52 protein-coding genes (1 of these 52 running past the window's edge) are annotated in these 57,213 nt (G+C 54.6%); 32 read left to right on the forward strand and 20 right to left on the reverse strand.

What is annotated here, in order from left to right; all coding sequences use genetic code 11:
- The first annotated feature begins 198 nt into the window (after positions 1-198).
- The 3 genes from ACMGGR_RS04800 (at position 199) to vapC (ending at position 2,071) form a co-directional block, all read left to right on the forward strand.
- Positions 199-1,107, forward strand: a complete 909-nt coding sequence (locus ACMGGR_RS04800) for an Rpn family recombination-promoting nuclease/putative transposase (protein WP_414148288.1) — start codon at positions 199-201, stop codon at positions 1,105-1,107.
- A 329-nt stretch (positions 1,108-1,436) separates the two neighbouring features.
- Entirely contained in the window at positions 1,437-1,667 is a 231-nt protein-coding gene (gene vapB / locus ACMGGR_RS04805) for a type II toxin-antitoxin system VapB family antitoxin (RefSeq protein WP_246760729.1), read from the forward strand.
- Positions 1,667-2,071, forward strand: a complete 405-nt coding sequence (gene vapC / locus ACMGGR_RS04810; protein WP_414148289.1) for a type II toxin-antitoxin system tRNA(fMet)-specific endonuclease VapC — start codon at positions 1,667-1,669, stop codon at positions 2,069-2,071. The genes vapB and vapC overlap by 1 nt, the downstream gene beginning before the upstream one ends.
- Positions 2,072-2,183: 112 nt before the next feature.
- On the opposite strand, the gene mgtE is transcribed toward vapC, so the two are convergent.
- Both mgtE and ACMGGR_RS04820 read right to left on the reverse strand, forming a co-directional pair.
- Positions 2,184-3,623 carry a magnesium transporter gene (gene mgtE / locus ACMGGR_RS04815; RefSeq protein ID WP_246760731.1) on the reverse strand — a complete coding sequence of 480 codons (1,440 nt, stop codon included), beginning with the start codon at positions 3,621-3,623 and terminating at the stop codon, positions 2,184-2,186.
- A 110-nt stretch (positions 3,624-3,733) separates the two neighbouring features.
- Entirely contained in the window at positions 3,734-3,913 is a 180-nt protein-coding gene (locus tag ACMGGR_RS04820; protein WP_246760732.1) for a YfgG family protein, read from the reverse strand.
- Between the two features lie 340 nt (positions 3,914-4,253).
- On the opposite strand from ACMGGR_RS04820, the gene ACMGGR_RS04825 reads away from it, so the two are divergent.
- Positions 4,254-6,506, forward strand: a complete 2,253-nt coding sequence (locus tag ACMGGR_RS04825; protein WP_414148290.1) for an EAL domain-containing protein — start codon at positions 4,254-4,256, stop codon at positions 6,504-6,506.
- Here ACMGGR_RS04825 and tehB read toward each other — a convergent pair.
- From tehB to ppk1, 3 genes are read right to left on the reverse strand one after another with little or no spacing between them, the layout of a single operon-like run.
- On the reverse strand, positions 6,496-7,092 hold the full coding sequence (gene tehB / locus ACMGGR_RS04830) for a tellurite resistance methyltransferase TehB (RefSeq protein ID WP_414148291.1): 597 nt from the start codon (positions 7,090-7,092) through the stop codon (positions 6,496-6,498). The genes ACMGGR_RS04825 and tehB overlap by 11 nt on opposite strands.
- On the reverse strand, positions 7,089-8,618 hold the full coding sequence (gene ppx, locus ACMGGR_RS04835) for an exopolyphosphatase (RefSeq protein ID WP_246760735.1): 1,530 nt from the start codon (positions 8,616-8,618) through the stop codon (positions 7,089-7,091). Before ppx ends, tehB begins: the two co-directional genes overlap by 4 nt.
- Before the next feature lie 6 nt (positions 8,619-8,624).
- The gene (gene ppk1 / locus ACMGGR_RS04840; protein WP_414148292.1) at positions 8,625-10,685 is read right to left on the reverse strand and encodes a polyphosphate kinase 1; all 2,061 of its coding nucleotides are present in this window, start codon (positions 10,683-10,685) and stop codon (positions 8,625-8,627) included.
- A gap of 155 nt (positions 10,686-10,840) precedes the next feature.
- On the opposite strand from ppk1, the gene ACMGGR_RS04845 reads away from it, so the two are divergent.
- From ACMGGR_RS04845 to pstB, 3 genes are read left to right on the forward strand one after another with little or no spacing between them, the layout of a single operon-like run.
- The gene (locus tag ACMGGR_RS04845) at positions 10,841-12,967 is read left to right on the forward strand and encodes an ABC transporter permease subunit (protein ID WP_414148293.1); all 2,127 of its coding nucleotides are present in this window, start codon (positions 10,841-10,843) and stop codon (positions 12,965-12,967) included.
- Positions 12,967-14,604, forward strand: a complete 1,638-nt coding sequence (gene pstA, locus ACMGGR_RS04850) for a phosphate ABC transporter permease PstA (protein WP_246760738.1) — start codon at positions 12,967-12,969, stop codon at positions 14,602-14,604. Before ACMGGR_RS04845 ends, pstA begins: the two co-directional genes overlap by 1 nt.
- Positions 14,604-15,386, forward strand: a complete 783-nt coding sequence (gene pstB, locus ACMGGR_RS04855; RefSeq protein WP_414148294.1) for a phosphate ABC transporter ATP-binding protein PstB — start codon at positions 14,604-14,606, stop codon at positions 15,384-15,386. Before pstA ends, pstB begins: the two co-directional genes overlap by 1 nt.
- A gap of 113 nt (positions 15,387-15,499) precedes the next feature.
- Here the strand turns inward: pstB and purN are convergent, their stop codons facing one another.
- A complete protein-coding gene (purN, locus tag ACMGGR_RS04860) occupies positions 15,500-16,138 on the reverse strand; it encodes a phosphoribosylglycinamide formyltransferase (protein ID WP_414148295.1) in 639 nt (212 codons plus the stop codon).
- Positions 16,135-17,175, reverse strand: a complete 1,041-nt coding sequence (gene purM / locus ACMGGR_RS04865; RefSeq protein WP_246760741.1) for a phosphoribosylformylglycinamidine cyclo-ligase — start codon at positions 17,173-17,175, stop codon at positions 16,135-16,137. The genes purN and purM overlap by 4 nt, the downstream gene beginning before the upstream one ends.
- 235 nt (positions 17,176-17,410) lie before the next feature.
- Between purM and upp the strand changes: the two genes are divergently transcribed.
- The 3 genes from upp (at position 17,411) to hda (ending at position 20,171) form a co-directional block, all read left to right on the forward strand.
- Complete coding sequence (gene upp / locus ACMGGR_RS04870; protein ID WP_246760742.1) at positions 17,411-18,037, forward strand: uracil phosphoribosyltransferase; 627 nt, start codon at positions 17,411-17,413, stop codon at positions 18,035-18,037.
- 61 nt (positions 18,038-18,098) lie between these two features.
- Positions 18,099-19,382 carry a uracil permease gene (gene uraA / locus ACMGGR_RS04875; protein WP_246760743.1) on the forward strand — a complete coding sequence of 428 codons (1,284 nt, stop codon included), beginning with the start codon at positions 18,099-18,101 and terminating at the stop codon, positions 19,380-19,382.
- An 87-nt stretch (positions 19,383-19,469) separates the two neighbouring features.
- Complete coding sequence (gene hda, locus ACMGGR_RS04880) at positions 19,470-20,171, forward strand: DnaA inactivator Hda (RefSeq protein WP_246760797.1); 702 nt, start codon at positions 19,470-19,472, stop codon at positions 20,169-20,171.
- On the opposite strand, the gene arsC is transcribed toward hda, so the two are convergent.
- Together arsC and ACMGGR_RS04890 are read right to left on the reverse strand one after the other, a co-directional pair.
- The gene (arsC, locus tag ACMGGR_RS04885; protein WP_246760744.1) at positions 20,168-20,521 is read right to left on the reverse strand and encodes an arsenate reductase (glutaredoxin); all 354 of its coding nucleotides are present in this window, start codon (positions 20,519-20,521) and stop codon (positions 20,168-20,170) included. The two genes, hda and arsC, sit on opposite strands and share 4 nt — an antisense overlap.
- A 7-nt stretch (positions 20,522-20,528) precedes the next feature.
- The gene (locus tag ACMGGR_RS04890) at positions 20,529-21,986 is read right to left on the reverse strand and encodes a M48 family metalloprotease (RefSeq protein ID WP_414148296.1); all 1,458 of its coding nucleotides are present in this window, start codon (positions 21,984-21,986) and stop codon (positions 20,529-20,531) included.
- 637 nt (positions 21,987-22,623) lie between these two features.
- Here ACMGGR_RS04890 and ACMGGR_RS04895 point away from each other — a divergent pair.
- Both ACMGGR_RS04895 and ACMGGR_RS04900 read left to right on the forward strand, forming a co-directional pair.
- Positions 22,624-23,229, forward strand: a complete 606-nt coding sequence (locus tag ACMGGR_RS04895; RefSeq protein WP_246760746.1) for a DsrE family protein — start codon at positions 22,624-22,626, stop codon at positions 23,227-23,229.
- A 212-nt stretch (positions 23,230-23,441) separates the two neighbouring features.
- Positions 23,442-25,040, forward strand: coding sequence for a sensor domain-containing diguanylate cyclase (locus tag ACMGGR_RS04900; protein ID WP_246760747.1), 1,599 nt, complete (start codon positions 23,442-23,444; stop codon positions 25,038-25,040).
- Positions 25,041-25,178: 138 nt separating this feature from the next.
- Here ACMGGR_RS04900 and bcp read toward each other — a convergent pair whose 3' ends face one another.
- The gene (gene bcp / locus ACMGGR_RS04905) at positions 25,179-25,646 is read right to left on the reverse strand and encodes a thioredoxin-dependent thiol peroxidase (protein WP_246760748.1); all 468 of its coding nucleotides are present in this window, start codon (positions 25,644-25,646) and stop codon (positions 25,179-25,181) included.
- Positions 25,606-26,217 (reverse strand): glycine cleavage system transcriptional repressor, encoded by a 612-nt coding sequence (locus ACMGGR_RS04910; protein WP_246760749.1) that lies wholly within the window; start codon positions 26,215-26,217, stop codon positions 25,606-25,608. The genes bcp and ACMGGR_RS04910 overlap by 41 nt, the downstream gene beginning before the upstream one ends.
- Positions 26,218-26,375: 158 nt before the next feature.
- On the opposite strand from ACMGGR_RS04910, the gene dapA reads away from it, so the two are divergent.
- The 5 genes from dapA to ACMGGR_RS04935 all read left to right on the forward strand — a co-directional run bounded on the left by dapA (position 26,376) and on the right by ACMGGR_RS04935 (position 32,219).
- Positions 26,376-27,254 carry a 4-hydroxy-tetrahydrodipicolinate synthase gene (gene dapA, locus ACMGGR_RS04915; protein ID WP_246760750.1) on the forward strand — a complete coding sequence of 293 codons (879 nt, stop codon included), beginning with the start codon at positions 26,376-26,378 and terminating at the stop codon, positions 27,252-27,254.
- A gap of 15 nt (positions 27,255-27,269) precedes the next feature.
- Entirely contained in the window at positions 27,270-28,304 is a 1,035-nt protein-coding gene (gene bamC / locus ACMGGR_RS04920) for an outer membrane protein assembly factor BamC (protein WP_246760751.1), read from the forward strand.
- A gap of 162 nt (positions 28,305-28,466) precedes the next feature.
- On the forward strand, positions 28,467-29,180 hold the full coding sequence (purC, locus tag ACMGGR_RS04925) for a phosphoribosylaminoimidazolesuccinocarboxamide synthase (protein WP_246760752.1): 714 nt from the start codon (positions 28,467-28,469) through the stop codon (positions 29,178-29,180).
- Between the two features lie 164 nt (positions 29,181-29,344).
- Entirely contained in the window at positions 29,345-30,199 is an 855-nt protein-coding gene (locus ACMGGR_RS04930; RefSeq protein WP_246760753.1) for a neutral zinc metallopeptidase, read from the forward strand.
- 46 nt (positions 30,200-30,245) lie between these two features.
- Positions 30,246-32,219: a tRNA(Met) cytidine acetyltransferase TmcA gene (locus ACMGGR_RS04935; RefSeq protein WP_414148910.1), complete on the forward strand. Its 1,974-nt coding sequence runs from the start codon at positions 30,246-30,248 to the stop codon at positions 32,217-32,219.
- Positions 32,220-32,376: 157 nt separating this feature from the next.
- Here the strand turns inward: ACMGGR_RS04935 and ACMGGR_RS04940 are convergent, their stop codons facing one another.
- Genes ACMGGR_RS04940 through ACMGGR_RS04950 form a run of 3 tightly spaced genes read right to left on the reverse strand, consistent with a single transcriptional unit; the run spans position 32,377 to position 34,064 of the window.
- Positions 32,377-32,565, reverse strand: coding sequence for a YpfN family protein (locus ACMGGR_RS04940; protein WP_246760755.1), 189 nt, complete (start codon positions 32,563-32,565; stop codon positions 32,377-32,379).
- A 9-nt stretch (positions 32,566-32,574) separates the two neighbouring features.
- Entirely contained in the window at positions 32,575-33,702 is a 1,128-nt protein-coding gene (gene dapE / locus ACMGGR_RS04945; RefSeq protein ID WP_414148297.1) for a succinyl-diaminopimelate desuccinylase, read from the reverse strand.
- Positions 33,703-33,704: 2 nt separating this feature from the next.
- Positions 33,705-34,064 (reverse strand): ArsC family reductase, encoded by a 360-nt coding sequence (locus ACMGGR_RS04950; RefSeq protein ID WP_414148298.1) that lies wholly within the window; start codon positions 34,062-34,064, stop codon positions 33,705-33,707.
- Between the two features lie 133 nt (positions 34,065-34,197).
- On the opposite strand from ACMGGR_RS04950, the gene ACMGGR_RS04955 reads away from it, so the two are divergent.
- Positions 34,198-34,392 carry a hypothetical protein gene (locus ACMGGR_RS04955; RefSeq protein ID WP_246760758.1) on the forward strand — a complete coding sequence of 65 codons (195 nt, stop codon included), beginning with the start codon at positions 34,198-34,200 and terminating at the stop codon, positions 34,390-34,392.
- A 310-nt stretch (positions 34,393-34,702) separates the two neighbouring features.
- Positions 34,703-34,765 carry a protein YpfM gene (gene ypfM, locus ACMGGR_RS04960; RefSeq protein WP_152601344.1) on the forward strand — a complete coding sequence of 21 codons (63 nt, stop codon included), beginning with the start codon at positions 34,703-34,705 and terminating at the stop codon, positions 34,763-34,765.
- A 93-nt stretch (positions 34,766-34,858) separates the two neighbouring features.
- Here ypfM and acrD read toward each other — a convergent pair whose 3' ends face one another.
- Both acrD and ACMGGR_RS04970 read right to left on the reverse strand, forming a co-directional pair.
- Positions 34,859-37,975: a multidrug efflux RND transporter permease AcrD gene (gene acrD, locus ACMGGR_RS04965; protein ID WP_414148299.1), complete on the reverse strand. Its 3,117-nt coding sequence runs from the start codon at positions 37,973-37,975 to the stop codon at positions 34,859-34,861.
- A 184-nt stretch (positions 37,976-38,159) separates the two neighbouring features.
- Positions 38,160-39,671 (reverse strand): type IV pili methyl-accepting chemotaxis transducer N-terminal domain-containing protein, encoded by a 1,512-nt coding sequence (locus ACMGGR_RS04970; RefSeq protein WP_414148300.1) that lies wholly within the window; start codon positions 39,669-39,671, stop codon positions 38,160-38,162.
- Between the two features lie 406 nt (positions 39,672-40,077).
- Here ACMGGR_RS04970 and ACMGGR_RS04975 point away from each other — a divergent pair, with 406 nt between their 5' ends.
- The 4 genes from ACMGGR_RS04975 (at position 40,078) to ACMGGR_RS04990 (ending at position 44,438) form a co-directional block, all read left to right on the forward strand.
- Entirely contained in the window at positions 40,078-40,350 is a 273-nt protein-coding gene (locus tag ACMGGR_RS04975; protein ID WP_414148301.1) for a YdgH/BhsA/McbA-like domain containing protein, read from the forward strand.
- 307 nt (positions 40,351-40,657) lie between these two features.
- Positions 40,658-42,121, forward strand: coding sequence for an L-asparagine permease (ansP, locus tag ACMGGR_RS04980; RefSeq protein ID WP_246760762.1), 1,464 nt, complete (start codon positions 40,658-40,660; stop codon positions 42,119-42,121).
- A 121-nt stretch (positions 42,122-42,242) separates the two neighbouring features.
- Entirely contained in the window at positions 42,243-42,824 is a 582-nt protein-coding gene (gene nudK, locus ACMGGR_RS04985; protein WP_414148302.1) for a GDP-mannose pyrophosphatase NudK, read from the forward strand.
- A gap of 522 nt (positions 42,825-43,346) precedes the next feature.
- Positions 43,347-44,438 (forward strand): DUF1176 domain-containing protein, encoded by a 1,092-nt coding sequence (locus ACMGGR_RS04990; protein WP_414148303.1) that lies wholly within the window; start codon positions 43,347-43,349, stop codon positions 44,436-44,438.
- 194 nt (positions 44,439-44,632) lie between these two features.
- On the opposite strand, the gene tkt is transcribed toward ACMGGR_RS04990, so the two are convergent.
- From tkt to amiA, 4 genes are all read right to left on the reverse strand, one after another.
- Entirely contained in the window at positions 44,633-46,633 is a 2,001-nt protein-coding gene (gene tkt / locus ACMGGR_RS04995) for a transketolase (protein ID WP_246760765.1), read from the reverse strand.
- Positions 46,634-46,732: 99 nt separating this feature from the next.
- A complete protein-coding gene (gene tal / locus ACMGGR_RS05000) occupies positions 46,733-47,683 on the reverse strand; it encodes a transaldolase (RefSeq protein ID WP_246760766.1) in 951 nt (316 codons plus the stop codon).
- 507 nt (positions 47,684-48,190) lie between these two features.
- Positions 48,191-49,099 carry an oxygen-dependent coproporphyrinogen oxidase gene (gene hemF / locus ACMGGR_RS05005; protein ID WP_246760767.1) on the reverse strand — a complete coding sequence of 303 codons (909 nt, stop codon included), beginning with the start codon at positions 49,097-49,099 and terminating at the stop codon, positions 48,191-48,193.
- Between the two features lie 95 nt (positions 49,100-49,194).
- Positions 49,195-50,061 carry an N-acetylmuramoyl-L-alanine amidase AmiA gene (gene amiA, locus ACMGGR_RS05010; RefSeq protein ID WP_414148304.1) on the reverse strand — a complete coding sequence of 289 codons (867 nt, stop codon included), beginning with the start codon at positions 50,059-50,061 and terminating at the stop codon, positions 49,195-49,197.
- 269 nt (positions 50,062-50,330) lie between these two features.
- Here amiA and ACMGGR_RS05015 point away from each other — a divergent pair, with 269 nt between their 5' ends.
- The 9 genes from ACMGGR_RS05015 to ACMGGR_RS05055 form a co-directional block, all read left to right on the forward strand.
- Positions 50,331-50,756 carry a GNAT family acetyltransferase gene (locus ACMGGR_RS05015; protein ID WP_246760769.1) on the forward strand — a complete coding sequence of 142 codons (426 nt, stop codon included), beginning with the start codon at positions 50,331-50,333 and terminating at the stop codon, positions 50,754-50,756.
- 30 nt (positions 50,757-50,786) lie between these two features.
- The gene (locus ACMGGR_RS05020; RefSeq protein WP_246760798.1) at positions 50,787-51,236 is read left to right on the forward strand and encodes a DUF2919 domain-containing protein; all 450 of its coding nucleotides are present in this window, start codon (positions 50,787-50,789) and stop codon (positions 51,234-51,236) included.
- A gap of 95 nt (positions 51,237-51,331) precedes the next feature.
- Positions 51,332-51,943 carry an RpoE-regulated lipoprotein gene (locus ACMGGR_RS05025; protein ID WP_414148305.1) on the forward strand — a complete coding sequence of 204 codons (612 nt, stop codon included), beginning with the start codon at positions 51,332-51,334 and terminating at the stop codon, positions 51,941-51,943.
- Between the two features lie 258 nt (positions 51,944-52,201).
- Positions 52,202-53,218, forward strand: a complete 1,017-nt coding sequence (gene cysP / locus ACMGGR_RS05030) for a thiosulfate ABC transporter substrate-binding protein CysP (RefSeq protein WP_414148306.1) — start codon at positions 52,202-52,204, stop codon at positions 53,216-53,218.
- Positions 53,218-54,051 carry a sulfate/thiosulfate ABC transporter permease CysT gene (gene cysT, locus ACMGGR_RS05035; protein ID WP_414148307.1) on the forward strand — a complete coding sequence of 278 codons (834 nt, stop codon included), beginning with the start codon at positions 53,218-53,220 and terminating at the stop codon, positions 54,049-54,051. Before cysP ends, cysT begins: the two co-directional genes overlap by 1 nt.
- On the forward strand, positions 54,051-54,923 hold the full coding sequence (gene cysW, locus ACMGGR_RS05040) for a sulfate/thiosulfate ABC transporter permease CysW (RefSeq protein WP_246760773.1): 873 nt from the start codon (positions 54,051-54,053) through the stop codon (positions 54,921-54,923). The genes cysT and cysW overlap by 1 nt, the downstream gene beginning before the upstream one ends.
- The gene (gene cysA, locus ACMGGR_RS05045; RefSeq protein ID WP_246760774.1) at positions 54,913-56,007 is read left to right on the forward strand and encodes a sulfate/thiosulfate ABC transporter ATP-binding protein CysA; all 1,095 of its coding nucleotides are present in this window, start codon (positions 54,913-54,915) and stop codon (positions 56,005-56,007) included. The genes cysW and cysA overlap by 11 nt, the downstream gene beginning before the upstream one ends.
- A 66-nt stretch (positions 56,008-56,073) precedes the next feature.
- Positions 56,074-56,970, forward strand: coding sequence for a cysteine synthase CysM (gene cysM, locus ACMGGR_RS05050; RefSeq protein WP_414148308.1), 897 nt, complete (start codon positions 56,074-56,076; stop codon positions 56,968-56,970).
- Positions 56,971-57,123: 153 nt separating this feature from the next.
- Positions 57,124-57,213, forward strand: partial view of a response regulator transcription factor gene (locus tag ACMGGR_RS05055; RefSeq protein ID WP_246760776.1) — the 5' portion only. It continues 591 nt past the right edge of the window; only the first 90 of its 681 coding nucleotides appear in the window; the start codon lies at positions 57,124-57,126; its stop codon lies off the right edge, out of view.

Raw genomic sequence — 57,213 nt, forward strand, 5'->3', positions numbered from 1 at the left:
GGATGGCGTCTCAGAATCAGTATTGAACGGCTACCGGAAAGCATGGGTCATCAGAAAAATTTGTGCAAAAAAGGAGCCGGTTTCAGGCAATCTTCGAGCTGTTTCGCAGTCTTAAAACAACGTTAAAAAAACCAGTCCTGAGCAATTTCAACCCGTGCTAAAGTCCGGCCATGTCAAACGGAATGACAGGATGAAAGGATGAAGCTGACTCCAACCCCGCATGATGCTTTCTTTAAGCAGTATCTGAGCCATGTAGAAACGGCCAAAGACTTTTTGCGGATTCATGTACCCGTCGCGCTACTTCGCGATTGCGATCTTAACACCTTGAGGCTGGCATCCGGCAGCTTCATTGAAGATAATTTGCGGTCCTGTCATTCAGATGTGCTTTATGCGCTGAAAACCAAAGACGGCGAGGGATATATCTATTGCCTCATTGAACATCAAAGCTCGCCGGACAGGCAAATGAGTTTTCGTCTGATGCGTTACGCCATAGCAGCCATGCAACAGCATCTGGATGCTGGCCATAAAAAGCTGCCGCTGGTTATCCCGATTCTGTTTTATCACGGAGCTGTCTCGCCTTACCCTTACACCATGGACTGGCTACAGGGATTCAGTAATCCCGATCTTGCCAGGCAGCTATATAGCTGCGAGTTTCCTTTGGTTGACATTACGGCGATTGCTGATGATAAAATCATCACTCACCGTCGTGTCGCTATGCTGGAGCTGCTGCAAAAGCATATTCGCCTGCGGGATTTAGCGACGCTGGAAGAGCAGCTGATCGCGCTGTTAAAAAACGGGGAAATTCATGATGAACAGCTGGTATTGCTGGTCAATTACATAGTGCAAGCGGGACAGGCGACCGACGCGGAAGGGCTTTTGCGCCGACTGGCGCAGCGTTCATCAAAGCATAAGGAGATACTGATGACCATAGCAGAGCAGCTGGAACAAATTGGTTTGAAAAAAGGCCTTAAACAAGGCCGTACTGAGGGCGCAAAACAGGCGAAACTGGAAGTCGCCCGCAAAATGCTTGCTGGTGGGCTGGACCTTAATATGGTCAGAAAAATGACGGGGCTGCCGACCAAAGCGTTAAAACAGCTCGCCCATTAATGTGCGCGGCGGGAGCCCATGCTCCGTGGCTGTTACAGTCGCCGGCAAATAATGGCCGCATCATCCGTCTGCGTGCGGCCATCTTCGTTTTATCGACCAGTCATTATTTAATGGTATAGCAAAAAAAGTTGTGTTCAGCCCCGGGGGAGATTAAAAACCCGCCAGTATCGATCAGGTGATGGGGAGGCATGGATGAAGCTTAATACACTGAATTATAAGGATATTGGCAGGATTTCTTTATATGGATTGTGTATATCCCATTGACATATCCCGTCATTGTATTAAGCTGATTCCTGTATAAAATTTCAACAGAAAGGGACAGAAAAAAAATGGAAAAAACGACCGTATTTAAAAGTAATCGCAGCCAGGCGGTTCGCCTGCCGAAGGCCGTTGCTTTACCTGAAGACGTAAAACATGTGGATATTATTGCCGTAGGGCGCACACGTATTATTACGCCTGCGGGTGAGGGCTGGGATAGTTGGTTTGAGGGAGAAAACGTCACGTCTGATTTTATGCTTGCGCGCGACCAGCCAGAGCAACAGGACAGAGAAGCATTCTGATGCTCAAATATATGCTGGATACTAACATCTGCATTTATACGATTAAAAATAAGCCTCAGAAAGTACGTGAAGCTTTTAATCAACACCATGGACGGATGTGTATAAGTTCGGTGACACTTATGGAGCTGATTTATGGCGCAGAAAAATCCGCCAGCCCGGAAAAGAATTTAAGAGTCGTCGAGGGATTTGTTGCCAGGCTCGAGGTGTTGAGCTACAGCAATGATGCTGCCATTCATACCGGTCAGGTTCGCGCTGAGCTGGCAAGGTCAGGTAAGCCTGTTGGGCCTTATGATGCAATGATTGCGGCTCACGCCAGATCGCTGGGCTTGATTCTGGTCACTAATAATATGCGAGAATTTATTCGTGTTCAGGGATTACGTCTGGAAGACTGGAGCCAGGATTAATTATTACGAGTCCTGCCGCTTAATGAACATTATCCACTGTTTCAGTGTCGTATACGGCAAGCTAGTCATGTTTAAAGCGGGCAACCGGAAAACGCCCGGTTACCCGTCTTATTTAATGGTGCAGCAAAAAAATCGTCGCCAGACCCAGAAAAATAAAAAATCCGCCGGTATCGGTCAGGGCGGTGATAAGCACGCTGGAACCCACGGCGGGATCGCGCTTCAGTTTGGTCATAATCAGCGGGATCAGCACGCCCATTAGCGCAGCCAGCAGCAGGTTCAGGATCATCGCCAGCATCATAACGCCGCCAAGCTCTGCGTTGCCGTACATTGCCCAGGTGATGCCGCCCATAATGCCTCCCCAGAAGAGGCCGTTTATCAGCGCGACGCCAAGCTCACGCGCAATCAGAAAAGAGAAGTTGCCCGGCTCAACCTGATGCAGCGCCAGCGCGCGCACGATCATCGTAATGGTCTGGTTACCGGTGTTACCTCCTATGCCAGCCACGATGGGCATTAGCGTTGCCAGCGCCACCAGCTGAGAAATAGTATCTTCAAACAGGCCAATCACGCGCGAAGCGATAAATGCGGTGCAAAGATTGATTGCCAGCCATGTCCAGCGCGTACGCACCGCTTTTCTGACTGGTGCAAACACCTCTTCTTCCGGATTAACGCCGCCCATTTTACGAATATTGCTGTCGTTCGCCTGGTTAACCAAATCGATAACGTCTTCAATGGTGACGCGACCCATTAGCTTGCCTTTGGCATCAATAACCGCAGCGGAAATCAGGTCGTAACGCTCAAACGCGCCTGCTGCATCTTCAGCTTTATCATCCAGGCGAAAGGTCACGGGCCGATCGTTCATTACTTCAAAAACGCGCTTTCCCGGCTTGTTCAGCAAAATATCCATCAGCGTTAGCTCGCCCAGCAGCGTGTTGTTTTCGTCGGTAATAAAGAGCTTATCGGTGCCTTCCGGCATGACTTTTTTGCGGCGTAGGTAGCGCTGAACGGTGGCAAGCTTGATATCGGCAGGGACGGTAACCAGCTTGAAATCCATAATGCGGCCAACACGGTCGCGAGCAAAATCCATGACCTCCAGCACGCGCGAACGCAGTTTTGGCTCCAGCGAAGTCAGAAGGCGGCCGGTAAGATCGCGTGACAGATACTTGGCCAGATAAACCTGTTCATCAATATCCAGAGGTTCAATCGCCTGTAACAAATCGCGATCGCTCATCTCTTCAATCAGGCTTTCCCAGACGTTTTCAGAAGCTTCAACCAACACTTCACCACGGCGGTCGGTATCAACCAGCTGCCAGAGCGCCTGGCGTTCGTCTTCCGGCAATGCTTCCAGCAGATCGGCGATATCGGCCGCGTGCAGAACGGGAAGATAGTTTCTTAATTCCTGTACCTGTTCCTGGTGGGCTTTTTTTTCGGCTTCGGTTTGTTTTAACGGCCTCTGGAGTAGAGTATCGACCAGATCGCCATCGTTAAGCAGCAGGTTAAGAATACGATTACGGATTTCAGCGAGTTGCTGAGCATGCGACTGAGCTACAGACATAAAAATTCCCTTGCGTCTGGTAAAAGACTATCAAAGGAGTAAGTATCGCTTAAATTGAGCAAATTAAAGGAATAAGTTGCACTATTTCAGACCAATTTCGCTGTCTGTTATCAATTATTTAACTTGAGAGCAGGAACCGCCGTATCCTGTTTCTTCTGCTTGTGGTGCTCTATGGCGCCAGGCACAACGTAGACCAGTCGGCCTACCAGAATAATAAAGCTGACAAACAGTATGATACGGGTCATACGACCGGTCTTTTGACGTTTTCTGAATGACATAGCGCGGTTCACGCAAAGTTTCCTGAAGTTAGCCCGGAGGCAATAGCTTAATTTAGACACAGCATGCCCTGGAGGTCAATGCCAACGGGGCCGTACGCAAGAAACCATACAGGATTTTTGCGATCTGCTTTCTGTCTGCGAAAGAAAGCACTCTTTACAAATCATAAAAAAGACAGGCAATTGATATATATCAACTTTAATGCCGGGATTACGCATAGTATGGCGGATACTCCCGCACTGGAATTATCACTATCGACAGGAACACCCCTGTTACCGCGGATACGTTCGCATCAACACTCTCTGGTGCATCTTCTGGATTCGGGCAGTAGCGCCCTGTTAATCAGCGAATATCATGAGAATCACGGCACCGCTTAACCGCTTTCGTCATAGCCCCTGGGGACTGGCGCTTATTCTTCCTGCATTATTAATGCCGCTGGCCGCCCAGCTCTCCGTACGGTTATGGATGCTGGAGGGCTACGTTTACCTGATCTATCTGCCGCTGGCCCTGATGATCGCTTTGCTGCTGGTTTACGACTGGAGCGCCTTTCCGGGCATTGTCGTGGCGCTGATCATCTATTATTTCAACCGTTACTCGCCAACCACGGCAGCCGTTATCAGCTGTACCTGGTGTATAGCGCTGCTAACGGGCTGGGCAGGTTACCGTTTACAGACTAAAAGGCGGTGGGGCGTTGATTACGGCAAGCTACGCCTGATGCCGGTACGCCTGTTCTGGCTGGCGTTTTTTATTCCTGTGCTGCTGGTGCTGCTGATGCAGGCCATTGCTGCGGCAGGCGTGGTGCCGCTAAAAGGGTCGATTTTCTATGCGAATCCGCTGTCGCTGCATACGTTACTGAACCTCCAGTCGGTGCTTTTAACCTGCATAGCGATGATGCCGATCTGCTATCTGCTGATTCGCAGCCTGCGAAGCCAGGGATTTTTACGCCTGATTATTTTGCGTACCCGCCAACAATTTTCACCGGAGGTGGGCAGGGCAGAATATATTATCTGGCTGTGCCTGCTGGTCTTTCTGCTGAGTATGCTGCTGGAGGTTAATATCTCGCAGCGCAATCTGCTGACTACCGACTATGGCCTGCCGCTGATACTGCCGCTGATGCTTTGGGCTGCGATGCGTTTTGGATACCTGTTCACCAGTTTTATCTGGGCATTACTGCTGATGACGCTCTACCAGCTGCGCGATCGTTTTCTGCATCCTGCCACCGGGCCTTATCAGCTGGCCGTGATTTCCGCCAATCTGCTGGTGTTCAGCCTGTGTCTGCTGCTGATGGCGGCGATCACCACGCGGCAGCGGCGTATCCTTGCCCGCACTAAAGCGGCAGCTTTAAACGATCCCGTGATGAATTTGCCCAACCTGCGCGCCCTGAGCATCGCGCTGGCACAAAGTCCATGCTCCACCCTCTTTTTTCTGACCATTCCCGATCTGGATCGCCTGAGCCGCACTTACGGGCTGCGCCTGCGTATTCAGTACAAACGCAGCCTGGCCGGTTATTTACGGCCTGTCATGCAGCCAGGTGAGGATGTCTATCAGCTGCCCGGTTTTGATCTGGTGATGCGGCTGGAAGGCAACAGCCAGTCTGCACGCGTAGAAACCATTGCGGCGTTGCTGAAAGATTATCACTTACTTTGGGATGGATTACCGGTTCATCCCAACGTGGGTATCAGCTATTGCAGCGTGCGGCCGCCGGTCAGCCATCTGTATGAGCTATTAGGCGAGTTAAGCGGCATGGCGGAACAATCTCTGACCAGTGGCTTAACTGAAAGCTTACAGCAGAACATGACGCTACCGATGCAATGTCGCATTGACAGAAAAATCGCGTTGCTGAATGAGATCCAGCTGGCGCTGAAATCTGACGGCTTTGCGCTACTGGCGGAAAAGATTTGCGGCGTACGAGGCGATGATTATTACCAGGTGCAGCTTTCGTTGCAGGACGATCGTGGCGAACGCGTCTCTTCCGCGCAGCTTTTTCCCGTCGTTACGGAGTTTGGCCTGACCTGGGAAATGGACTGCTGGCGGCTGCATAAAATTTTAGCTTTTATCAATGACCAGCGGAAAGCGCTGCCGGGTATCAGGATGGCATCTGGACTTTTTACCGCCAGCCTGTGTCGACCAGGCCTTGCGAAAGAGATTGAGGGGCTGCTGCAACATTACGGCGTGGAGCCATGGCAGCTAATTTTTTGCCTGGAAGAGTCGCCGATGCTGATGGAGCAGGGCGGAGGCTATCATGCAATCACCCAGCTACGCGCTCTTGGTTGCCGCATAGCTATTGATGATTTTGGTCGTAGCTACGCCAGCTATGCGCTGCTGAAAGAGATTCAGGCAGATATGCTGAAAATTGACGGAAGCTTCGTCAGTAACATGCTCAATAACAGCCTGGATTTTCAAATTATTGAATCGACCTGCATTCTTGCACGGTTGAAAAAAATGCAGATTGTGGCGGCGGACGTGGCAGCGGAAGAGGCGGATAATTTACTGCGCAGGCTTGGCGTGGACTATTTGCAGGGTGAACTTTACGGTAAGCCCTGTCCGCTGCAAAGCCTGGCTGAAGAGAAAACGGCACCGAAAGATGCCGCCTTGATTACTCTTTAACCCGCTCTTTTTGCGCCAGCAGCGTGGCGAAGCGCAATGAAATATGGTTGCCGTGCTCGTCCGTGCGGTGGAGCTGCCCGGGATGTTCGTTATATTTCACGATGCGCCATTTGCGATAATATTCGCTCAGCTCGCCGGATTTGAACGCGAAAGGAAACAGCGTGCAGGGATAGTCTTCGGTATCCATAGCCGAGACGATCAGGTTGTAACCGCCTCTTACCGTGCTTGCCTGCATATCGGCAATCAGCCGTGGGATGGCTTCCGGCTGCAAAAACATCATCACCACGGTTGAAAGCACCAGATCGAAAGCGCCGTTAAAACGCAGATCGTTAAAATCTTTCTGTTCGGTACGAATGCCGGTCAGGCCTTCTTCTGCAATGATTTGGGCAAGGCGTGCCGGATTGCGATCCCACGCCGTGACGTCAAAGCCTTTCAGATGCAGATAAAGCGAATTGCGCCCGCTGCCACAGCCGAGGTCGAGCGCCCGTCCTTTGAGCGCCAGCTGGCTTACCGCTTCTGCCACCTCGGAGTGCGTGGCGGTCAGCTGATACTTTTCGGTGTAGTAGCTGTCGGGCCTGACGTTCATTCAGCCAGCTCTTCAATAACCAGCTGCCAGCCGGTGACCTCTTTCCAGTAGCTCTGCTCGCGTTCCAGATCGAGCTGAACCAGGTTGTTCTGGCTGAAGTAATCCTTAGGGAAGGTCAGCGTCCAGTGGCCATCGTCGGTCGCTAGCAGCAGCGACTCCGGTCTGGAAGTGGCCTGGCGCTGATTATTTAACAGCGTACCCAGACGCAGCAGAAACACCAGCGGCAGAAACTGCTTCTTCTTGTACAGCGTCAGGCGCGGCAGCTCGTCCACTTTTACCGCTTTGCGATGGAAGCGAACCAGCGTGGCCAGCAGCGTTTGCTGATCCTGGTTAAATCCCGGCATATTGGTGTTTTGCAGGATATAGGAAGAGTGACGATGCATCCCACTGTGGTTAATCGTCAGGCCCACCTCGTGCAGCATGGCCGCCCACTTTAACAGCGCGGAAAGCTGGGGATTGGCCTGCTTAACGTTCTGCTCGCGCCACTGCTCATAGAGCTGCTCCGTGGTGTCCAGCACGCGCTTAGCCTGATCGCTGTCGATAGCATAGTGGTTGGCCAGGCTTTGGGCGGTACGGCTACGAATATCCTGATGGCGGAAGCGGCCTTCCATTTCATACAGCACGCCTTCGCGCAGTGCGCCGTCAGACAGCCGCAGTTCGCGGATCGCCAGCGCGTCAAACACGCCGCAGAGGATCGCCAGGCCGGGTACAAAAACAACTTTGCGCTCGTCCGAAAGCCCCGGCAGGCTCAGGCTGTCGAAGGATTTATGTTTCATCACCTCGTCATAAAGCTTCTCCAGCCTCTCCGGCGTCACCAGCTTGTCTTTTTCGCCCATCGCCTGCAGCACTTCTACCGTAGCCTTAATGGTGCCGGATGCGCCAAGCGCATACTGCCAGCCAAGCAACCGATACTGCCAGGCCAGCGTTTCCAGCTTCTGCGTGGCGGCCAGGCGCGCGCGGCGGAAGTTTTCTTTACTGATGGCGCCGCCGGGAAAATAAAGGTTAGCGAAGCTGACGCAGCCCATGCGGCGGCTTTCCACCAGCTTGGGCTCAAAGTCTTCACCAATCACCAGCTCGGTAGAGCCGCCGCCGATATCAATGACCAGCTTGCGGCCTTTTTCCGGCTGCGTGTGCTCCACGCCCATAAAAATCAGCCGGGCCTCTTCATGGCCGGAAATGACTTCAATAGGGTAGGGAATGACATCGGCCGCGCGCTGTAAAAAGTCTTCCGCATTGACCGCCTGGCGCAGCGTATGCGTACCGACAATCGTCACGTTGGCCGGGCTGAATCCCTGTAAGCGTTCGGCAAACAGCGCCAGGCAGCTCAGGCCACGCTGGATAGCTTCTTCTGCCAGCACGTTGTTGTTGTCCAGCCCGTCGGCCAGATGCACGCGCTGCTTCAACCTGCCGAGCACCTGCATGGCACCGTCTACCACGCGGGCAATCACCATGTGAAAACTGTTCGAACCCAGGTCGATTGCGGCGAATTCCTGAGGTTTAGGCGTATTTTTCTGGGATATTGGCATAGTGAATTAGTCAGGTTGTTCCAGTGATTTAATGTAATCGTAAATAGCCAGCTGCGCGCGGACCTTACGGCGGTTACCGCGCGGCACGTAGCGGTTACTCAGCTCTTTATCTACGAAGCGCGCCTTAAGCGTATCACTGAAGAGGATGCTGATAATATCCAGCACCCGCTGTTTCAGAATAGGGTCAAGGATGCAGCAGGCGACTTCGATACGGTAATCGATGTTGCGCGTCATCCAGTCCGCGGAGGAGAGAAACACTTTTTTGTCTCCACCGTTATCAAAAATATAGACGCGATCGTGTTCAAGATAACGGTCAACGATGCTGATAACGCGAATATTGTCGCTGATACCGGGCAGATTAGGGATGAGCGAGCACATGCCGCGCACCAGCAGATTGACCTTCACGCCTACGCTGGAGGCGGTATAAAGGCGATCGACCAGGCCCTTATCGACCAGGTTATTAATTTTTAACGTTATGCCGGCCGGAACGCCGTTTTGCGCGTTGGCGATTTCGTTATCAATCAGCTGATAAAGCATCTGCCGCGAGTTCTGCGGCGATACCATCAGATGCTCAAAGGTGACCGGGCGATAAGGATTCTCGATAAAGTTAAAGACGCGCCGGACTTCATTGGTAATGCGGGCATCGGCCGTCAGCAGTGAATAGTCGGTGTAAATACGCGCCGTTTTCTCGTTAAAGTTGCCGGTACCGATATGCGCATAGCGCACGATCTCGCCGTTTTCACGGCGTGAAATCAAAAACAGCTTGGCGTGGATTTTCAGGCCTGGCGCCGAGAAAATAACGTGAACGCCCGCTTCGGTCAGGCGCTTCGCCCAGTGGATATTGGCTTCTTCATCAAAGCGTGCCTGTAGCTCTACGACCACGGTCACTTTTTTGCCGTTATAGGCAGCGTGGATCATCGCATCAATAATGCGCGAGTTTTTTGCCACGCGATAAATGTTGATTTTGATCGCCAGCACGGCCGGGTCAAACGAAGCCTGGCGCAGCAGCTCCAGCACGTGCTCAAAGGTATGGTAAGGATAGTAGAGCAGCACGTCGCGGTTGCGGATAGCGTCAAAGCCGTTGCGGAAGCGGTCAAACCAGATATGGCGCAGCTGCGGCAGCGGCTTGTTGACCAGGTTGGCTTTGCCGACGTTAGGAAAACCAATAAAGTCTTTAAAGTTGTGGTAACGGCCGCCCGGCACGATAGAGTCATAATTGCTGATATTCAGCTTCTCGCTGAACATCTTTACCATCGCATCGGGCATATCACGTTGATAAACAAAGCGGACTGGTTCAGCGGTCAGGCGCTGCTTCAGGCTGGAAGACATCAGCTCCAGCAGGCTGGACTCCATCTCCGTGACCAGATCGTACTCCGCGTCGCGGGTCATTTTCATCGAATAGGCGTTAAGCGCATCGTAGTCGAAGAAGCCGCGGAAAATGTCGCCCAGACAATAACGTAAAATGTTATCAAGCAGGATCATTGGCTTGCGGCGGCGCGGCGTTTCCGGCGGCAGGTTAACGAAGCGCGGCACTTTATCCGAGGGGATTTCCAGCAGCGCGTAGTTAATCTCTTCGCCGCGAATAATCTCTACCGCCAGATAGGTGTAGTCGTCTTTCAAAAATTCAATCAGGTCGGTATCGGGGTAAACCAGGATCGGCGTGATGTGCTGCCGCAGGTCGTGTTTAAAGTAGTGACGCAGCCAGCTTTGCTGGTTGGGAGAGAGCTGTCGTTCGTTAATCAGGAAAATTTGGTTGCGTGCCATTTCAAGCAGCAGATCGTTATAAAGCCCGTCAAACTCTTGATCCGCTTTCAGCACGCGTGCCTGGATTTTTTTTAACAGATGGCGTGGCGTATCGGGTGACCCTTGCTCTTCGCCAATCAGGATACGGCGTTTTAAATCAGCAAAGCGAACTTTATAAAACTCTTCCAGGTTGTTGGAGTAGATACCCAAAAAGCGCATCCGCTCAATCAAAGGGTTAGTTTTGTCCGCCGCTTCCTGTAAAACGCGTTCATTAAAAGATAACCAGCTTAGTTCTTTCTCTATATACAGCTTTTCCTGACCCATTTTTACTCCGTTCCACAGATCCTGTAAAAAACCAGGCATTGTCTCCAGGCATTATGACGAGAGTATGACAGCGATGTCTATGGACAATGTTGATTGTCTTATGAATCACATACGGGCAACATAAGGCGCTTGCGTACTCTAAAACGAACCCTGGCATGAATCCAATTCCCATTCCTGCACACTACAACGATCGGCGGCGACAGTTTATTGACCGGCTGACACGACGCGTCGTTATGGCGTGCGGCCTGGCTATTTTGTTAGTGATGCTGCTGCTGTTTATCTGGCTGATCTGGGTCGTTGTCCCGCTTTTTTCTTCGCCATCCATCGGCAGCGGTACCCGCATCGTTTTAAATCAGAACCAGCCGGCCGTCGTGATGGGCATGGATGCAAAACAGCAATGGGGCTGGCGAATTGATAACCAGGGGCTGGCTGCCTTTATACCGCTGAACGGCAAGGCGTCAACGGAAGGATTACAGGTGGCGCAGGGGACGTTCAGCGTCGCTACCTCACCGGATAATAACAGCGTGCTGCTGAAAAGCGCGGCGGGCCTGACGCTGGTGCAGCCGGACTTTAGCCGAACCTTGCCACACTGGACATTGCCGCTGGGCGACACGCCGCTGGCTGACGATCCTGACGCCAGAGTTATCAGTCTGGCACAGCCGGCGGAAAGCCGCTGGCTGGCAGCCGAAGCCAGCCCGACACGCGTCACGCTATTTCGTCTGCAACCCTCCCGGGCACCGGTCAGCTTTAGTCTGGAGGTGGCGGACGTTAATCAGCTGCTGATTTCGCCCGATGGCAAACTGCTGTACGGCCTTGCAAAGAATATTCTTCGCGTCTGGCGTATCACCGACAGCGGGTTGACGCTGCGTGAATCCCATACTTTCTTACAGCAGCCGGAGCGCATTGCGCAGCTTAATGGCGGCAGTACGCTACTGGTGGCCAGCCATGACGGCATCGCGCAGTGGTTCGATATTGCCAGCTCGACCGGTCCGCATCTGAATTTTATTCGCCATTTCGATCGTGCCCGCAACGAGCTTCTGCTGCTAAGCGAAGCGCACCGTCGCGTGTTTGCCACGTTAAGCGCCAACGGTGATTTGCAGCTGTTCGCCAGTAAACAGAAAGGCGTGGTGCTGCACAGCCAACTTGAGCCTGGCGTGCTGAATGCGGCTTTTGCACCGGGCGGCGATGGCTTGCTGGTGGAGCGGCAGGGCGGCTGGCAACACTACCGGCTCACCAATCCATGGCCTGATATCAGCTGGCAAAGCCTCTGGCAGAAAGTCTGGTATGAACACTACCCGAAAGCGGATTACGTCTGGCAGTCCACCTCGGCCAACGACGACTACCAGGGGAAATTTAGCCTGGTGCCGATGGTGGTCGGTACGCTGAAGGCGGCCGGGCTGGCAATGCTGTTTGCTACGCCGCTGGCGCTGGCCGCCGCGATGTATACGGCGTGGTTTATGGCACCGGGGCTACGGCGCTGGGTCAAACCGGCTATAGAGATGATGGGCGCGCTGCCCAGCGTGGTGATTGGGCTGATTGCCGGACTATGGCTGGCACCACAGCTGGCAGAGAGGCTGGTTGGGGTTGTGCTCTGGCCGCTGGCGCTGGCGGCCACGCTGCTGCTGTGCAGCTGGAGTTCGCAAAGGCTGCCGGAAAAATGGCGCAAACGGCTGTGCGATGAAGGCCGCGAAATCTGGATATTGTTACCGGTACTGCTGCTGGTTACGCTGTGCTGTGTCTGGCTATTGCCCATGCTGGAAAACCGCGTTTTCGGCGTTAGCCTGCTGGAAAGCCTGTGCGGCGGCTACCAGCAGCGTAACCTGCTGATAGCAAGCGTAGCGATGGGCTTTGCGCTGGTGCCGCTGATTTTTACCCTTGCGGAAGATGCCATTTTCAGCGTTCCGCCTTCGCTGGGGCAAGGATCGCTGGCCCTGGGCGCCACGCAGTGGCAGACCTTAATTCGCGTGGTGTTGCCGGGAGCCTCCGCCGGGATCTTTGCCGCGCTGATGATCGGATTTGGCCGGGCGATAGGAGAAACCATGATAGTGCTGATGGCCACAAGCAATACGCCAGTTACGGAAGGCGGCCTGCTACAGGGGATCCGTACGCTCTCCGCCAACGTGGCGATTGAAATGCCGGAAGCCGCAGCAGGCAGCGGGCACTATCGCGTGCTGTTCCTTAGCGCGCTGGTGCTGCTGGTGTTTACGCTGGTGGTCAACACGCTGGCCGAGCTGGTACGTCAACGGCTGCGTCAACGCTTTAGCCAACAGGAAATGCAGTAATGAACGCAGCCCGTAACCATCGCTGGCGATGGCTAACCGCAGGGGCCGTGGCGCTGAGCCTGCTGGCCTTTTTACTGTTAATTACGCTGCTCGCCTGGCAGGGGATGCGCTATTTCTGGCCGCAGCCGGTAACGCTGTTTAAGGTAAGCGGGGCGCAGCAGCTGGTGCTGGGCGAGGTCACCAGTTCGCAGCTCCTTTCCCGCCAGCGTTTGCAGGCCAGCGGTGCGGCATTGCCCGACAACCTACCGGCACAGGTAACGCGCTACCTGGTCAAAACCGGCAACCGGGATTTTAGCGACGCCGATTTTCACTATCTGCTGAGCAGCGAAATTGTTTCCTCAACGCGGCCAACCGGCATTATTGCGCTACAGCGCCGCGTGGGCGGTATCGCTTACGGTTGGTTCGATGGCCTGCGCGAAAACGGTCAGCCGCTGATAGCGACTAATATGATGCGGGAACTCCAGCAACGCATCAAAGCCACGCGCGAACGCCAGCGGCAGGCCGAGAAGATCCGGCGCGTGGCGATGGCGCAGCTCAATGACGAGATGGAACAGCTGGATCGCAGGCGACAGCGTTTACAACACGAGCAGCAGTACGCGGCTCAGGCGCAAAGCATCTATCAGGCAGACCGTGCAGAACTGCAGCGACAGTTTCGCCAGCAGGCGCAGGCGCTTGGCGAGCTAACGCGCGAAAATGAGAATACCTCGCTGGTTTTACGCGACGTGACCGGCCAGCAGCATCTGATTCCGCTTAGCCGCATTGTGGCGGCCTGGTACCCTAACGCCATGAGCTATGGTGAAAAGTGGCGTCATTTCGGTCATCAGCTGTGGCATTTTGTCAGCGGCTTTTCCGGCGGTAGCCTGGGCGAAGACGGCGTATTCCCTGCCATTTTCGGCACGGTGCTAATGGTTCTGTTAATGTCTGTGGTGGTTATGCCGCTTGGCGTGGTGGCGGCTATCTGGCTGCATGAGTATGCGGGAAACAGCCTGCTGACGCGCCTGGTGCGTATCGCGGTCGTTAACCTTGCCGGCGTCCCCTCCATCGTTTATGGCGTCTTTGGCCTGGGGTTCTTTGTCTGGCTGGTGGGCGGTAGCCTGGATAAGATCTTCTTTGCGCAATCGCTGCCCGATCCCACTTTCGGCACGCCAGGCCTGCTTTGGGCCTCTCTGACGCTGGCATTGCTCACGCTGCCGGTTGTGATTGTCGCTACGGAAGAGGGCCTGTCCCGCATTCCACAATCGTTGCGTCAGGGCAGCATGGCGCTGGGCGCGACCCAGGCGGAAACGCTGTGGCACGTGGTGTTACCGCTTTCGATTCCGGCTATGCTGACCGGCCTGATCCTTGCCGTTGCCCGTGCGGCGGGCGAAACCGCGCCGCTGATGCTGGTTGGCGTAGTAAAAATGGTGCCGGAACTGCCTGTCGATACGATATTCCCTTATCTGCATCTCGATCGTAAATTTATGCATCTTGGCTTCCAGATTTACGATTTGGCCTTTCAGAACCCCAACTCCCAGGCAGACCGACCGTTGGTTTTTGCCACGGCGCTGCTGCTGGTGCTGATTATTCTGGCGTTAAACCTGCTGGCGATGGTGCTACGCCATCGGCTGCGGGAACGTTATCGCGCGCTGATAAATTAATGGAGAAAAGCGTAATGCCGAACAAGCTGGAAACCGCGCTTGAGGTAGATGACCTGTCATTATGGTATGGCGAAAAGCAGGCGCTGAATGCTATCCAGCTGCGCGTGCCGAAAAACCGTATTACCGCGCTGATTGGGCCATCCGGCTGTGGAAAATCGACGCTGCTGCGCTGTTTTAACCGGATGAACGATCCTATTGCAGGCTGCCGCATCGCGGGCGATATTCGCCTGCATCAGCAGTCAATCCTGAGCGGTAAGGAAGATCTGGCGGCGCTGCGCAGGCGCATCGGCATGGTGTTTCAGCGTCCTAATCCTTTTCCCAAGACTATCTATGAGAACGTAGTGTATGGCCTGCGTTTACAGGGCGTTCGCGACAGGCGAGTGCTGGATGAGGCGGTAGAAAGCGCACTGCGGGCGGCGGCGCTCTGGCCGGAGGTAAAAAACAATCTCTGGCAGAACGCCTTAACGCTCTCCAGCGGCCAGCAGCAGCGGCTGGTGATTGCCAGAGCGATAGCCATCGAACCGGAGATCTTACTGTTGGACGAGCCTACTTCGGCGCTCGATCCCATCGGTACGCTGGTGATTGAAGAGCTGATGAGTACCCTTAAGCAACACTTCACGCTAGTGCTGGTCACGCACAATATGCAGCAGGCCGCGCGCGTCTCAGATTTTACCGCGTTTATGCATCAGGGCAGCGTGGTGGAATTTGATGAAACAGACAGGATTTTTACCGCGCCGCGCCAGCGCCGTACTGAAGATTATATTACCGGGCGCTATGGTTAATGCTTTTGCATGCCTCAACACGACGGGAAAAATTTGCAGGCGAGAGAAGAAAGCAGGGCGCTTATAAAAAATAAAACCGCTAATCAAAGCGGTTTTATTAAGAGAATCCGGGTTTAGTTCCCGGCGTAGCCTTCCGGTGGTAGCGGCTGATTATCCAGCCAGGCCGCGCCATCCTGCATTTTCACACGGCCATCCACAAACCAGCTGACGACCAGCGGATAGATAGCGTGCTCCTGATGCTGCACGCGTGCCGTTACGTCCTCTTCCGTATCACCCGCAAAAACCGGAACTTTGGCCTGCAAAATCACCGGGCCGCCGTCCAGCTCTTCGGTAACGAAATGCACCGACGTACCGTGTTCTTCGTCGCCGTTTTCAATCGCCTGGCGATGCGTATGCAGTCCCGGATATTTGGGCAACAGGGAAGGGTGAATATTCAGCATACGGCCCGCATAGCGGGCCACAAAAGCGGCGCTGAGAATGCGCATATAGCCAGCCAGAATCACCAGGTCAGGCGCATAGGCGTCAATTTCCAGCATCAGCTGGCGATCGAAAGCTTCCCTGTCGGCAAACTGGTCGGCGGTCAGCACATGGGCAGGCACGCCTGCATCACGCGCGCGCGTCAGTCCATAAGCTTCGGCTTTATTGCTGAATACGGCAGCGACGCTGCCGTGGATTCGTCCTTGCTGGCAGGCGTCCAGAATAGCCTGGAGGTTGCTTCCCTGTCCGGATACCAGCACGACGAGCCGCTTCATGCGTTAATCACCACGCGCTCGTCGGAATCGGAAGCCTTGATTACGCCAATCTTCCAGGCTTTTTCGCCCGCGGCGGTCATCAGCTCTACGGCTTTATCCGCTTCGCTGGCGTCCAGCGCAATCACCATACCGACGCCGCAGTTAAAGGTACGGTACATTTCAAAGCGGCTGACGTTGCCCGCTTCCTGCATCCAGCCAAATACTTCCGGCCACTGCCAGCTTGATTCGGACAGAACGGCCTGGGTATTGTCCGGCAGCACGCGCGGAATGTTTTCCCAGAAGCCGCCGCCGGTCAGGTGAGCGATAGCGTGTACGTCAACCTGCTCAATCAGGCTCAGGATATTTTTCACATAGATGCGGGTTGGCGCCAGCAGATGATCGGCCAGAGATTTGCCCGCAAGCATAGTGGTTTCAGGATTCGTGTTGCTGAATTCCAGAATCTTACGCACCAGCGAGTAGCCGTTAGAGTGCGGGCCGCTTGAACCCAGCGCAATCAGCACGTCGCCATCTTTGACTTTGCTGCCGTCAATGATTTCTGATTTTTCCACCACGCCGACGCAGAAACCCGCCACGTCGTAATCTTCGCCGTGATACATGCCCGGCATTTCGGCGGTTTCACCGCCAACCAGCGCACAGCCAGACTGTGAACAGCCTTCTGCGATACCGGTAATTACGCTGGCGGCCGTATCCACGTCCAGCTTGCCGGTCGCATAGTAGTCCAGGAAGAACAGCGGCTCGGCGCCCTGTACCACCAGATCGTTCACACACATGGCAACCAGATCGATGCCGATGGCATCATGGCGCTTCAGATCCATCGCCAGACGCAGCTTGGTGCCGACGCCGTCAGTGCCGGAAACCAGAATCGGTTCGCGGTATTTTTGCGGCAGTGCACAAAGGGCACCGAAACCGCCCAGTCCACCCATAACTTCCGGGCGGCGGGTCTTTTTCACTACGCCTTTAATGCGGTCGACTAAAGCATTGCCAGCATCGATATCTACGCCGGCGTCTTTATAGCTGAGAGAGGTTTTGTCGGTCACTGCGAATCCCCACGCGGTTTGCGGTTGGTGGTTAGTATAAAGCGCGGCAATTCTACCAGCGCAGGCAAACGTTTGCGAGCACCATCTTAGCGGTGCATTGCGGATAGATGAATTTTAGCCAATTCTTATCATTGCGTAATATCTTCCAGAAGTGGGATTAAGTGATAGGTACTGGCTGCCAAATGGCGCTATAATCCCGCGATTTTTTTTTGCTACAGATTCCGGGAGAACAACAATGAAGATCGTGGAAGTCAAACACCCGCTGGTCAAACACAAACTGGGCCTGATGCGTGAGCAGGACGTGAGCACCAAACGTTTTCGCGAGCTCGCTTCAGAAGTGGGAAGTCTGCTGACTTATGAAGCCACATCGGATTTAGAAACGGAAAAAGTCACCATCGAAGGCTGGAATGGCCCGGTGGAAATCGATCAGATCAAAGGCAAAAAAATTACCGTGGTGCCTATCCTGCGCGCCGGTCTTGGCATGATGGAAGGCGTGCTGGAACACGTCCCCAGCGCGCGCATCAGCGTGGTTGGCGTATACCGCGACGAAGAAACGCTGGAGCCGGTGCCTTATTTCCAGAAGCTGGTTTCCAATATTGAAGAGCGCATGGCGCTGGTCGTTGACCCGATGCTGGCTACCGGCGGCTCCATGATCGCCACTATCGACCTGCTGAAAAAAGCGGGCTGTACCAGCATTAAAGTGCTGGTGCTGGTGGCCGCGCCGGAAGGCATTGCCGCGCTGGAAAAAGCGCATCCGGACGTGGAGCTGTACACCGCATCTGTCGATCAGGGACTGAATGATAAAGGCTATATCATTCCTGGCCTCGGCGACGCGGGCGACAAGATTTTCGGAACCAAATAGAGAGCAAATAAGCCGACCAGAGAGTCGGTTTTTTATTGTGTAAACCAGAGGGCAATTCACCATGACGCGTCGCGCTATTGGCGTAAGCGAGCGGCCACCGCTGCTGCAAACCATTCCACTCAGCTTCCAGCATCTGTTCGCCATGTTTGGCGCGACGGTGCTGGTGCCCATTTTGTTTCATATAAATCCGGCGACCGTGCTGCTGTTTAACGGCATCGGCACGCTGCTGTACCTTTTTATCTGCAAAGGAAAAATACCGGCCTATCTGGGTTCAAGCTTCGCTTTTATTTCGCCGGTCCTGCTGCTGCTGCCGCTGGGTTATGAAGTGGCGCTGGGCGGTTTTATCCTGTGTGGCGTGCTGTTTTGCGTGGTGGCGCTGATCGTTAAGAAAGCCGGAACGGGCTGGCTCGACGTAATGTTTCCACCAGCGGCGATGGGCGCGATCGTGGCGGTCATCGGGCTGGAACTGGCTGGGGTGGCGGCAAACATGGCCGGACTTCTGCCCGCCAACGGCGCGGCGGCCGATAGCAAAACCATCCTGATTTCGATGGTGACGCTGGCGGTAACGGTATTTGGCTCCGTGCTGTTTCGCGGTTTTCTGGCGATTATCCCCATTCTGGTCGGCGTGCTGGTCGGCTACGCGCTCTCTTATTTTATGGGCATCGTTAACTGGTCGACGGTGGAAGCCGCGCCGTGGTTTGCCCTGCCAACTTTTTATACGCCGCGCTTTGAATGGGCAGCCATGCTGACCATTCTACCCGCCGCGCTGGTGGTGATTGCCGAACACGTTGGTCATCTGGTGGTGACGGCGAATATCGTAAAAAAAGATCTGCTGAAAGATCCGGGCCTGCATCGTTCTATGTTTGCCAACGGTATCTCCACCGTCTTTTCGGGGCTGTTTGGCTCAACGCCAAATACTACCTATGGTGAAAATATCGGCGTAATGGCGATTACCCGTGTTTACAGCACGTGGGTAATTGGCGGCGCGGCGATTCTGGCGATTTTACTCTCCTGCGTTGGCAAGCTGGCTGCCGCTATCCAGGCCGTTCCCGTGCCGGTGATGGGCGGCGTTTCGCTGCTGCTGTATGGCGTGATTGGCGCATCGGGGATACGCGTGCTGATTGAATCCAAAGTGGATTATAACAAGGCGCAAAACCTGATCCTGACCTCGGTGATCCTGATTATTGGCGTGAGCGGCGCGACGGTGCATATCGGTGCGGCAGAACTTAAAGGCATGGCGCTGGCTACCATCGTCGGCGTTGGCCTCAGCCTGATCTTTAAGCTGATCTCGGTGATCCGCCCCGAAGAGGTTGTGCTGGATCCGGAAGATCGCGATCCGCAGTGAGTTTCGGGCAGCCTTGCTGCCCGTTTCATAATCCCGTCAGAGTTGTGATAAACTGCCGCCGGATTTCGACCCATTACTGAGGTGCTTCTGAACACTCCGGCACAGCTGTCATTGCCACTCTATTTGCCAGACGATGAAACTTTCGCCAGCTTCTGGTCGGGAGAGAACCCGTCGCTGGTCGCCGCGCTACAGGGCGCGTTACGGCAGGAACACGGCAGCTATCTCTATTTCTGGTCGCGCGAAGGCGGCGGGCGCAGCCATCTGCTGCACGCGGCCTGTGCGGAGCTTTCCGCTCGTGGCGAAGCCGTAGGCTACGTGCCGCTGGACAAGCGGACATGGTTCGTGCCCGAAGTGCTGGACGGCATGGAGCAGCTGGCGCTGATCTGTATTGATAATATTGAGTGCGTTGCTGGAGACGAGCCGTGGGAAATGGCGATCTTCGATCTCTATAACCGCATTCTGGAAACGGGCCGCACCAAGCTGCTGATTACGGGCGATCGTCCACCGCGCCAGCTAAACCTGAAGCTGCCGGATCTGGCTTCTCGCCTTGACTGGGGCCAGATCTACCGTTTGCAGCCGCTGTCGGACGAAGACAAGCTGCAGGCGCTACAGCTGCGTTCGCGCCTGCGGGGCTTTGAGCTGCCGGAAGACGTAGGCCGCTTTCTGCTGAAAAGGCTGGATCGTGAGATGCGCACGCTGTTTATCACGCTGGACAAGCTGGATCGCGCGTCAATCAGCGCCCAGCGCAAGCTGACCATTCCCTTCGTAAAAGAGACGCTGGATCTTTAAAGGATCTCCAGCACCTGCTCCGGTGGTCGGCCCAGGCGTGCCTTACCGTTAGCGACCACAATTGGCCGCTCGATCAGGGCTGGATTGTCCGCCATCGCTGCCAGCAGCTGCTCTTCGCTAAGCGTTTTATCACCAAGATTTTGCGCTTTGTAATGCTCTTCTTTGGTTCGCATCAGCTCACGGGCGGAATGAAATCCTGCCTGCCGCAGCAGGTTTTTCAGCGTGGTGATATCCGGCGGATTTTGCAAATAAAGCACTACTTCCGGTTCGATCCCTTTACTGTGTAGTAAGGCCAGCGTCTCGCGGCTCTTTGAGCAGCGTGGGTTGTGATAGATCTGTACGGTTGCCATTTATTCCCTATTTTTTCTGATACTGGCGGAAGCGCTGTTGTAGCGCGCGAAGCTGATCGATACGCGCATCATAGCGAGCCTGCTTCAGGCTGCCCAGCGTGACGGCGGCGCTGGCGTCGCTCAGGCTTCTGATGGCCTGGTCTAGCTGGCCATTCAGCGCCAGGCTTTCTGCCCGTGCGGCTTCTTCTTCATCGGTTAGCCCCTGGTCGGCAGAGGCCTGCGCCAGCAGATCCCAGCCGTTAGGGTCATCTTTATTTGCCCACGTATAGCGATAAAGAATTTTGCTGGCTTTAGCTGGCTGTTTCGCTTCTACGTAAGCGTTGGCCAGATTAAGCTGGATCACCGGGCTGGCTTTGACTTTACTGTTCGCCAGCAAGGCTACGGCGCGCTGAGGTTGCTTCAGGCCAATATCAATATCGGTCATCAGATCCAGATACCAGACGTTATCGGGATGCGCGGCCAGCAGTGGGGCAATGATTTTGCGGGCGTTGTCATAGCTTTTTGCCTGTAAAAACTGCACGGCTTTACCATACTGCGCTGCCGTCTGCTCGCGAGTGTTGCCTTTACTTAACTTATCCAGCAGATCGTCGTTAAGCTGATTTCGGCCGGTGGCGTACATGCCCAGCACGCGAACTTTTGCCATATAAAAATCCTGCGAGGATTGCACTACAACGGGCTTCATCTGGCTGGCGCGGTTGCGCGCATCCGACAGGCGGCTATCCGGCAGGGGATGCGTCAGTAATATCTCCGGCGGTTTTGACGAAAAGCGCGACTGGTCCGCCAGCTTTTGCAAAAAGTCGGGCATTGCCTGCGGGTCGAAACCGGCGCGCTGCAATACCTGAATCCCAATACGATCGGCTTCCTGTTCGTTCTGCTGGGTAAAGCTGATGATGCCCTGCTGCGCACCGGCCAGCGTGCCGCTTAATGCCGCCATCCCGGCCTGCGGATTAGCCATCGCCAGTAAAATGGAGCCTAAGGCGCCCACCCAGGTCAGCGGCGCGTTACGCTGCTGATCTTCCATGGCGCGGGCCAGATGGCGTTGAGTCACGTGGGAAATTTCGTGCGCCATTACGGATGCCAGCTGGCTTTCGTTATCGGTATAGCGAAACAGAGCCGAATGCAGCACCACGTTGCCGCCAAAAAAGGCGAAGGCGTTCAGCTCATCATTGCTGACCAGAAAAAAGTGGAAAGGTGTTTTAACCGACCAGGCGTGGGCAACCAGCCGCTGTCCCAGCTGATTGATATAGTCATTCAGCAGCGGATCGTTGATCAGCGGCGCGCTTGCCCGCAGCTGGCGGACGTAAAAATCGCCCATCGCCAGCTCCTGATTAACAGAGAGCGTACTGCCTGCCGTCGTGCCGATATCCGGCAGGTTATCGCTCACGTCAGCCTTTGCTGGCGACAGGGCAAGCGCAGGAAGCAGAATAAGCGAAGCCAAAGCACAGTATTTCCATCGGTTAATCATGCAAAATCCCATTTTGATGACGTCCTCGTTTGTCGGGCAAAGCGGTCGGTCTACAGGCTATCTTACCCAGCCGGCATACGGAAGGAAACGCTTTGCAGGATGAATAGTTGCCGCGTAACCTTATCGAAAAAAATGAAGGTAAAGAGGCTACGTTGCCCGGACAAATCGCCGTTGTAGAGTAAAATTGCGTAAATTTATTCAAAAAAACTGAAGATATCGTAAATTTTGTTTAAGCATACTCCTAAAATCGGCTCTGTGGTGATGGCAATATGCGCAAGCCGCAGGCTGCTTTCTTCTTTATTTATCCAGCATGGCTTAAAAACCTGATGCCATTCTTAACTGAAATTAAATTCAGTGAAAATTAAAGATCCCTGCTATCACTAACGCAAATCAATAAAAAGATGTTTTTTACTTTAATGTAATGGATCTAATTATTTTTTATCTTCAGCTTTTTTATTAAAGTCTGATGTTTATTTTAAAACTTTTGCTGGCGCCGCCGTTTCGAAAACAGATTACAGCTTATTTACAGGGTGTCATATTTTCTACAACCTGTATCACCAATCTCATTGCCGCTTACGGGCAGCGAGCTAGTCCTTTTTAACCTTTTCAATTCTTTGTTTTTCATGGAGAGCATACAATGCGCCCAGTCGTATCCTACGTATTAGTGGCTGTTATTGCCGGTTTTGTCGGAGCGAGCTTTACCGCTGCGCCCGCTATCGCTGATAAAGTTAGCCAGCATTTTGGCAGCGAGCCAACCGATCCGGAAGGATTCTGGAGCACCCCGGCCATCGACGGCTACGGTAAAATTCATTACGAAGCGGACGCGGCCTATAAGCCTGCACAGGGCGACAGCAACAAAATTGTTTTCCAGATTACGAAAGCGGAAAATGGTCCTAACGATCCTAATTTGGGACTGCAGCGAGTAGCGCGCGTGGTGAACTTATATATCGCCTCCGGCGTTCCGCAGGATCAGCTTAAATTTGTCGTTTCGGTAACCGGTGACGGTACGCCAGCAATGCTGAATAACGAGCAGTACAAGAAAATGTTCGGCATTGATAACCCGAACCTGAAACTGATTAGCGAACTGCGCGCTAAGGGCGTTGACGTTTCGGTTTGCGATCAGTCCGTGGCGTTCCACCACTTCCAGCACGACTGGATTGATAGCTCCGTTACCCATGCGCTCTCCAGCCCGACTACCGTTTCTACGCTGGAAAACAAGGGCTACGCTTTTCTCGCCATGTAACTTTTCTTGATTCAGAGCGGGCCGCCGGCCCGCTTCCCGCCAGGCTACACCTCCGACCACAAAAAATTGAGTTAAAACCACTAAGATTATTCTTAATCGTGACGATACTCATATTATTGAATCATGCAACACCAGGGCATGATCGACCAGCAAACTAAACGCGCACCTAAAATAAGAGCGACATCTATGAAATGTTTCCTCGAGGTAAATCCATGAGGCTTCATCGGCCAAAGCTGGATTTGCGTACGCTTATTACGCTATTAGCCATCGCCAGCATTGTGATCACGCTGGCCAGCTCTCTGTACGCCACCTGGCAGGTACAGCGGGAGGTGCTGATAACCAATACGCTGGAATCGAACCGTGTCTATGCCACCAAACTCGCCTCGACCACGGAAATGTTTTTTGAGCTGGCCAGGTCGCAGCTGGCTTACAGCGCCAAAACACTAAGCCAGGATATGCAGAATGATGCATTAATGGAAAGCGAGGTAGCAAGGCTGCGCGAGCAGACCAGCAGCTTTAACTCGACGGTGGTGGTGGATGCCAACGGCTGGGTCAGGGCGATTTCCCCTGATTCTCTGATGCTGAAAGGCATACATCTGACAACTGATGCGACTCGTCAGGCGCTGACAGAGCGTAAGCCGCTTATCAGCCAGCCTTCGATTTCTGTCGCCCACAATCTGATGGTGTTTGTTTCTTATCCCATCCGGGCTGCTGACGGCACCTATCTGGGTTTTGTTGGCGGTACCATTTACCTGAAGAAAAAAAGCATTCTTAATGAACTGCTGGGCGAACAATTCTATCGCGATGGCTCTTCACTTTACGTGGTCGATAGCGAAAACCGCGTGCTTTACCATGAAAACAACGCGCTGATTGGTCAAAAAATTGCGCTACCGATCGGTAACGGCGTTAAGCAGAAAAGTGGTTATCAGCTGGTCAAGGATAACAACGGCGCGACAATGCTGGCGAGCTACGCCACTGTTGCTACGCCCGGCTGGATGATTGTTGCCATGAAACCGGCAAAAGCTACGCTGACGCCGCTCAGCAGCCTGATGCTGAAGGTTTTGCAGCGCGCCATTCCGTTTGCGCTGTTAACGCTGGTTTTCGCCTGGTGCGTGGCGCGTCTGATTGCCCGCCCGCTGGGGCAGCTGGCACGTAATGCCAGCCAGATGGACGCGCCGGGCGTTTCAACAGAGATCGGCGTCATTCAGTCATGGTATTACGAAGCGGCAGAAATTAAGCGTGCGATGCTGACCGGCATCGGCCTGCTGCAGGATAAAATTGGTCGACTGAAATTTGAAGTACAGACTGATCCTATGACGGCCTTGCTTAACCGGCGCGGTCTGAATGCGGTGCTGGAATATTTCCTTGCCACTCGCCAGTCTTTTTCCGTACTGGCGCTGGATATCGATCACTTCAAGCGAGTGAACGACAGTTGGGGACACGATGTTGGCGACAGCGTTATTAAAAACGTGGCCCAGCAGCTGAGTAAAAGTTCGCGACAAACGGACGTAGTATGCCGCAACGGTGGCGAAGAGTTTCTGATCATTCTGCCCGGTGCCGATCGTGAAATGGCGGCCGTTATTGCGGAACGCGTGCGCAAAAAAATTGAGCAACTGGAGATTATTCCGGTCGGGCACATCACCCTTTCTATTGGCGTGGCGCTGTGGGAAGCCGATGATACGCCGCTTGAGCGTATTTTCAAGCAGGCGGACGATGCGCTTTACGCCGCTAAACATGCAGGCCGTAACCGGGTAGTGGTAAGCCATCAGCTGGAAGAGAGCGCGCAGGAGATTTACCGCCAGCTTGGTTAAGGCAAAAGAGGGCGGTTACAGGGTGTTTATTCTGACGATTTGTAAAAGGGTAGCGTGCAGGCAGGGCAGGTAAAGAGCGTTTGAATAAGGGCTGTCGTTTAATACGGGCGAAAAGAAAGCGTTCCGCCCGTTAAATTTTTACGCCGACTTCAGGTAGTCCATCACGATATCGTGGTGGTTGCTGGTTTTGAAATCGTCGAACACTTTCTCAATCTTACCGTCGGTGCCAATTAAAAAACTGATGCGGTGAATGCCGTCATAGGTTTTGCCCATAAAGGTTTTCTCACCCCAGATGCCAAACTGCTCGCAGACCTGGTGATCTTCATCCGAAAGCAGAGTGAAGTTCAGCATTTCTTTTTCAACAAATCGCGACAGCTTTTCCTGCTTATCCGTGCTGATGCCTAAGACTTCCACGCCAGCTTTTTTCAGCTCATCCATGCTGTCACGCAGACCGCACGCCTGAACGGTGCAGCCTGGCGTCATCGCCTTCGGATAGAAATAAACCAGAACGCGCTGTCCCTGGAAGTCGGTCAAGTTTACCTGCTCGCCATCCTGATCGGGCAAGCTAAATGTGGGTGCGAGATCGCCGGCTTTCAGTGGATTCATCACTACTCTCCATTTTTTCATCGTGCTGTGGATACTGGACGACGCTAATAGTGCCTTGTGCATGTAACTCTGTACAGAGGCTGTTAAACGCCTGCTCAATAATTGCAGCATCCTGACTGGCAGGACTGTGAGCGGTAATCTGAATATAGAGCAAGGATGGCTTATTTTCTGCCGCAGGCTGCGTGCGCGACACCAGTTCGGCAATATTCATCTGATGTGAATCAAAGAGATCGGTAAAGCGTTCAATGATATGCGCGGAGTCCGTGACTTCAACCTGTACCCAAACGGTGGCGGGCATCGGCGGTCTTTCGCGAAAGGTCGTGCGCTTCATAACGATTAACAGTTCCAGCTCGGCCCCTTTCAACGGCAGCGTCGACTCAATCAGCGCAATAGCGTTCCAGCTGCCGGAAAGCAGCATAATAAAGGTGAACTCGTCGCCCAGCATCGCCAGACGGCTGTCTTCAATGTTGCAGTCGCAGCTGCTGACGTGACGGGTAATGGTGTTAACTATCCCCGGACGGTCGACGCCTAACGCGGTGATAACCAGATGATGTTGCTCTGACTGCGGCAAAATAATGCTTCCTGTCCGTCGTAGTGATTAGCAATTGTGATAACTCTTAGGTAAACATAAAAAATACCCTGTGCCAAGGGGGCTGGCGGGCTTGCCCGCTTGCTTTTCCACGACGGACAAACGTACCATGAAGCACTTGTTTGTGGAGGGGATGGCTAATGTTTACGGGAAGTATAGTTGCGCTCGTTACGCCGATGGATGACAAAGGGTCTGTCTGTCGTGCAAGTCTGAAAAAACTGATTGATTATCATGTTGCCAGCGGAACGGCGGCAATTGTCTCCGTAGGAACAACGGGCGAGTCGGCAACCTTAAGCCATGATGAACATGGCGACGTGGTGATGATGACGCTGGAGCTGGCCGATGGCCGCATACCGATCATCGCCGGAACCGGCGCTAACGCCACGGCGGAAGGCATCGCGTTGACGCGGCGTTTCGAAACCAGCGGCGTAGTAGGTTGCCTGACCGTCACGCCATACTACAACCGTCCTACCCAGGAAGGTCTGTACCAACACTTTAAAGCCATCGCCGAAAGTACCGATCTGCCACAAATGCTTTACAATGTGCCTTCGCGCACCGGCTGCGATATGCTGCCGGAAACCGTGGGTCGCCTGGCGAAGATTAAAAATATTATCGGAATCAAAGAGGCGACCGGGAACTTATCGCGGGTTAGCCAGATCCAAGAGCTGGTTGATGACGATTTCGTGCTGGTCAGCGGTGACGACGTTTCTGCCCTCGACTTTATGCAGTTGGGCGGCAAAGGCGTTATCTCGGTGACGGCGAACATCGCCGCGCGTGAAATGGTGGAGCTTTGTGCGCTTGCCAAACAGGGCAACTTCCAGGAAGCTCGCCGCCTTAACCAGCGTTTGATGCATCTGCATCAGAAGCTATTTATTGAGCCTAATCCTGTCCCGGTAAAATGGGCGGCTAAAAAATTAGGATTAATTGCAACCGATACGCTGCGTCTACCGATGACGCCGATGACTGATGCCGGTCGTCCGGTTGTTGAGCAGGCACTGAAAGACGCAGGCCTGCTGTAAATTTAGGGAGAAGTAATGGCTTACACAGTACAAAAGTCGGCAATCGCGAAAGTGGTTGGCCTGTCGCTGGTGATGTTGCTGGCGGCATGTTCAAGCGACCAGCGCTACAAGCGCCAGGTCAGCGGTGACGAATCTTACCTTCAGGCTGCGGACGTTAACGAACTGCACGCGCCTGCCGGTATGATCCTGCCGCTGCAAAACGGTGATTTCGACATTCCTTCCGCCAGCAGCAAAGGCGCCATCGGCAAGCAGCTGGACATTCGTCCACCGGCGCAGCCGCTGGCGCTGATGAACGGCACCCGCACGCAGTTTGCCGGTAATTCAGGCGTGCTGCTGCTGGACAATAACCGTAGCGGATCGCTGTGGCCGCAGGTGGTAGATATCGTGCAGGCACGCAACTATGCTATCGCCAGCCGTACCGACGCCAGCCAGACGCTGACCACCGACTGGGTACAGTGGAACCGTGCGGATGAAGATCATCAGTATCGCGGCCGCTACCAGATCAGCGTACAGCAGCAGGGCTATCAGCAGGCGCTGACCGTGAAGCTACTGGAGCTGCAGCAGGAAGGCAAAGCCGTTACTTCACCCGTACAGATGCAGCGCTATACCGCGCAGATGCTTAACGAGCTAAGCAGCGGCCTGGACAAGAATGAAACCACGCGTGAAAACGCGGCGGCAAAAGGCAGCGTGGCGCAGATCAACGTGCAGAGCGGTGCAGATGATACCGGCCTGCCGAACCTGATTGTACGCGCGCCGTTTAACGTCGTCTGGCAGCGTCTGCCGGCCGCGCTGGAACGCGCAGGTATGAAGGTAACCGATCAGAACCGTCCGCAGGGCAGCCTGAGCGTGACCTACAGTGAGCCTTCCAGCGAAACCTGGGACCAGCTTGGCGCGAAAGATCCTGAGCTGACCAACGGCAAATATAAGCTGCAGGTCGGCGACCTGGATAACCGCAGCAGCCTGCAGTTCCTGGATCCAAAAGGACACTCGCTGACCCAGTCGCAAAACGATGCGCTGGTGGCGGTGCTTCAGGCGGCATTCAACAAATAATCGCAAGGCCGGCACGTTCCGGCCTTTTTTATTTGCCGCTGCGTAATCGATTGCTTCGGTTTTTTCGCGGTCGATCATACAATAGATGCAATAGTTCATATCCGGCCGTTCTGGCGCGGCTAAGGCCAGGGCGAAAGGGGATTTCACGTTTGGAGTATAGAGATGAAAAAGCAAGCTGAGTTGTATCGCGGCAAAGCGAAAACCGTTTACAGCACCGAAAATCCGGATCTGTTGGTACTCGAATTCCGCAATGATACGTCAGCACTGGACGGTGAACGCATCGAACAGTTTGATCGTAAAGGAATGATTAACAATAAGTTTAACCATTTCATCATGACGAAACTGGCAGAAGCGGGCATTCCTACCCAGATGGAAGCGTTGCTTTCCGATAACGAAGCGCTGGTTAAAAAGCTGGATATGGTGCCGGTTGAATGCGTGATGCGTAACCGCGCGGCGGGCTCGCTGGTAAAACGTCTGGGTGTAGAAGAAGGCATGATCCTTAACCCGCCGCTGTTTGACCTGTTTTTAAAAGACGATGCGCGTCACGATCCTATGGTGAACGAATCCTATTGCGAAACGTTTGGCTGGGTAAGCAAAGAGAACCTGGCGCGTATGCGCGAGCTGACCTACAAAGCCAACGAGGTGCTGAGCAAGCTTTTTGCCGATGCCGGTCTAATCCTGGTGGACTTTAAGCTGGAGTTCGGTCTGTTTAACGGCGAAGTCACGCTGGGCGACGAGTTTTCACCGGACGGTGCCCGCCTGTGGGATAAAGAAACGCTGAACAAGATGGATAAAGACCGCTACCGTCAGAGCCTTGGCGGCCTGATTGAAGCCTACGAAGAAGTGGCTAACCGCCTGGGCGTCAAGCTGGACTGATTTTTCAGGCTGCGGCACCTGCCGCAGCCTCTGTTTTACCTCCCATACTGTTCCTGCATTCTGAATCTGCCTTTTGCTCCGGATTAATCAGCATCACCGCACTGGTGCCAGGCGCTGCGCACGACTAAAATCACTCCATCATTTTATAAACCAGGGGTTAATGTATGCGTTGGCAAGGGCGCCGTGAGAGCGATAACGTGGAAGATCGCCGTAATGAGTCCGGTACGGTAGGAACCGGGAGAATGCGGATTCCACGTGGTAAAGGCGGTATTGTCCTGCTGATTATCGTGATGATTGCTGGCTATTATGGCTACGACTTAACCCCCTTACTAAACGGTGGTTCCTCTTCACTTTCCCAGCCAGCTTCGCAACAAACTACGGCGCAGCAGGATGAAGCCGCAAAATTTACCTCGGTGATGCTGGCAACCACCGAAGACACCTGGCATAAAATCTTTCAAAAGATGGGTAAAACCTATACCCCGCCAAAGCTGGTGATGTATCGCGGCTCGACGCGTACCGGCTGCGGCACGGGCCAGTCGGTGATGGGGCCTTTTTACTGCCCGACCGACAGCACCGTTTATATCGATCTCTCGTTCTATGACGAAATGAAAAACAAGCTGGGCGCGGATGGCGATTTTGCGCAGGGCTATGTGGTCGCGCATGAGGTAGGCCATCACGTGCAGCGTTTGCTGGGCATCGAGCCAAAGGTGCGACAGCTCCAGCAGCAGGGTGGGCAAAAGCAGGCGAATCAGCTTTCGGTCAAGCTGGAGCTACAGGCCGACTGCTTTGCTGGCGTGTGGGGACACTATATGCAGCAGGAAAACGTACTGGAACCGGGCGATCTGCAGGAAGCGCTGAACGCCGCCGAAGCGATTGGCGACGATCGCCTCCAGCAGCAGAGCCAGGGACGCGTGGTGCCGGACAGCTTTACGCACGGCACGTCGCAACAGCGCTATAGCTGGTTTAAAAAGGGTTTCGACAGCGGCAATCCTGGCCAGTGTGATACCTTCGGTGGCTGATTTACGCGACGTCAGCGCACAAACGGAACGGCTACGCCAGCAGGGTATGCGGCGGCTGATGGTAGTCAGCGGCGATTTTGCATGGTGCCAGCAGCAGGTGCAGCAATGGGTGTCGCTGTTGCCCGGCGACTGGCTATGGCTGGGCGATGCGCCGCAAAGTCCGCTGCACTGCGCGCCCGGAGCGGCAAAAACGCTGCTTGGCCAGGAGTTTCTTCATGCCGTTTTCGATGCGCGTCACGGGTTTGATGCGCAAGCGCTGGCGATTGTAGCGGGAACGCTGAAGGCGGGCAGCTGGCTACTGTTGCTGGTGCCAGAGTGGGCCAGCTGGCTAACGCAGCCCGATAACGATTCGCTGCGCTGGGGCGAAACGGCCGCGCCTGTCGCTACGCCTAACTTTATTTCGCGCCTGCAAAAACTGTTGCTGGCCGATCCGCAGGTGGCAAAGCTTTGTCAAAATCAGGCTCCCGTTTTGCCTGCGCCGCTACCGGCGCCAGCCTGGCAGCCGAATGACGTTTCGCAGCAGCAGCAGCTACTGGAGCAGTTACTGACGGAGAAGCCGGGAATTTACGTGCTGACGGCACCGCGTGGGCGAGGCAAATCGGCGCTTGCCGGATCGCTGGCAGCGCGCTGGCCCGGTCGCTGTCTGATTTCAGCCCCGGCAAAAGCGGCGACGGAGGTGTTGGCCAACTTCGCCGGTGACGCTTTTCATTTTATCGCGCCCGACAGGCTGCTGGCGCTGGAATCATCGGAACTGCCACGGGATATCGACTGGTTGCTGATCGACGAGGCGGCGGCTATTCCCGCGCCGATGCTGGAACGGCTGGTCAGGCTTTTTCCCCGCACGCTGTTAACCACCACGCTGCAAGGCTATGAAGGAACGGGACGCGGCTTCCTGCTAAAATTTTGCGCCGGGCTGCCGGACGTAACGCTTTGCAAGCTCGACAAGCCATTACGCTGGGCGCAGCAGGATCCGCTGGAGCACTTTATCGAACGGGCGCTTCTGTTTAGCGAAGCTGAACCGGAAACCCGCGGTACGGACGTGCATTTCTGTTTTCCGCGCCAGCAGGACTGGCAGGATAAGCCGGAGACGCTTGAAGCGATCTACCAGCTGTTAACCAGCGCGCACTATCGCACTTCGCCTCTCGATCTGCGGCGGATGATGGATGCGCCAGGCATGCACTTTAGCGCGGCTTTGCAAGGCAAAAGCGTTCAGGCCGCTTTGTGGCTGGTGGATGAAGGTGGTTTGTCGGCCGAACTGGCGCAGGCCATCTGGGCGGGGCTGCGCCGTCCCGCCGGGAATCTGGTTGCCCAGTCGCTTGCCGCACACGGTGGCTGGCCCGAGGCGGCGCAAATGCGTTCCCGCCGCATCAGCCGTATTGCGGTCACGCCTGCGCTACGGCGGCACGGTATTGGCCAGCAACTGGTACAGCACAGCATTGACCAGGCGCAAGGTCTGGATTTCCTTTCCGTCAGCTTTGGCTACACGCCAGCGCTGTGGCATTTCTGGCAGGCCTGCGGTTTTCAGCTGGCGCGTTTTGGTACGCGGCCGGAAGCCAGCAGCGGCTGCTATGCCGCCATGGCTATTTTACCGTTAAGCGAGCGGGGCAGGGTGCTCGCCGGGAAGGCAGCCCAACGTCTGGCGCGCGACTGGCGCTGGCTACAGCCTTTGCTGGATGGCGTGGAGCTGGCATTTCCCGCCATGGCAGACGACCAGCCTGATGACGAAGACTGGCGCGAGCTGGCGGGCTTTGCCTGGGCGCAGCGCTCGTTCGACGCAAGTATCGGCGCGCTGGGAAGGCTGTTGAACAATACTTCGCAGCCGTTGCCTTTATTGCAGGGAATGCTGTTGGCGCGGCTATCGCAGGCCGAGCTGATTGGGCTGTCGGGGCTGTCAGGCAAAAAAGCGTTACTCAACGGCTGGCGGCAGGAGGCCGAGCGGGCATTGCTGGCACTGGATAAAAACCGCGCTGAAGAGTGGCGAGATCGACTAATTCGCATGAAGAGTGGCGAGATCGACTAATCCGCATGAAGAGTGCGGATGTGGCAGAGAGGACGCAAAAAGCCGGGGACTGGCCGACGGGCACAGGACAAAAGTAACGACAACCGGCAGGCACGGCCGCCATGTCTCGCGGCCATGCCCGTGGCGCTTTGCCTGAGGGACAGGCAAAGCAATCCGGCTACTTTTTCTTTGGCCAGTCGTCGTCGTCATCCCACTTATCGTTGAAATCACGATGCGGCGGCAAATCCGGTTTGTTGTCCATATATTTTTTGTGGTCGATACGCTTCAGGTCTTTATAGACGTTCATCAGTATGCCGACCATCAGCACGATACCTATCAGCCACCAGTAGTGTTTAAGCCATTCCATATTTCATCCTTACGCGATTAACTGTTCCATGATGCGTTGGTACATTCTGCTCAACAGCTGTAGATCGGCGGCCTTCACGCACTCATTGATTTTATGAATGGTCGCGTTGACCGGCCCCAGCTCTACGACCTGCGCGCCCATGCGTGCGATAAAGCGGCCGTCGGAAGTACCGCCGGTGGTCAGCAGCTGCGGCTTAATTTCATTATAGTGCTCAACGGCGTTTACCACCGCCTCAACCAGCTTGCCGGTCGAAGTCAGGAATGGCTGGCCGGAAACCACCCAGTCCAGCGAGTAGCGCAGCTGATGACGATCCAGCAGATCTTTTACGCGCTGTTTGATCATCTCATCGGTCAGTTCCGTACTAAAACGAAAATTAAACTGTACGAAAAATTCGCCCGGAATCACGTTGTTGCTGCCGGTTCCGGCCTGCACGTTGGCAATCTGCATACTGGTAGGCGGGAAGAATTCGTTGCCCCGATCCCATTCCGTTGCCGCCAGCTCGTTTAAAGCAGGCAGCGCGCGATGTACCGGATTATCGGCCAGATGAGGATAAGCAACGTGGCCCTGCACGCCGTGAATGGTCAGGTTAGCAGTCATGGAGCCGCGACGGCCATTTTTAACCACGTCGCCCACTACTTCGGTGCTGGAAGGCTCGCCAACCAGGCAGTAGTCAAGACGTTCGTGGCGCGCCATAAGCGCTTCGACCACCTTCACCGTACCGTTGGTGGCGCTGGCTTCTTCATCCGACGTGATCAAAAAAGCCAGGCGGCCTTTGTGGTTGGGATGGGTCGCGACAAATCTTTCGGCTGCGACAATCATCGCGGCCAGCGAGCCTTTCATATCGGCCGCACCGCGCCCAAACAGCATGCCGTCGCGAATGGTGGGTTCAAACGGCGGATTAATCCAGCGGCTGACGTCGCCCGCCGGCACCACGTCGGTATGGCCGGCAAATGCCAGCGTTTCGCCTTTGCCGCGCCATGCCCAAAAATTCTGCGTGTCGCCAATATTCATTGCTTCAACGGTAAAGCCCAGCGCCTGAAGGCGCTCGATCATCAGGGCCTGGCAACCGGCATCATCCGGGCTGAGGGAAGGACGACGAATAAGCTGCTGCGTCAGCTCAATGACCGGACAAAACATAATCAGGACTTCTCCACAATAAAAGACGAATAGCTGGCTTCATTAAAGCCCAGCAGCATAGAGCCATCGGCGCGGCTGAGCAACGGTCGTTTAATCATTGCCGGTTGTTCCAGCATCAGCTGCTGCGCGGTAGCGGCGTTATTCACCTTTGCGCGCGTTTCTTCGCTCAGCTTGCGCCAGGTAGTGCCGCGCGTGTTAAGCAATGCTTCCCAGCCCAGCACGTCGGTAAAAGTTTGCAGCAAGGCGGCATCCAGCCCGTCTGCGCGATAGTCGTGGAACTGATAAGCTATCTGCTTTGCCTCTAAATACTTCCTCGCCTTTTTTATCGTGTCGCAATTTTTAATGCCGTACATCGTCAGCATGGCGGGTTCCCTTCTTTTTTTTATGGGTTTAATCTATATTCGATACTGCTCGGGCGCGTAGTTTACAACGGATGCGCCTGCGAGGCACGGAAGACGGTATAAACTCAAGAGAGCAGGAATAAGGAGGGGCAATATGAACTATATGACAGCGTCTTCCGCCCATACGGTTGAAGAAACCCAGTCGACAATTGTAATCGCCAGGAAAAACGAGAGCCGTTGCGACGAGTTTAACCATATCGTTGAAGCGGTGCTGGCCGAACACCCGGATGCCAAAACGCATATTGACAGCGAGAGCGGCGGCTATGACAAAATTATCGTTTTGAAGTAACGTGCGAGGGGGCGTGGCCCCCTTAACCGTTTTTCGCCGTACCTGACCTTGCAACGTCCTACCTCCCGGAACATCCTCCGCTTAACTCCTCTTTTTAGCTGATGCTTACCAATCAGCGACTTAGCAAATGCTCTGACGCCTGATGATAAGCAGGCTATTAATTCCTTTAAAAATCAGTCGATAAGAAATGTGCGTTACCTCACGTATTAGGATAATTCCTAATTTTTAGGGGGCTTTCATGGTCGAAAGTAGTTCACTTCGCCTTAGGAATAATCCTATAATAGCCTCACTACAACGAGAGAGGTGATGTATGATCGACTTAGAACTGGGGAACTGGAAAGACTTTATCGAAGCGATGTTGACTCGTAAGTAACACATTCATAAAGAGAAGCTCAGCGACAGCATCAACCAGCTTAACTTTCAGTATCCGACTTAAAAAGGCAGCCTCCGGGCTGCCTTTTGCTTATTATGCGATCGGCTTCTCTTTTAGTGGAAAGCGCCGACGGACCAGCACAAAGAATATCGGCACAAAAATGAGCGCCAGCACGGTGGCCGCAAACATGCCGCCCATGACGCCGGTACCCACGGCATGCTGGCTGCTGGAGCCTGCACCGTTGCCAATAGTCATTGGCAGTACGCCAAACATAAAGGCCAGCGAAGTCATCAGAATAGGGCGCAGGCGCTGGCGCGAAGCTTCCAGCGTCGCCTCAAGCAGATCGCGTCCTTTGCTGTTCATGTCGTTAGCAAATTCCACAATAAGAATCGCGTTTTTCGCCGACAGCCCAATAACGGTGAGCAAGCCAACCTGAAAGTAAACGTCGTTTTCGAGGCCGCGCAGCCAGGTTGCCGCCAGCGCGCCGACCACGCCCAGCGGCACCACCAGCATAACGGAAAAGGGCACCGACCAGCTCTCATAAAGCGCGGCCAGGCACAGAAACACCACCAGCAGAGAGACGGCATAAAGCGCCGGAGCCTGTGCGCCGCTCATCCGTTCCTGATAGGACGCGCCGGTCCACTGGACGCCAAAACCCTGCGGTAGCTTGCTGACCAGCTGCTCCATAATATCCATTGCGGTGCCGGTACTGACGCCCTGGGCCGATTCGCCAACGATCTCCACAGCCGAATAACCGTTATAGCGCTCCAGGCGGGGCGAACCCGTTTCCCAACGAGTGGTGGCAAAGGCGGAAAACGGCACCATGCCGCCTGCGCTGTTGCGCACATACCATTTATCAATGTCGTCCGGCAGCATGCGGAAAGGCGCTGCCGCCTGAACGTAAACTTTTTTTACGCGGCCACGGTCCAAAAAGTCGTTCACATAGGTTGAGCCCCAGCCGGTGGTCAGCGTGTCGTTGACATCATCGATGGAAACGCCAAGCGCCTGCGCCTTATGCTGATCGATATCGATTCGCAGCTGCGGCGTATCGTCCAGACCGTTATGGCGAACCCTCGCCAGCGATGGATTGCTTTCGGCCATTGCCAGCAGCTGGTCGCGCGCCTGCATCAGCGCATCGTGTCCCAGGCCTGCGTGATCCTGCAATTCCATATCGAAGCCGGCCGAGTTGCCCATACCGGTAATCGCGGGCGGGCTGCTGGCGATAACGCGACCTTCGCGGATATTTTTGAACGCTTTGGTGGCGCGCTCAATAATGGCAAAAGCGCTGTTTTCCGCGCCCGAGCGATCCTGCCAGTCTTTCAGGCGCACAAACATTCGCGCCACGTTTTGACCGTTGCCGCCGGGGCCTGCGCCAATAGTTGAGAAGACCGAAAGTACGTTATCTTTTTCCTGGGTCAGATAATATTGCTCGACCTTATTCACCACTTTATTGGTTTGCTGTAGCGTCGCGCCCGGCGGTAGCTGCACTTGGGTGGTGAACACGCCCCGGTCTTCCAGCGGCAGGAAAGAGGTAGGCAAATGCATAAACAGCAGCGCCATACCGGCAATCAGCAGAGCATAAAGCAGCAGCCAGCGTCCGGTTTTTGCCAGAACCCGGCTTACGCCGCGCTCATAACGCTGCGCATTACGGTTAAAAGTGCGGTTAAACCAGCCAAAAAAGCCGCGTCGCTCGTGATGACCTCCCGAGGGCAGCGGTTTAAGCAGCGTGGCGCACAGCGCGGGCGTCAGAACCATTGCAACGATGACCGAAAGCACCATTGCGGAAACAATAGTGACGGAAAACTGGCGATAAATCGCGCCCGTGGTGCCGCCGAAAAAGGCCATGGGTACGAAAACAGCGGAAAGTACCAGCGTAATGCCGACCAGCGCGCCCTGAATCTGTCCCATCGATTTGCGCGTGGCCTCACGTGGTGACAGGCCTTCCTCGCTCATTATTCGCTCAACGTTTTCTACCACCACAATGGCATCGTCTACCAGCAGGCCTATCGCCAGCACCATGGCAAACATGGTCAGCGTATTAATACTGAATCCGCAGGCCGACAGGATAGCGAAAGTGCCCAGCAGCACCACGGGAACGGCGATAGTGGGAATTAGCGTAGCGCGAAAATTCTGCAAAAACAGGTACATTACGACAAACACCAGCGCGATTGCTTCGAGCAGCGTTTTTACCACGTCCTCAATGGAGGCCACGACAAACGGCGTGGTTTCATAGGCGATTTCCGCCTTCAGGCCGTGCGGGAAATAGTGGGAAAGTTCTGCAATACGCGCTCGCACCAGCTTGTCGGTTTGCAACTCGTTCGCGCCGGAAGCCAGCTTAACGCCCAGTCCGGAAGCGGGCTGGCCGTTGTACTGGCTCAAAAAGTCATACTTTTCCGCGCCCAGCGCAACCGTCGCCACATCGCCTAATCGCACTTCCGAACCGTCCTGATTGACTCGCAGCGTAATCTGGCGGAACTGCTCGGGGGTGGTTAACAGCGCCTGAGAGTTAATGGTGGCGTTAAGCGCCTGGCGATCTACGGAGGGCAGGCCGCCCAGCTGGCCTACGGCAACCTGGCTATTTTGCGATTCAATAGCGCTGACAATGTCCGACGTGGTCAGCGCATAATTGATCATCTTATTGGGATCGAGCCAGATACGCATTGCGTACTGCGAGCCATAGGCATCCACCTGACCGACGCCGTCGATACGACTCAGCGGATCCTGCACGTTACTGGCTACATAGTCGGCGATATCCTGCTTATCCATGCTGCCGTCCGTCGAGACAAAGGCCACCATCAGGATATTGGTATCGCCCGTCTTGGTCACCGTCACGCCCTGCGACTGAACGGCCTGAGGGAGCTTGCGCAGCGCGGTTTGCAGCTGATTTTGTACCTGCTGGCGAGCTTCGTCAGGGTTGGTGCCGGCAACAAAGGTCAGCGTGATGGTCGCCTGCCCGGTATTGCTGCTTTGCGAGGACATATACATCAGGTTATCGATGCCGGTCATATTCTGCTCAATAACCTGCGTAACCGTGTTCTCCAGCGTTTGCGCAGACGCGCCGGGATAGTTGGCGGTAATACGGACATTAGGCGGCGCAAGTGCCGGATATTGCTCAACGGGCAGTGAAACGATGGCCAGCGTACCGGTTAAACAGAGCAGAATTGCAATGACCCACGCAAAAATGGGGCGATCGATAAAAAAATTCGCCATCGAATTGGCTCCAGACAAGCTTCGGGAGAAGGCGGCATTGCGGATGGGCCAGCTAAACCCCGTCCGACGGCAGCAGGTTTTTATGATTGTTTGAACCGTTCCACTTTACCCGTGGGGCCGAAGGGAATCGTGGAGAAATTAAGGAAAAAGTGTAAATTATCGTGCCGTAAAATATGCCGGATGCTTACGCTTTTTTCAGCGCAAAACGGAGAGATACCTGGCTGCCGCCGCCGTGCGGATGACTAATCTCCAGCCGACCCTGAAGACTTTTTGCGCGCTCCTGCATAATTGTAAGGCCGTAATGACCCGGTTTTGCCGCCTCGGGGTCAAAGCCCTGGCCGTTATCTTTCACCTCGATTTGTATCTTTTCGCTGTCTGGCTGCCCAATCTGCACGGTAATTTCGCTGGCTTTGGCATGGCGAATAGCGTTCAACAAAGCTTCCCGAACAATTTGTAACACGTGCACCTGCTGCTGGGCATCCAGATGCTGCCGTGTGGCTTTCCCCGTCAGGCTAATCGTTGCCTCCGTTTGCGGGCGAAGCTGGGCTATCACCTGACCAAGCGCGGTAGTGAGATCGGCAGGCGCGACCGAAAGACGAAAAGTGGTTAGCAGTTCTCGCAGCTGGCGGTTGGCTTCGCTCAGCGCGACGTCCGTTTCAGCCACAATCGCCAGCGCGGAGGGCTCTTTGACTACCGCTCGCTTCAGGCGTGCCATCTGAATACGTAAATAAACCAGCGACTGCGCCAGCGAATCGTGCAGCTCGCGGGCGATAGTTGCGCGCTCCTCCATCAGCAACAGATGCCGGACTTTTTGTTCGGCGTGCTCTAACTGTAGCGAGCGTGCCAGCATGGTTGCCAGACCCTGCATCAGCTGTGGCTCGCTGGCGCGCGCCTGCCAGCGCAGCAGGCCGCCTTCTGTCTCCTCCAGCGGCAGGCTGTGCCAGGGTAAATTTTCATCCGCTTTGCCTGCGGCCTGCACCAGGCGAGACGAACTTAATTCAATTGCGGTCAGGTTTTCATGCTCCACCAGCAGCCCCAGCACCGGAGCCCAGGCTTTATCATGGTTACGCAGCATTTCGGAACATTGATAAAGCAGCGCCAGCCGACGGTTCGCCTGGCGCAGATCGCTGGTTTTTTCTTTGATAGTCTCTTCAAGCCAGAGATATTGTCTGTCCAGCACGCCGGACATTCGCGCAAAAGCCCTGGCCAGCAGAGCGATAGCGATAAACCCCAGCAGGCAGGCCGCAACCACCAGCTTCATTTTCAGCTCTGCCCAGTGCTGTAAGGCAAGAACAAAGCTGTCTATCTGCGCAACGTAATGGGAAATATTTTGCTGATAAAGCTGGCCGTTTCCCGTTTCCAGCCGGGGCCGCAACGCTTGCCAGGCGGCCAGCAGTGCCTGATAGCGCTCCTTAACGCTGGCCGGAACCCAGGCGTGGCGCAGAGAAAGCAGTACCGGAGCCTGTACCGATTGCTGATAGCTGGCGATGTCCGCAGCAAGAGCGGGAGAGCGGGTTGCGGTATCCAGCGCCAGGCGATAGCTTTGCATCCGTAGCGAACCGGCCATATTAAGCGCTTCTGCGTCGCGCAGGCTGGCTGAGAGCGTCAACAACGCCAGCAACGAGCAGAAAAATGCAAGCAGCACGATGGCGAACAGGGCACGACTCAGGCTACGGGTAACGGAACGTTTTAGCATCTGTGGCTCCTGACGGGTTAATATGGCAGTCGGTTAAGGAAGTAAGCTCTGGCTATTCAGCCGAATTTTGTGAACCTGAACGAAGAGGGCGCAGCATTGTAACCCCGGCTGTCGCAAGGACGCAGCAGCAATAGCGGACTATTGCGTCAGATCAAAAATGCCTGGATGAATACTTGCCGTATTACGCAGCGGCGGATAAAGTGGGCTTAGCGTTGCTACTACATAGTCATACAAAGTTACATCAAAGATAAAAAGTAACTATTACTGACGCTTCTTTTGACAAATGCTTAATAGCATCACATTCCTTTAACGCTTTTACCCCTTGCTTACTCTGCTTTTCATCCCGCACGTCATAATCAACTCCGTAACGATTAAACGTTTTCCAGAATCCTGGCAGGAGTTTGCTATGACTAAACTATTCGCAATCTTTGCTGCCGCCGTACTGGCGGCAACATCATTTTCGACGCTCGCCGCGACTCAGGTCGATGAAAGCCAGAGCCAGAATTTACAGCAAATGGGTACGGTTTCCGTCTCCGGTGTCCACGGCTCGTTTGATGATGCTACCGCCCGCCTGGCGCAGAAAGCTGAACAAATGGGTGCCGGCCACTACCGTATTATTCGTACCGAAACCCCCGGTGACTCCAGCCTGTGGAGTGGTAACGCCGAGATTTACCGCTAAGTCCATCCCCATGTAGCCTTTCCCCCCTTTGGAGAGCCGACCGCAAGATGCGGTCGGTTTTTTTATGCGCCATCCAGCAAAAATTACAAAACCTCACGATTTCCGCCACAGAGTTTTTGCGTCAGCTTTACAGAACGGTTAGGATGCATCGCCGCGATTTTTCCCGCTTCCGTCAAGACTATAACTACAGGAAGAGAGGAAAAGCCCGGGCTTTTGCGCAGCAGCGCAATCGTTTGGTTGGCAACAGAACTCAGGAGGCCCGGGAGGGGCAGCCGTAACACTGTGGACAGGATAATTAGGATAGAAAATGAAAGCTGATAAAAAAGCGGTTGCAGACAAGCGCGCCGCAAGACGACGTTGGTTAAATTCTCATGATTCCGGCTATCACAAAGCGATGGACAATCGACATGTACAGATGATTGCTATCGGCGGGGCTATCGGTACGGGCTTATTCCTTGGCGCGGGTGCTCGTTTACAAATTGCCGGACCGGCGTTGGCGATTGTCTATCTGGTATGCGGTATTTTCTCTTTCTTTATCTTGCGAGCGCTGGGCGAACTGGTTTTACACCGTCCTTCCAGCGGCAGTTTTGTCTCCTACGCCCGTGAATTTCTGGGTGAAAAAGCCTCCTACGTGGCGGGCTGGATGTATTTTGTTAACTGGGCGATGACCGGCATTGTCGATATCACCGCCGTTGCGCTTTATATGCACTATTGGGGCGCGTTTGGTGACGTTCCGCAGTGGGTCTTCGCGCTGGGCGCGCTGGCCATCGTCGGTACGATGAATATGATCGGCGTAAAATGGTTTGCCGAAATGGAGTTCTGGTTCGCGCTGGTTAAGGTACTGGCGATTGCCATCTTCCTGATTGTCGGCGTGGTTTTCCTGGGCACCGGCAAGCCGCTGGACGGCAATGCCACCGGTTTTCACCTGATTACCGATAACGGCGGTTTCTTCCCGCATGGTCTGCTGCCCGCGCTGGTGCTGGTACAGGGCGTGGTCTTCGCCTTTGCCTCTATTGAGCTGGTGGGAACGGCGGCCGGCGAGTGTAAAGATCCAAAAACCATGCTGCCAAAAGCGATCAATAGCGTGATCTGGCGTATTGGCCTGTTCTATGTAGGCTCGGTGGTACTGCTGGTTCTGCTGCTGCCGTGGAACGCTTACCAGGCGGGGCAAAGCCCGTTCGTGACCTTCTTCTCTAAGCTGGGCGTGCCTTATATCGGCAGCATCATGAACATCGTTGTGCTCAGCGCGGCCCTCTCCAGCCTGAACTCCGGCCTTTATTCGACCGGTCGTATCCTGCGCTCAATGTCTATGGGCGGCTCGGCACCGAAGTTCCTCTCAAAAATGAGCGGTCAGCAGGTGCCTTACATGGGCATTCTGGTTACGGTAGCCGTTTATATCATTGGCGTCTGGCTGAACTATATCGTGCCGTCGCGCGTGTTTGAGATCGTACTGAATATCGCCTCGCTGGGCATTATTACTTCCTGGGGCTTTATTGTGGTTTGCCAGATGCGCCTGCGTAAAGCGATCAAAGAAGGAAAGGCGGAAGACGTCAGCTTCAAGCTGCCGTGGGCACCGTTTACTTCATGGCTGACGCTGCTGTTTCTGGTTAGCGTAGTAGTGCTGATGGCGTTTGATTATCCAAACGGCACCTACACCGTGGCTTCCATCCCGCTGATTGCCGTGATTCTGGTGCTGGGCTGGTTTGGCGTGCGTAAACGCGCGCAGGAAATCGCGCAAGCCGAGCATGCACACGAAGAAAACGTGCAGTAATGCTGGTTTGATAGCGTAAGGCGGCCCTGGTGGCCGCCTTTTTTTATGGCGGCTTTCAGATAGTTTTTCCCTCATTCCGATCTTATGATAAGACACTTCCGCTAACGGCAACGGAGCCGCTATGTCAGCCAAAGTCGAAGTAATTAAAAACAAAGTCCTGTCAGAAAACTGGTTTGTGCTGCGAAATTTCACCTACGATCTGACCACCAAAAACGGCGAAACTATCCGCCATAAGCGAGAAGTTTACGATCGCGGCGACGGTGCCACCATCCTGCTTTACCATCGCCAGAAAAACAGCGTTATTCTGACCCGCCAGTTTCGTATTGCTACCTGGTTAAACGGCAACGACAGCGGCCTGCTGATAGAAGCCTGCGCCGGACTGCTGGACAACGACTCGCCTGAAGAGTGTATCCGTAAAGAAGCGATAGAAGAGACAGGGTATCAGGTTGGCAAAGTAGAGAAGCTCTACGATCTCTACATGTCGCCAGGCGGCGTCACTGAACGGCTACATTTTTTTGCCGCAGAATATGATGACGCGCTGCGGGCAACGGCAGGCGGCGGCGTCGGTGATGAAGATATTGACGTCATGGAAGTGACTTTTCCTCAGGCCTGGGCAATGGTCAAAGATGGCCGCATTAAAGACGGCAAGACCGTGATGCTGCTACAGCATGCATTACTTGAGGGCTGGCTGACGCTGAATTAAGCCTGGGCTGCTGTGCGAGCGAACGGGCAGAAAATTAATAACTCCCGTCTTATAAAGATATATTGTTGCGGCCTTAAAACAGAAGGCCGATCTTTTTTTATTAAAAGTAACTTAATGGTTATCTTTTAAAGTCTGTGCTACGCGTTTTAATAAATTATGTGGGCAGTGAAATTAGATATTTAAAAATAAACGCGCTATCGGCATTATGTTGCCAGGGTATTCCAAAAGATTACACGCGATGAAAAGGTGATGAATATCACATAATTAAGCTCCGATCTGTTTTTCGGAATGAAATAACCTTGTTTTTTAAGGTGTTAAAAAGCGTTATCCTCACCTCAGGATTTGCCCCGTTTTCTTGTCCGATTATTCCGATTGAGTCAAACCTTTGCAAACGGCATGATGAAATAAATAACGTAGCCTGATGCCTTACGCTGTGACAACTTCAGCCGATTTAAGGAGGCTGATTAACAATGACTACGCTATGCTTACTGCTTAACTGTCATTCGGGGATACGGGTTATCAATGCATTACTGGATAAAGTTACCTCTGGCGCTGCTGTTTTTCGCCGCTGCACTGCATGCTGAACCCTTACAAAAAACATTTTCTGACTGGCAGATTACCTGTAATAACCAGAATTACTGCGTAGCGCGCAGCTTTCCGGGCGTGAATGGTCTGGTCATGACCGTAAGCCGTCATGCCGGCGTTAACGATCGGCCTTTTCTACGTATTGACTACGGTAGCCGTTATACCGGCAAGCTAAGCGGCGCGGCATTACAGGATAACCTGCTGCTGGATGGACAACGCCTCAAGCCCGATTTAAAGCACTGGGAAGTCCAGCCGCACCACCTTTCGACCAGCCACGCTATTTCTATTAACGAATTTCTCTCGCTGGTGTCAGAAGCGGATAACTTACAGCTCCTTTATCGACCTCATGCCAATATTTCCCTGCACGGTCTGAAGGCATCTTTGCTACTGATGGATGACGTGCAGGGACGAGTCAACAGCACGAGTGCATGGATTAAAAAGGGCAGTCGACCTGCCACAGATGTCCCGCCGCCGCCGCCGGTGACTACACTGCCCGTTTCACAAGCGATTCCGCCTGCCTTAACGCGTGAAGAGACGACGGGCCTGCTTGATTACGGCACCTGGCGAATTAATACCGATCGCTGTTCGCTGGATCCGCAGAGAAGGCAGGTCAGCGTTGCGCCGCTTAATGATAAAAAGGCGCTGTTGCTGATTGGCTGCGAAATGGGTGCCTATAACGTAATCGATCTGGCGTTCGAAGTTACCCGTAGCCAGCCTTATATAGCCAGAGGATTAACGCTGACGTTACCTTTTACGCCGCCACATCGTAGCGATAAGAAGCTGGAGCTTATCAACGCGGAATATGACGCCAGCCGCGGAGAACTGCTTACGTTTGGTAAGGGAAGGGGACTGGGCGACTGCGGTACCGCATCGCGCTGGCAATATAATGGCCGCGAGTTCGTGCTGGCGGAATATGCCGAAGAGCGAACCTGTGATGCCTGGCACGGCAGCGATGACTGGCCAACGTTGTGGACCACCACCCGAGAGGCACCGGCTCTGGACAGTCCGCAGGACGGGCGCAGCCAGTAAGGTATTCAGGCGGGCGTAGCCAGTAAGGTATTCAGGCGGGCGCAGCCAGTAAGGTATTCAGGGCGAGCGCAGCCAGGAACGTATTCAGGATGGGGAAGCCAGCACAGGGGGATCAGGGCGGGCGCGGTAGTGCCTGATAATCCAAAAAAAATGCCCCACCACGCGGGCAGGGCATCGGGCTTACTCAGTTACGATCAGTGTGGCTTCAGCAGTTTTTCCGCATGGCTGACGATGTTTTCCACCGTGAAACCAAATTCGTTAAACAGCTTCTCGGCCGGTGCTGACTCACCAAAGGTGGTCATCCCGACGATAGCGCCGTTCAGGCCAACATATTTGTACCAGTAATCAGCAATACCGGCCTCAACGGCCACGCGAGCGGTAACGCCAGAAGGCAGCACGGATTCACGGTAAGCGGTATCCTGCTTATCAAACAGATCGGTTGACGGCATGGAAACCACACGAACTTTATGACCGTTGGCGGTCAGCTTCGCTTCTGCACCCAGCGTGATTTCTACTTCTGAACCGGTGGCAATCAGAATCACTTCCGGCGTGCCTTCGCAATCCTTCAGCACGTAAGCACCGCGAGAAATGTTTTCCAGCTGGGCCTTAGTACGTTCCGGCTGCGCCAGGTTCTGACGAGACAGGATCAGCGCGGTAGGACCATGGTGACGTTCAATCGCGTGCTTCCACGCCACTGCCGTTTCCACCTGGTCGCACGGACGCCAGACGCTCATGTTTGGCGTAACGCGCAGGCTGGCGATCTGCTCAACCGGCTGGTGCGTCGGGCCATCTTCGCCCAGACCAATGGAGTCATGGGTATAAACCAGGATCTGACGCGCTTTCATCAGCGCAGCCATACGCACCGCGTTACGGGCATATTCCACAAACATCAGGAAGGTCGCGGTATAAGGCACAAAGCCGCCGTGGTGCGCGATACCGTTAGCGATAGCGGTCATACCAAATTCGCGTACGCCGTAGTGGATATAGTTACCCGCCAGGTCGTCTTTGATTGATTTAGAGCCGGACCAGATAGTCAGGTTGCTTGGCGCAAGGTCGGCCGAGCCGCCCAGGAATTCCGGCAGCAGCTTGCCATAGGCTTCCAGCGAGTTCTGCGAAGCTTTACGGCTGGCGATCTTCGCCGGATTAGCCTGCAGCTCTTCGATAAACTTCTGGGTTTCCTGCTGCCAGTTTTCCGGCATGCCGCCATCCATACGGCGAGAATACTCTTTCGCCAGTTCAGGATAGGCCGCTTTATACGCTGCGAACTTGTCGTTCCACTCTTTTTCGCGCTGCTGACCAGCCTCTTTGGCATCCCACTGTGCATAGATATCCTGTGGAATTTCGAACGGCGGGTAGTTCCAGCCAAGCTGCTTACGGGTCAGAGCAATTTCTTCATCGCCCAGCGCCGCGCCGTGCGCTTCTTCTTTACCCGCTTTATTCGGCGAACCGAAGCCGATAATAGTGCGGCAGATAATCAGTGAAGGCTTGTCGGTAACGCTTTGCGCTTCTTTAATCGCTTTGGCTACGGCTTCAGCGTCGTGGCCATCAACTTCGCTGATAACGTGCCAGTTATAGGCTTCAAAACGTTTAGCGGTATCGTCGCTGAACCAGCCTTCCACTTCGCCATCGATAGAGATGCCGTTATGGTCATAGAAACCGATCAGCTTACCGAGACCCAGCGTACCGGCCAGCGAGCAGACCTCATGCGAAATCCCTTCCATCAGGCAGCCGTCACCCATAAAGACATAGGTGTGGTGATCGACGATCTCATGGTCAGGACGGTTAAACTGCGCGCCCAGCGTGCGTTCGGCAATGGCCAGGCCAACGGCGTTTGCCAGGCCCTGACCCAGCGGGCCGGTAGTGGTTTCGACGCCCGGCGTGTAGCCAATTTCCGGATGGCCAGGCGTTTTAGAATGCAGCTGACGGAAGTTTTTCAGTTCTTCGATCGGCAAATCATAACCACTCAGATGCAGCAGGCTATACAGCAGCATCGAGCCATGGCCGTTGGACAGGATAAAACGGTCGCGGTCGGCCCAGGCCGGATTGGTCGGGTTATGATGTAAAAAATCGCGCCACAGCACTTCGGCAATATCTGCCATACCCATTGGGGCGCCCGGATGGCCCGATTTGGCTTTTTGCACGGCATCCATACTCAACGCACGGATAGCATTAGCCAGTTCTCTACGTGAAGACATACTTTTCTCCCTGATTTTTGAAGGGGTCAAACTGAGCGAATAAACGCCGGGGGGAAGTTGTTCCCCGACGAAGCGCGTCGGGGAAGCCCATCAACTGAATTACAGTTTAGCGGCCAGCACGTCTTCCAGATGCTGCTGGTCAACGGCGAACTGACGGATGCCGTCGGCCAGTTTTTCTACCGCCATTGGATCCTGGTTATGTTCCCAACGGAACTCGGCTTCAGACAGCGGCGCAGGCTGATGGAACGCTTCCGTAGAAGGCGTCAGTTTACGTTCAACCGGCGCATCGCTGGCCTGCAGCTCTTCCAGCAGGTTTGGCGAAATGGTCAGGCGATCGCAGCCCGCCAGCGCAATGATCTGCTCCGTTTTACGGAAGCTTGCGCCCATAATCACCGTGTTATAACGATGCTGCTTGTAGTATTCATAGATTTTACGGACGGAAACTACGCCTGGATCTTCATCAACCACATAAGGGTCAAGCGGCTTGCGGCTGTTGTACCAGTCATAAATACGGCCAACGAATGGCGAAATCAGGAATACGCCAGCTTCGGCACAGGCGCGGGCCTGAGCGAAGGAGAACAGCAGCGTCAGGTTACAGTTGATGCCGTTTTTTTCCAGCTCTTCCGCCGCGCGAATGCCTTCCCAGGTGGAGGCCAGTTTAATCAGAATACGTGAACGGTCGATGCCGTTATCTTCATACATTCTGACCAGCTTCTCGGCCTTGGTTACGCACATGCCGCGGTCAAACGACAGGCGAGCGTCCACCTCGGTAGAAACGCGGCCAGGCACGCTTTTCAGGATTTCCATACCGAGGTTGACGTTGACTTTGTCGCTGGCGTTAATAATCTGCGTCTCTTTGCTGCCGCCCTGTTTTTTGGCGTAGTCGATAGCATCGGTAATCAGGTGTTTATAGGAGTCGAGGCTGGAAGCTTTCAGGATCAGAGATGGGTTGGTGGTGGCGTCTTCCGGATGATAATTGCGAATGGATTCAATATCGCCACTGTCTGCCACCACGGTGGTGTACTGTTTTAGTGCGTCTAGCTGGTTCATCTCATAGCTCCTTGATATGCAATCTGCAAAACGAATGTAACCGTGCCGGATAGTGGGTTGTCGGCGGGGAGAGCGCCCCTCTGGCGAAACACCAAAGCCGAGCGGCCCGGCCTGCATGTCAGGATTTTGCCAGGTCGGCTTTACCGTCACGGTAGTCTGTTCTCAGGCCAAACATTGCATCAGACGTCCTGTAATAGAAATGCGTTTTCTCTGATTGTTGCAATGGGTTAGCCCGATGGTAAGGCATATGTATAAGAATGCCGCACCCAAAAGTGTAGCAGTTCTTTAGCATTGCGGCAGGGAACCGCACTGGCTGCCACTTTTGCAGGCGTAACGCTGACAAATTTTCAGGCGTGACGCTGACAGAAGATCTCAGGCTGGCAGGAAAGAAGAGGCTGGCTGTCGGTCCACCTGATTTTCATGCCTGAGCCTGCAGAATAAACAGGCTCAGGAAGGATGACAAAGGAAACGGCTCAACTTCTGGAGATGTGTCGCATAATAAAACCGCTAAATCCAGCTTTTGACCGGCAGAAAATCGGTGTAGAGCGCAGCTTCCGGCGTGCCCGGCTCCGGCTGAAAGTCATATTCCCAGCGCACCAGCGGCGGCATCGACATTAGAATAGACTCGGTACGGCCACCGGTCTGCAAGCCAAACAGCGTGCCGCGATCCCATACCAGATTAAATTCGACATAGCGGCCACGGCGGTAGAGCTGGAACTGGCGCTCGCGCTCTCCCCATGCCAGCGCTTTACGCCGCTCAATGATTGGCAAATAGGCCTGTAGAAAACCTTCGCCAACCGCCTGCGTGAAGCGGAAGCAGTGATCAAAGTCTGGCGTATTTAAATCGTCAAAAAACAGGCCGCCAATGCCGCGCTGCTCGTTGCGGTGTTTAATAAAGAAGTAGTCGTCGCACCACTTTTTATAGCGTGGATAAACCTCTTCGCCGAACGGCTGGCAGAGGTCGGACGCGGTTTGATGCCAGTGTACGGCATCTTCAGTAAAGCCGTAGTAGGGCGTCATATCGAAGCCGCCGCCGAACCACCACACCGGATCGGCACCCGGTTTTTCCGCAATAAAAAAGCGTACGTTGGCGTGGCTGGTAGGAACGTAAGGATTTTCCGGATGAATCACCAGCGACACGCCCATCGCCTCAAAGCTGCGGCCCGCCAGTTCAGGCCGGTGCGCGGTGGCGGACGCGGGCATCTGGTCGCCGTGAACGTGGGAAAAGTTTACGCCGGCCTGTTCAAAAATGGCGCCGCCGCGCAGCACGCGACTGCGTCCACCGCCGCCGCCTTCGCGCGTCCAGCTGTCCTCTTCAAACCGTGCTTTTCCGTCAGCCTGCGCCAGCTGCTGACAAATAGTATCCTGTAAATTAAGCAGAAACTGCTTTACCTGGGCGATATCGGGTAGGTTCATGATTTAGCCTGACAGTAAAATGACGCGCGAAGTATACGTCAAAAAACCTTAGCCGGGTTGCCGGTAAGCCGCAATCGGCACGTCAGGCTACGGCATCAGCTGTGACGGCGGTTATTGGCGTCAAATTCGTCAAAGTAACCGGTTATGCCGCTAACGATAGCGCTGGCTATTTTACGGCGAAAGGCGGTGGTGCCCAGCAGCCGCTCTTCTGCCGGGTTGGTGATAAACGAGGTTTCCACCAGCACGGAAGGGATAGAGGGGGATTTCAGGACGGCGAAGGCGGCCTGTTCCGTATGCTGGCTATGCAGATGGTGCATCGGGCGGATCTGGTTCAGCACGTGCTTGCCCAGCGTCAGGCTGTTTTTAATGGTATCGGTCTGCACCAGATCGAACAGCACCTGCTGTAGATAGTGATCTTTCTGCGCCACCTTCACGCCGCCTACTTCATCCGCCGCGTTCTCTCTTTCTGACAGGTAACGCGCCATCCGGCTGCTGGCACCACGGTTAGAGAGCGCAAAAACCGACGCGCCGTTGGCTGCCGGACTGGTAAAACCGTCCGCGTGAATAGACATAAACAGGTCGGCCCCGTGCTGGTGAGCAATCTCAACGCGCTCGCCAAGCGGAATAAAGTGGTCGGTTTCACGCGTTAGCCGCGCTTCGATATGCGGATGGTCGTTTAGCATCTCGCGAATGTGTCCGGCAATCTCTAAGACAACGTGCTTCTCTTCCGAGCCTTCTTCGCCGACGGCGCCAGAATCAATACCGCCGTGACCGGGGTCGATCATCACAATTTTCTTGCCTTTTTTCTGCGGTGGGGCAGGGTGCGTTTTGCCATGAGAGGTGGTTTTTAGCGGCGCTTCTTTTGCCCGGGCGGGTTTATTGGCCAACAATGCCAGCGCCAGGCCGGAAAGCAGCAGGTTACGGCGAGAAGTCAGCGGAGTCATCGGGCCAAACTTTTTCATTACAACATCCTGAAAGCATAAAGTGTCCATTGTTATAGCGTAACAATGGAACAACGGCGAGGCGGGAACTATTTCAGCGCTTTACTTTTTATTTCAACAGGCTAATGGCGCAGTAAAAGCCGTCGCGGCACAGACGAGTTATTACCGTACAGCTTGCAGATAAGCTGACCAGACGGGCCTTGTAAAAGGGAATTATTGAGCCTGGAGCTTGCACCCGCGAAAGAAACCGCGATAATCAGCGAATTATGGTTAACATCTGGGGTAACGCTGTGGAAATTCGCGTATTTAGCCAGGACGATTTTGAAGAAGTCATCACGCTGTGGGAACGTTGCGATCTGCTGCGCCCGTGGAACGATCCTGAAATGGATATTGAGCGCAAGCTTAACCACGATCCCGACCTGTTTCTGGTTGCGGTCGTCGGCGGCGTGGTAGTCGGTACGCTAATGGGCGGTTACGATGGCCATCGCGGCTCCGCTTACTATCTTGGCGTGCATCCCGACTATCAGGGCCGTGGCTTTGCCAACGCGCTGATCAACCGGCTGGAAAAAAAGCTGATTGCACGCGGCTGTCCAAAGATCAACGTGATGGTGCGGGAAGAAAACGATGCGGTGCTGGGTTTTTATGAAAAGCTGGATTATGAAACGCAGGACAGCATGTTGCTGGGCAAGCGTTTGATTGAAGATCGCGAATATTAACAGACGGCAAGGACGCATTCTCCCGCCATGATGTCTTACACTCCCGATGATTATGATGCGAAAGGCCAGCTAAAGCTGCCGCTGGCGTTCTGGGCCGCTTTGCTGCTTCAGGCCAGAACCTGGCTGCTGTTTATCATGGCGGGCGCTTCGCGGCAGCAGGGTACGGAGCTGCTGGAGCTTTTTTATCCGGACACGCACGCGTTCTGGATTGGTATAGCGCTTGGCGTACCGGCGGCCATCGGTCTGTTGTTGACCGGCTATCGCCAGCGGTTGCCGCGCCTCTGGCAGACATGGCGCTGGGTCTTGTTGCTGACGCTGGCGGCGATGCTCTGTCTACAAATCGCCAGCCTGTGGCCGGGCGACGATGCGCTGTCGCCGTGGCTGATTTTGTTTACCGGTTTTGACGGGCTTGCGCTCGCCTGGTTTGGCTTAAGTCGGCGACTGCGCGACTGCTTTCGTCCGGAGCTGAATGCCGGATAAAACTTTTCTGCCAATTCGTACTCCAACCTCTCTCTGAGCGCGCTGCCGGAGCCTGTTGTTCGCAGTCGCCCGCTTTTTATTTTTCAGGAGTTTGTATGAAAACCGTTCGTCCTTTAGTCCTCGTCACGGCTTTGATGATGGCAGGCTGCGCCAGCTCTGAGGCGACAGCGCCCGCCAGCAGCGGCGCTACCTGGTGGAATCCGCTAACCTATTCGTGGTCCAGCCTGGCGCCCTGGCACTGGTTTGGATCTTCCGTTGAGGTAAGCGAGCAGGGCGTCGGCGGGCTGAATAGCGCAACCGCGATGAACGAAAAAGCAATCGGCGAAGGGCTAAGCGGCAATTATCAGGTGCGGAAAGGCATGCGCGGCGAGAACGGCAACGTGATCACCTTCTTTCAGGCGCTGGACGACAAGCAGGTAAAAGTAGAAGTGCTTGGCGACACCACGGTCAGCCAGATTGACGTGACGGACAGCGATGTTAAAACCTCGACCGGCATTAAAATCGGCACGCCTTTCAGCGATCTTTACAGTCGTGCTTTTGGTTCCTGCTATAAAGCTTCGGGTAGCGACAGCGTAGAGTGTAAAGCCCCGGACAGTCAGCATATCAGCTACGTGTTTTCCGGTGAGTGGCACGGACCGGAAGGACTGCTGCCAGCGGATGACGCGTTGAAAAACTGGAAGGTAAGTAAGATTATCTGGCGCCGCTAAGGTTACGCGATTTTGAACTCGGGCGCTGCACTTAGTCATTGCAGCGCCTGAAGATAGCGTGCTGACTTTACCTGCCTTGTTTTGTCGCCATGGATGTCGTCCACCGCTCTTATCCCACCTCGCGCATAACCAATTCCGGGCGCTTATAGCTTTTTAAACTTCTAAATCACCAAACGGTATATAAAACCGTTACTGCTTTTCGTGTGGTTATAAATAAACTGGATGCTATCAGGGCGTGAGCCGGGCCATCTTTCCGGGATGAACAGTATGACCGCACTATCAACATTCCTCCGCAGCGCTGCTTTACTGCTGTTGGCCGGGTCAGCTCAGGCAACGGAGCTGTTAAACAGCTCTTATGATGTCTCACGCGAACTGTTTGTGGCGCTAAACGCTCCGTTTGAACAAAGCTGGGCGCAGCAAAACGGTGGTGACAAACTGACCATCAAGCAGTCCCATGCGGGCTCTTCTCGCCAGGCCCTGGCTATTCTACAGGGGCTAAAGGCGGACGTGGTCACCTATAATCAGCTGACCGACGTACAGGTTCTGCACGATCGCGGTCAGCTGATCCCGGCGGACTGGCAGCAGCGGTTACCAAACCACAGCTCGCCTTTTTATTCGACCATGGCTTTTCTGGTGCGTAAAGGAAACCCAAAGCAGATTCGCGACTGGCGCGATTTAGTCAGAAGCGATGTAAAGCTGGTCTTCCCTAATCCTAAAACCTCTGGAAACGGGCGTTATACGTATCTGGCAGCGTGGGGCGCAGCGGATAAAGCTGACGGCCATGATAAAGCGCAGACGGAACGTTTTATGACGCAGCTGCTGAAAAATGTCGCGGTATTTGATACCGGCGGCCGCGGCGCGACCACGACCTTTGTCGATCGCGGGCTGGGTGATGTGCTAATCAGCTTTGAATCGGAAGTGAACACCATCCGGAACCAGTATCCGCAGCAAGATTTTGAGGTTATCGTGCCGCACAGCAACGTACTGGCCGAGTTTCCGGTTACCTGGATCGATAAGAACGTGGCGGCCAACCATACGGAAAAAGCGGCTAAGGCTTACCTCAACTATCTCTATACGCCTGCGGCGCAGAAAATCATCACTCACTATTATTACCGCGTAAATAATCCTGAGCTGATGGCGCAGCAGAAAGAACGCTTCCCGCCCGTCGACCTGTTCCGTGTAGAACAGGTGTTTGGCAGCTGGGAGCAGGTAATGAAAACGCAGTTTGCCAGCGGTGGCGAACTGGATAAGTTGTTAGCAGCGGGACGTCAGTAATGTTTGCCACGAAAAGTAAGCGCGTACTGCCGGGCTTTGGACTGAGCTTGGGCAGTAGTCTGTTTTTTACCTGTTTAATCCTGCTGTTGCCAATCAGCGCGCTGCTGATGCAGCTTTCTAAAATGACGCTGGCGCAGTATTGGGAGGTGGTCACCAATCCTCAGATGATTGCCGCCTATAAAGTAACGCTGCTGGCAGCAGGGGTTGCGTCGCTGTTTAACGCCTTTTTTGGCATGCTGATGGCCTGGATATTAACGCGCTACCGGTTTCCGGGCCGTGCGCTGTTAGATGGCCTGATGGATCTGCCTTTTGCACTGCCTACGGCGGTCGCGGGCTTGACGCTGGCCGGACTTTTTTCCGTCAACGGCTGGTATGGGCAGTGGCTGGCCCAGTTCGATATCAAGGTCTCCTTTACCTGGATAGGTATTGCCGTGGCAATGGCGTTCACCAGTATTCCATTTGTGGTGCGTACCGTGCAGCCAGTGTTAGAAGAGCTGGGGCCGGAATACGAAGAGGCGGCGGAGACGCTGGGCGCTACGCCGTTTCAAAGCTTCCGCCGCGTGGTATTGCCGGAAGTAGGACCTGCGCTGCTGGCGGGGACGGCGCTCTCTTTTACCCGTAGCCTCGGAGAGTTTGGCGCGGTAATTTTCATCGCGGGCAATATCGCCTGGAAAACGGAAGTGACCTCGCTGATGATTTTTGTACGCCTGCAGGAGTTTGATTATCCGGCGGCCAGCGCTATCGCCTCGGTGATCCTGGCGGCATCGCTGCTGCTGCTGTTTGCAATTAACACGTTACAGAGCCGCTTTGGCCGTCGTCTGGGAGGTCATTAATGGCTGATGTAACCGCGTTGAACGGCGTTGGCCGCAGCCGTACTGGCTGGAGCAAGTGGCTCCTGATAGCAACGGGCATGATTATTTCGCTGGGCCTGCTGGTAGTGCCGCTGATTGCTATTTTCGCCAGCGCTTTTTCTGACGGCGTAATAGCCATGTTCAGCAATCTGAAAGATGGCGATATGCTGCACTCGATCTGGCTGACCATTTTGATGGCGCTGATTACCGTGCCGGTTAATCTGGTATTCGGTACGCTGCTGGCCTGGCTGGTCACGCGCTTTACCTTTCCCGGCCGCCAGCTGCTGCTGACGCTGTTTGATATTCCTTTTGCCGTGTCGCCAGTGGTGGCGGGGCTGATGTATCTGCTGTTCTGGGGCATTAACGGCCCGGCTGGCGGCTGGCTGGATGCGCATAACATCCAGCTGATGTTCTCCTGGCCCGGTATGGCGATGGTGACTATTTTTGTCACCTGTCCGTTTGTCGTGCGGGAACTGGTGCCGGTTATGCTGAGCCAGGGGAGCAGCGAAGATGAGGCCGCCGTGCTGTTAGGCGCATCGGGCTGGAAAATGTTCTGGCGCGTGACGTTACCTAATATCCGCTGGGCATTGCTGTACGGGCTGGTATTGACCAATGCCCGTGCGATTGGTGAATTTGGCGCGGTCTCGGTGGTTTCGGGATCGATTCGCGGCGAAACCTACACGCTGCCGCTGCAGGTTGAATTACTGCATCAGGATTACAACACCGTTGGCGCTTTTACCGCGGCCGCGCTGCTGACCCTGATAGCGATAGTGACACTGTTTCTGAAGAGCGCGCTGCAATGGCGATTAGAACGCCAGGACAAGCGGCTAACGGAGGGGAATAATGAGCATTGAAATCAGTAAAATTAATAAATCCTTTGGCCGGACTAAGGTGCTGAACGATATTTCGCTGGATATCCCTTCCGGCCAGATGGTGGCGCTGCTGGGGCCGTCCGGCTCCGGCAAAACGACGCTGCTGCGCATTATCGCCGGTCTGGAAAGCCAGAACAGCGGCCGCCTGAGCTTTCACGGCAACGACGTCACGCAGCTGCACGCGCGCGACCGTCGCGTAGGCTTTGTGTTTCAGCACTACGCGCTGTTTCGCCATATGACGGTATTTGACAATATCGCGTTTGGCCTGACCGTGCTGCCGCGCCGCGAGCGGCCTTCGGCGGCGGCAATTAAAGAAAAAGTAACCAAACTGCTGGAGATGGTACAGCTGGGCCATCTGGCCAGCCGTTTCCCCGCGCAGCTTTCCGGTGGGCAAAAACAGCGTGTGGCACTGGCGCGCGCGCTGGCCGTTGAGCCGCAAATCCTGCTGCTGGATGAGCCGTTCGGCGCGCTGGATGCTCAGGTACGTAAAGAGCTGCGCCGCTGGTTGCGCCAGCTGCATGAAGAGCTGAAGTTCACCAGCGTGTTTGTTACCCACGATCAGGAAGAAGCGATGGAAGTCGCCGATCGCGTGGTGGTGATGAGCCAGGGCAATATCGAACAGGCGGGCGCACCGGATGAAGTCTGGCGCGAACCGGCAACGCGCTTTGTGCTGGAATTCCTTGGCGAAGTTAACCGCTTCGATGCCGAAGTGCACGGCTCGCAGTTCCACGTGGGCGCGCACCGCTGGCCGCTGGGTTATACGCCAGCCCATCAGGGCGCGGTTGAGCTTTTCCTGCGCCCCTGGGAAATCGACGTAAGCCGCCAGAGCAGCCTGGAAACGCCGCTGCCGGTGCAGGTGCTGGAAGTTAGCCCGCGCGGCCACTACTGGCAGCTGGTGGTACAGCCAACGGGCTGGGGCCAGAGCCATGAACCCGTCACCATTGTGATGGAAGGCGAGCAGACCGCGCCAATCCGCGGTGAAAATCTGTTTATTGGTCTGCAGCAGGCGCGTCTTTATAAAGGCGATACGCCGCTGCGGCAGGTTGCCTTTGCGCAAAGCGCCTGATATGTTCTGGCGCAACAAGGTCAGGCTTGCCTGGCCTTTTTTATGTCAAAGAATCGGGATCGCAACTTGACTACGCTAGAACAAACTATCGGCAATACGCCGCTTATCAGGCTACAGCGCCTGACGCCTGCGGGCAGCGAAATCTGGCTGAAGCTGGAAGGAAATAATCCTGGCGGATCGGTCAAGGATCGCGCTGCGCTGTCGATGATCAACATGGCGGAAAAGCGTGGTGAAATCCAGCCTGGCGATACGCTGATTGAAGCCACGAGCGGCAATACCGGAATTGCGCTAGCGATGATTGCGGCCATGAAAGGCTATACGCTAAAACTGCTGATGCCGGACAACATGAGCGTAGAAAGGCAGGCAGCGATGCGGGCCTATGGCGCAGAGCTGCTATTGGTCAGCCGGGATCTGGGGATGGAAGGCGCACGCGATTTAGCCCGCGACATGGAGCTTCGCGGTGAAGGTAAGGTTTTAGATCAGTTTAACAATCCGGACAATCCGCTGGGGCATTACGCCACGACCGGCCCGGAAATCTGGCAGCAGAGCGAAGGGCGCCTGACGCATTTTGTGTCCAGCATGGGCACGACCGGTACCATTACCGGCGTTGGCCACTATCTGAAAGAGCAGGACAGAGCAGTAGAAATCGTCGGCCTGCAACCGGCAGAAGGCAGCAGCATTCCGGGTATCCGCCGCTGGCCAGACGCTTATCTCCCCGGCATCTACCGTCCTGAACTGGTCGATCGCATTCTGGATATGACCCAGCAGGAAGCCGAGGAAACCACGCGTCTGCTTGCCCAACGCGAAGGCATTTTTTGCGGCGTCAGTTCTGGCGGCGCGGTCGCTGGCGCATTACGTATCGGCCGTGCGCAGCCGGGCAGCATTATCGTAGCGATTGTGTGCGATCGCGGTGACAGATACCTTTCTACCGGCGTCCACAATCCAGACCTTCCTGCTTATTAAGGCTCGTTCGCCAGGGCCGTTTTATTCTTATCTTTTTTAGTGCTGCCCCTCAGGCGGCGAAACGGGCTGTTACACTGTAAGGATTGTTTAAATCCAGCTGCTATTGCGGCAATTACAGGCGAAAATAGCGCCTGGCCTACTGAGAGATGACGCATGAAAATTTTACTGGTTGATGACGATCTGGAGCTGGGCACCATGCTCAGCCAGTATCTGATTGCCGAAGGATTTGACGCCACGCTGGTG

It is taken from the genome of Erwinia sp. BNK-24-b (assembly GCF_047456155.1).
Classification (GTDB): domain Bacteria; phylum Pseudomonadota; class Gammaproteobacteria; order Enterobacterales; family Enterobacteriaceae; genus Erwinia; species Erwinia phyllosphaerae.

Coding starts and splice junctions, on each gene's coding strand:
- ACMGGR_RS04800 (WP_414148288.1), top strand. CDS start 199: ATGAAGCTGACTCCAACCCCGCATGATGCTTTCTTTAAGCAGTATCTG.
- vapB (WP_246760729.1), top strand. CDS start 1,437: ATGGAAAAAACGACCGTATTTAAAAGTAATCGCAGCCAGGCGGTTCGC.
- vapC (WP_414148289.1), top strand. CDS start 1,667: ATGCTCAAATATATGCTGGATACTAACATCTGCATTTATACGATTAAA.
- mgtE (WP_246760731.1), bottom strand. CDS start 3,623: ATGTCTGTAGCTCAGTCGCATGCTCAGCAACTCGCTGAAATCCGTAAT.
- ACMGGR_RS04825 (WP_414148290.1), top strand. CDS start 4,254: ATGAGAATCACGGCACCGCTTAACCGCTTTCGTCATAGCCCCTGGGGA.
- tehB (WP_414148291.1), bottom strand. CDS start 7,092: ATGAACGTCAGGCCCGACAGCTACTACACCGAAAAGTATCAGCTGACC.
- ppx (WP_246760735.1), bottom strand. CDS start 8,618: ATGCCAATATCCCAGAAAAATACGCCTAAACCTCAGGAATTCGCCGCA.
- ppk1 (WP_414148292.1), bottom strand. CDS start 10,685: ATGGGTCAGGAAAAGCTGTATATAGAGAAAGAACTAAGCTGGTTATCT.
- ACMGGR_RS04845 (WP_414148293.1), top strand. CDS start 10,841: ATGAATCCAATTCCCATTCCTGCACACTACAACGATCGGCGGCGACAG.
- pstA (WP_246760738.1), top strand. CDS start 12,967: ATGAACGCAGCCCGTAACCATCGCTGGCGATGGCTAACCGCAGGGGCC.
- pstB (WP_414148294.1), top strand. CDS start 14,604: ATGGAGAAAAGCGTAATGCCGAACAAGCTGGAAACCGCGCTTGAGGTA.
- purN (WP_414148295.1), bottom strand. CDS start 16,138: ATGAAGCGGCTCGTCGTGCTGGTATCCGGACAGGGAAGCAACCTCCAG.
- upp (WP_246760742.1), top strand. CDS start 17,411: ATGAAGATCGTGGAAGTCAAACACCCGCTGGTCAAACACAAACTGGGC.
- uraA (WP_246760743.1), top strand. CDS start 18,099: ATGACGCGTCGCGCTATTGGCGTAAGCGAGCGGCCACCGCTGCTGCAA.
- arsC (WP_246760744.1), bottom strand. CDS start 20,521: ATGGCAACCGTACAGATCTATCACAACCCACGCTGCTCAAAGAGCCGC.
- ACMGGR_RS04890 (WP_414148296.1), bottom strand. CDS start 21,986: ATGATTAACCGATGGAAATACTGTGCTTTGGCTTCGCTTATTCTGCTT.
- ACMGGR_RS04895 (WP_246760746.1), top strand. CDS start 22,624: ATGCGCCCAGTCGTATCCTACGTATTAGTGGCTGTTATTGCCGGTTTT.
- ACMGGR_RS04900 (WP_246760747.1), top strand. CDS start 23,442: ATGAGGCTTCATCGGCCAAAGCTGGATTTGCGTACGCTTATTACGCTA.
- bcp (WP_246760748.1), bottom strand. CDS start 25,646: ATGAATCCACTGAAAGCCGGCGATCTCGCACCCACATTTAGCTTGCCC.
- dapA (WP_246760750.1), top strand. CDS start 26,376: ATGTTTACGGGAAGTATAGTTGCGCTCGTTACGCCGATGGATGACAAA.
- bamC (WP_246760751.1), top strand. CDS start 27,270: ATGGCTTACACAGTACAAAAGTCGGCAATCGCGAAAGTGGTTGGCCTG.
- purC (WP_246760752.1), top strand. CDS start 28,467: ATGAAAAAGCAAGCTGAGTTGTATCGCGGCAAAGCGAAAACCGTTTAC.
- ACMGGR_RS04930 (WP_246760753.1), top strand. CDS start 29,345: ATGCGTTGGCAAGGGCGCCGTGAGAGCGATAACGTGGAAGATCGCCGT.
- ACMGGR_RS04935 (WP_414148910.1), top strand. CDS start 30,246: ATGCGGCGGCTGATGGTAGTCAGCGGCGATTTTGCATGGTGCCAGCAG.
- ACMGGR_RS04940 (WP_246760755.1), bottom strand. CDS start 32,565: ATGGAATGGCTTAAACACTACTGGTGGCTGATAGGTATCGTGCTGATG.
- dapE (WP_414148297.1), bottom strand. CDS start 33,702: ATGTTTTGTCCGGTCATTGAGCTGACGCAGCAGCTTATTCGTCGTCCT.
- ACMGGR_RS04950 (WP_414148298.1), bottom strand. CDS start 34,064: ATGCTGACGATGTACGGCATTAAAAATTGCGACACGATAAAAAAGGCG.
- ACMGGR_RS04955 (WP_246760758.1), top strand. CDS start 34,198: ATGAACTATATGACAGCGTCTTCCGCCCATACGGTTGAAGAAACCCAG.
- acrD (WP_414148299.1), bottom strand. CDS start 37,975: ATGGCGAATTTTTTTATCGATCGCCCCATTTTTGCGTGGGTCATTGCA.
- ACMGGR_RS04970 (WP_414148300.1), bottom strand. CDS start 39,671: ATGCTAAAACGTTCCGTTACCCGTAGCCTGAGTCGTGCCCTGTTCGCC.
- ACMGGR_RS04975 (WP_414148301.1), top strand. CDS start 40,078: ATGACTAAACTATTCGCAATCTTTGCTGCCGCCGTACTGGCGGCAACA.
- ansP (WP_246760762.1), top strand. CDS start 40,658: ATGAAAGCTGATAAAAAAGCGGTTGCAGACAAGCGCGCCGCAAGACGA.
- nudK (WP_414148302.1), top strand. CDS start 42,243: ATGTCAGCCAAAGTCGAAGTAATTAAAAACAAAGTCCTGTCAGAAAAC.
- ACMGGR_RS04990 (WP_414148303.1), top strand. CDS start 43,347: ATGCATTACTGGATAAAGTTACCTCTGGCGCTGCTGTTTTTCGCCGCT.
- tkt (WP_246760765.1), bottom strand. CDS start 46,633: ATGTCTTCACGTAGAGAACTGGCTAATGCTATCCGTGCGTTGAGTATG.
- tal (WP_246760766.1), bottom strand. CDS start 47,683: ATGAACCAGCTAGACGCACTAAAACAGTACACCACCGTGGTGGCAGAC.
- hemF (WP_246760767.1), bottom strand. CDS start 49,099: ATGAACCTACCCGATATCGCCCAGGTAAAGCAGTTTCTGCTTAATTTA.
- amiA (WP_414148304.1), bottom strand. CDS start 50,061: ATGAAAAAGTTTGGCCCGATGACTCCGCTGACTTCTCGCCGTAACCTG.
- ACMGGR_RS05020 (WP_246760798.1), top strand. CDS start 50,787: ATGTCTTACACTCCCGATGATTATGATGCGAAAGGCCAGCTAAAGCTG.
- ACMGGR_RS05025 (WP_414148305.1), top strand. CDS start 51,332: ATGAAAACCGTTCGTCCTTTAGTCCTCGTCACGGCTTTGATGATGGCA.
- cysP (WP_414148306.1), top strand. CDS start 52,202: ATGAACAGTATGACCGCACTATCAACATTCCTCCGCAGCGCTGCTTTA.
- cysT (WP_414148307.1), top strand. CDS start 53,218: ATGTTTGCCACGAAAAGTAAGCGCGTACTGCCGGGCTTTGGACTGAGC.
- cysW (WP_246760773.1), top strand. CDS start 54,051: ATGGCTGATGTAACCGCGTTGAACGGCGTTGGCCGCAGCCGTACTGGC.
- cysA (WP_246760774.1), top strand. CDS start 54,913: ATGAGCATTGAAATCAGTAAAATTAATAAATCCTTTGGCCGGACTAAG.